Genomic DNA, 57,671 nt, shown 5'->3' on the forward strand with positions numbered 1-57,671 from the left:
TTGTCTTGTGCACCTGCTCGGCGCTTGGCTGCCTGCTGATTTATAGCCTGTCCACTCGCCTGCCGCTGAGTCTGCTGGTACTCAATATCGCCGCAATGGCCTGCGTCTGGGTGCAGCATTGTCTTTCGCGCAAGTCGATAAAGTTTCAACCCCAGGAGTTGGCTGACCGGCTGTTGGAGGTTCAGGAAAACGAACGTCGCCGGCTCAGTCGGGAACTGCATGACGACATCGGCCAATTGCTGACCGCGGCCAAACTTCAAAGCGACTGGCTCAAACGCCGAATGCCCGAAGAACTTCAGGGCCAGTGTTCGGTGCTCTGCGACACGCTGGAAGAAACCCTGGCCAAAGTGCGAGACGTATCGGCCATTCTCAATCCGAGGCAGCTGACCAGTCTCGGGCTGGAAGCCAGTCTGCGTGCGCATTTACTCAAGACGCTGGCCAACACGCCGGTGCACTGGAGCCTGGAATGCCATCAGCGTTTGGCCGGTATACCGGAGGAAATGACGCTGGCCGCCTTTCGAATCACCCAGGAAGCGGTGACCAATATATTGCGCCATGCCGAAGCGAAAAATCTGTTGGTCCGCCTGCAACGTCTGCCCCAGGGCCTGACACTGTTGATCAGTGACGATGGCCTGGGATTCGCACCCGCGACCGATCCTGGTCGTGAGGGGCAACGTGGAATGGCAGGGATGTCGGAACGGATGAATCAGCTGGGAGGCACACTGAGCGTGACCAGTGAGCCGGGCAAAGGCACTCAAATCGAAGCACTCTTCCCCTGGGCGCCTCGTGCGCTCGAACGGGCCAGTACGAATAAGGTTATGCGTTGACTTGTAACTTACTTCTGGTGGATGACCACTCGCTTATCAGGGCAGGCGTGCGCGCTCTGGTGCTGGATATTCCCGGCTACGCGGTAATCGGTGAGGCCAATGACGGCTCGCAGTTGCTCGAGATGGTCGAGCAGTTGTCCCCCGACATCATCCTGCTGGATATTTCCATGAAGGAAACCAGTGGCCTTGACGCATTGCAGCGACTCAAGCGAGTACGCCCGCAGAGCAAGGTGCTGATCCTGTCGATGCACACCGATCCCGCAATCATCATGCAGGCACTGGAATCCGGTGCACATGGCTACCTGCTCAAGGACACCACGGCTACCGAGCTCGAACATGCCCTGGATGCCTTGCGTAACAACGAACGCTACCTGAGCCCGGCCATCGCCCACACCGTCATCAACCAGGCGCTGACCCGAACGCAGAAAAACCAGCCGGAACCTGCCGACTCGCACAACCTGACAGCGCGCCAGCTGGAAATCCTTAGGCTGATCGTTCGCGGAAAATCCACCCGGGAAATCGCCAATGGCCTGGGCCTCAGCATCAAGACCGTTGAAACCCACCGCTCGCAGATCATGAAGCGCTTGCAGATCTACGATGTAGCGGGCCTGGTGCTGTTCGCCGTGCGCGAGCAGATCATCAGCCTGGATGATTGATCAATTGCGATGACCCCAGCAGCGGCGAGTTTTCAGGTAAATGCACGCGCAGTGCCGCTGGACGTGTCGAGAAACGCAAGTTGTCACCTTCCAGAGGTTCGCCATCGAGGTTGATGTAGAGGCCTTCCGAGACCTTGATTTCGACCCATGGCAACCGGACTCGCACAAACATGTTGTCGATGCCGAAGCCATCGGCGAGCAGGGTTTTCAAGGTGCCGACGACTTCTTGCGGCGCAGGCAGAATACTGATGTCCAGCAGACCGTCGTCAGCCAGCGCTTCCGGGCACAACACATGCCCACCGCCGGCCTGTCGGCCATTGCCGATGCCCAATGCCAACAGCTCGCCACTCCACTGGAAATCAGGCCCCTGCAACTCGCCATAGGCTGCGTGCAACTCACTGAAGCGCGATAAACCGGTGAACAGGTAAGCCGCGCCCCCGAGGATTTTTTTCAAGTCCTCCGAAGTGTTTGCCGTGACCTGGCTGCCAAAACCGCCCGTGGCCATATTCAGGAACACTTGCCCGCCGACCTCCCCCAGATCAATGGCGCTCGGTGCAATGTCGAGAAGTTCCAGCGCCTGCGCGGGCTCCAGAGGTACGCCGGCGGCACGCGCAAAATCATTGGCGGTCCCCAAGGGCATCAGTACCAGACTGGCCTGTGTCGAATGCGCGGCCATGGCTTCGGCAATATCGCGCAAGGTACCGTCACCGCCACCGGCGATGATCTGCGTGTAGCCTGCCGCCAGTGCTTCATCTACCAGGCGCTGTGCGTCGCCCGCTTCCCAGGTCACTCGAACGGCCAGCTCCCACCCCTGTTGGCGCTTGTCCGCAACGGCAGAACGAACCGCCTCGTTGAGCGCTTGCTTGCCATGCAGAATCAACAGCGCCTTGCGTTCGCTCATCAGTTGTCGCTCCCATGATTGAATTCCGTATGGGAGATGTTGACCTCATCTCGCTACATAAAAGTCGCAAGAATTTGAATTATTTGAAGTCGAACCGTATGGCGTCCTACAAGGCGGTACTTTTTCTTACAAGACGTGAGGAATCGGCTCAATTGACCGCCCCATGCGATTGGTACACCTTGGCACCTGCCGTTATCACACATCAGCAGGAACTACACAGGGACGTGCCATGCAAAGCCAAGAGATCAGGTCACCGGTCATTCCGGTCGTACCGTTCGCAGAAAAACGCGCCAATCCTCAAGCTGAAGTCAAAAACAGCGCAAAGCCCATTGGAGAAGAAGCTGCTATGGAATCTCGCGTCGTTGAATTGGAGACACACCTCAAATACATCCGACGAGACATGGATGAAGTCCGTAGTGACGTCAAATCCATAAAACACAGGCTTGCCTATTCGGCTATCGGAACAGCCGTCGTCATCGGGGTGCTGGCCTGGATCGCCAACAGCCGTTTCGACCAGCTCGTGACACTCCTGGCTCACCAAGGGTAAGCCATGAACGCAAAACCCGGTTCGATCAACCGGGTTTGCGCAGTCAGCCAGCGGCAGGAGTCAGCTCAGGACTTCGCTCAGCGGGATGAAGCTCACATAGTCACCTTCGATCAGCGTGCGATCCTCCAGCACCTCGACCAGACCATCAGCCCAGGCAGCGCTACGCAGTACACCGGAACTCTGATTCCTGTAGATAATCGCCCGGCCATTCTCCAGACGTCCGCGCAAGTACTCGCGTCGATTGCCTGCTTTTGGCCATGCAAACCCTGCAGGCACCTGAAACTTCAGGGGCTCAACCTCTTTTACACCCTGTCGGCGCAAGAGATAGGGCCTTGCCAACAAAGCAAAGGTCACCAGCGTTGAAGCCGGATTGCCAGGCAAACCAATCACAGGTACGCCGCGAAAATGCCCGAATGTCAGCGGTTTGCCGGGTTTGATGGCGAGTTTCCACAACGTCAACTCGCCCTCTTCACGCAAGGCAATGCCCAGAAAGTCAGCCTCTCCCACCGAGACACCGCCGGTGGAAAGGATCAGATCGACATCCTTCAATTCACCCAGTCGAGTGCGGGTGGTCGCCAAATCATCCGGAAGAATTCCGGCATCGATCACCTCACAGCCGAGGCGCTGCAACCAACTGCACAGCAACACTCGATTACTGTTGTAGATCTGTCCCGGCCCTAGAGCCTGGCCCGGTTCAATCAGTTCATCCCCGGTGGACAGAACGGCAACACGAACCTTGCGAATCACATCCAGCTCTGCGCATCCCAGCGATGCAGCCAACCCCTGCTCGATCGGCCCGAGGCGCGTGCCGGCTGGCAGAATCAATTCACCAACAGTAGCTTCCTGGCCTTGAGGACGAATGTTTTGTCCTGGGGCCATGGTTTCGGTGAAACGTACTCGCTCATCCGCCTGAACCTCGGCGTTTTCCTGCATCTCGACGCAATCTGCACCAGCGGGTACTGGCGCACCGGTGAAGATTCGTGCACAGGTGCCAGGCTTCAAGGGCTCCGGAGCCTGACCGGCAAAAATCTTCTGGCTGACCACCAGTGGCTCTCCAGTCCAGTCGGCCACGCGCAAGGCATAGCCGTCCATGGCACTGTTGGGCCACGGTGGCAGATCCAGCGTCGACACCAAGCCATCGGCCAGCACCCGGCCCTGAACCTGCGCCAATGGCAAGCGTTCACGCTCACGAATCGGTGAGGCTTCGGCCATTGCCAGCAAGCGTGCCAGTGCCACCTCGACAGCCATCAGACTGCCAGTCTTGCCTGGCTTACCCGCGGGATTCACAGGGTGCCGCCTGTTTGAGATGAGCGACGAAGTTGCACGGGCGGTGCCGCGAATCCAGCTGCTCGGCAAGAATGCCATCCCAACCGGTGCGCACGGCATTGGTCGAACCCGGTAAACAGCAGACCAGCGTGCTATTGGCTAAGCCGGCCAGGGCACGGGACTGAACAGTAGAGGTGCCAATATCCGCCACCGATATCTGCCTGAACAGCTCACCAAAACCGTCGACCTGTTTATCCAGCAGGCAACTCACTGCTTCCGGAGTGCTGTCGCGTCCCGTGAAACCGGTACCGCCAGTGATCAGCACCACCTGCACGACATCGTCGGCAATCCAGTTGGCAACTTGCGCGCGAATTTTGTAGAGATCATCTTTGAGTAGAACCCGGGCCGCCAGGTTATGGCCGGCAGCGCTCAAACGGTCGACGAAGAGCTGGCCTGAGGTATCGGTTTCCAGGGTACGGGTATCGCTGACCGTCAGCACCGCGATGTTGAGCGGTGCGAAAGGTACATCAGCCTTGGCTTTCATAGGCTCATCCAGTTGTAGGAGAAACAGCCCGGTGTTATATCACAGCGCCTCATTTTTTCGCCGCCCCCATGGAGACCTGCCATGACCTCGAATACACATTTGCCGCCCTGCTCCATTCTGCTCCTGGCAGGTGGTCGTGGCCAACGCATGGGCGGTCAGGACAAAGGGCTGCTGGAATGGCACGGCGAGCCATTGATTGCCCACTTGCACCGCAAGACCCGTTCACTGAGCGATGACCTGATCATCTCCTGCAACAGAAACCTGGAAAAGTACGCGCCGTACGCCGACCAACTGGTTCATGACGATGAAGGCGACTTTCCTGGCCCCCTGGCCGGTATTCGCGCAGGCCTGAAGGCCGCCCGCCATGCGCATTTGCTGGTGCTGCCTTGTGACGTACCACGCATAGACGCCGCGCTGCTCAATAGCATGCGCGACTCCGCCAGTCAGCACCCGGACCAACCGCTGATGCTGCGCCATGGCGAACATTGGGAACCTCTTCTGTGCATCATCCCCGTGGCGCTCTCGGCCGATTTCGACAGTGCCTGGAACGACGGCGAACGCAGCCCGGGTCGCCTCATGCGCAAACTGGGCGCTACCGCCCTGCAATGCCCCGACAATGATCCACGCCTGGCCAACCTCAACACACCAGAACTGTTAAGTGCCCACAACTCTGTGTCAGACTGACAGGAGAAGGAACTTGCACGCGCTATACACGTCTCAAGCCCAGTAACCAAAAGAATTCATATTCGGAGACACACTCATGACTCAACGGACCCTCGCCACTTTCATGCTCGCACTGGGCCTCGCTACCCTCGCCGGTTGCGCATCGCCTACAGTGATCACCTTGAATGACGGTCGAGAAATCCAGGCTGTCGACGCGCCAAAGTACGATAAGGATTCGGGTTTCTACGAATTCGAACAACTGGATGGCAAGCAGACCCGCATCAACAAGGATCAGGTTCGTACCGTTAAAGAGCTGTAATTTTTGCGGTGACAACCGGATATGGAAAAGCCCGCTATATGCGGGCTTTTTCGTGGCTGAAAATCAGCAGACTCGCTGAACTTCGTGATCACCACTGCAGGGTGATGGTGCTTTCGAATGCTCTTTCCTGGCCGGTGACCGGGTCCACAAACCGTAATCCCTGAGCGAGCAGTTTCAAAGGATTGGCATAGTCATCCTCAACATCCTTGAGTACCTGCGGATAAAACGGGTCGTTGCAGATGCTGGCGCCCAAGGCTGTCATGTGCACCCGCAACTGATGCTTCTTGCCCGTCACCGGGTAAAGCGCATAACGCCAGAGGTCACCGTTCTTCTCCCTGACGTCGACAGCCGTTTCGGTATTGCTGACGCCCGGACCTTCCTGCATGCGGAAGAAAGGCTCGCCATCGATAAGGCGACTCTTATGGATCAATGGAAAAGAGAGTTCAGGCAACGCTCGGGCGATGGCCTCGTAGCGCTTTTCGATCTGCCGCGTAGGAAACAACGACTGATAGGCAGAACGGCTCTGAGGGTTGGCGGAAAACAGCACCAGCCCCGCTGTGTGTCGGTCAATGCGATGCAAAGGCACCAGATGCGGGTTATCGAGTCGACGGATCAGCCGTCGCAACAGGGTCTGCTCCACGTATTCACCCGCCGGCGTCACTGGCAGGAAATGCGGCTTGTCCGCCACGACCAGATGCTCATCCGCGTACAGAATCGACTCAACCACCGGGATCGGCTTCTCGTCCGGCACCTCACGGAAATAATGAATCCGCAAGCCTTCCTTGTAAGGCAGATCAAGGGCGATCGGCATGCCGTGACCGTCGAGGACACGACCGCGAGCGATTCTGTCCAGCCATTGTTCACGACCGATGGCGCTGAAGTGTTCGCACAGACAATCGAGTACGGTCTGCCACGGACCAGGCGGCAGGTAGAGCGTGCTGGCCTGGTTGTGTGCAGCAGAAAAAGATGAAGTGGACATACGAAAGTTCTAACCCTCAATACAGGGCGGCATTATCCAACAGCGGCCGGAACGAACCTAGAAGAGAATCCTCACGCCGGTATCTGCGTGCGCGCTGCCGCTTCGGTGAACTCCTTGAGCCAGCGCAGCACATCAACCGCCTCCCATCGACCGGGGTCATAAAGCGCATACAACAAGCCCTGATAACCCACGACATCCAGTTGCCGGTGATAGCCCGCACGCTGGAACAAGGCTTCGATTTCGGCGAAACAGGTATTGAAATGCAGTTTATTGAAGGGCGTTTTTCCTTCCGTCACCAGGCCATCCAGACGCAATTCGAGGACAGCCTCGCGCACCACGTCTGCCGACATCCGGTTCACGCTGTTCTTCAATTGTTCGACATTGACCACGATTCATCCCTCTAACGCCCGGACCGCCTGCCCAAACCCGAACACCAAAAACGGCAAGGCAGGCATCACGAATTACTGTATGCGCATACAGTATCCGATCAGCACCGGTAAAGCCAAGGGGATCCATCGCAAAGTTCGACAGACGGGAACTCTGCCACCGCAACAACCGCTTAACGCAGGAACGCCACCACCTGATCGGCACCGAACGGCCAGCCCAGCTCCGCGCCAGTATCGACCCGCCGTAATACCGGAATACGCAGACTGTAAGCTTCGAACCACGTTTCGTCGTCCGCGATATCCACCAGTTCCACCAGTAGACCACGCTCGACAAATTCCATCAGCATGGCTTCGGCGACTTCACAGAGATGACACCCAAGGGTGCCGAACAGCTGACATTCAGGAAGCATGAGCGCTCAACCGAAAAATTTAAGTCATCATTCTAGGCCGGCCCCGAAAAGCCGTCGAGCCATTGAATGCTCTACCCTTGAGCCATATCGGCAACGGATCGCGGCAATACGCTGACGCACATCAGTCGTCTTCAATATCCTTTGCGCGATGCTCTCGGATTATTTGCCTCTACGCTTGAATGGCCAGCGTCCCCTCACCGGAGTTTTTTGTGTTCGCCACCCTGTTGATCATCCTCGCCTCTTCCCTGGTGATGATTGCACTGTTCCAGCGCCTGCGATTACCACCGGTGCTGGGTTACCTGTGCGTGGGACTGATGATCGGGCCGAGAGCATTCAACTGGGTGAATGAAAGCGAAGAGCTGCCGGACCTCGCCGAGTTGGGCGTGGTGTTTCTGCTGTTCTCCCTTGGGCTGGAGTTTTCCCTGTCGAAAATGCTCGCGTTGCGCCGAGTGGTATTCGGGCTTGGCAGTCTGCAGGTGCTGTGCTCCGGGATGCTGCTAGGAGGTTTGCTGATGCTGCTCGGCATGCCGATCACGCCTGCGCTGTTACTCGGCGCCGGCCTGTCGCTGTCTTCCACGGCCATTGTCAGTAAAGAGCTGAGCAGTCTCGGCGAGATTTTCAGCAGCCACGGCCAGAATGCCATCGCCGTGTTGTTGTTCCAGGACGTCGTGGCGGTATTGCTGCTGACCCTGGTGCCGGTGTTCGCTGGCAGCAGTGACCAGGCCTGGTATTGGGCGCTGCCACTGACGCTGGGTAAAACCGTCATATTGTTCGTCGGCCTGCTGCTGGTCAGTCGCTGGTTGTTGCCGCGGCTGTTCCATGAAGTGGCAGCTGCCCGTTCCCCGGAACTGTTCGTATTACTGGCGCTAGTCATTGTTCTGCTGACGGCGTGGCTGACCCACCTGCTTGGTCTCTCCCCTGCCCTGGGTGCGTTTCTCGCCGGCATGCTGCTGGGGGAAAGCCATTACCGGCACCAGATCGAGGCCGACATCCGCCCGTTCCGCGACATCCTGCTCGGGCTGTTCTTCGTCAGTATCGGCATGCTGATCGACTTGCAGTTGTTCGCCAGCCACGGCCTGCTGATTCTCGGCCTGACCTTGGGGTTGTTGTTGCTCAAGGGCAGCGTCGTTGCGCTGCTGGTCAAATGGCGTGGCAGCGATGGCGAAACCGCCTGGCGCAGCGGCCTGGCATTGGCCCAGGGCGGCGAGTTCTGTTTTGCGCTGATGGCACAGATGCAGCAGAACAAACTGATGCCCGCGGATTTTGGCGGCCTGCTGCTGGCGGCGACCTTTTGTTCGATGCTCGTCACACCGTTGTTGCTGCGCGCCGCACCCCACATCGCCACACGCCTGCACCGCAAACCCAACGAAGAAGCAAAACTGGAAGAAATCAACGCGCTCAATGCCGGGTTACACAACCATGTCGTTATATGTGGCTACGGTCGTGTAGGTCAGTCAATCGGACGCGCACTACGCAACGCGCAACAACCCTACATCGCACTGGATACTGATCCGGTGCGTGTCCACGAAGCCGCCGTTAGTGAAACCTGCGTGCATTATGGCGACTCACGTCGCGGTGAACTGCTGGTCGCGATAGGACTGGAGCGCGCCAGGCTGTTGGTGATCGCCGTGGATCAGGCCGACATCGCGTTGCTGATCCTCAAGGAAGCGCGGCGACTCAACGCGACCGTGCCGATTCTGGTGCGCACGCGCGACGACAGCCAGCTGGCCGAGTTGAAGGCAGCAGGCGCCAGCGAAGTCGTGCCTGAACTGCTGGAGTCGAGCCTGATGCTCGCCTCCCACGCGCTGATCATGCTGGGATTACCCGCGTATCAGGTACAGGAGCGGGCCGACCAGATACGGCACGACCGCTATCGCCTGCTGCACGGTTTCTATCCTGGCGCTGACGACGAAGAGACCTAGTCCTGGCTCACAGCGCCAATCTTGTGCACCGACAAGTCAGCGCCGTAATACTCTTCTTCCTGACTCAGACGCAGACCATGGAACGCCTTGATCGTGCCATACACGGCAAAGCCACCCGCCAGCGCCACAACCACCCCCAACGCAGTGCCGATCAACTGGCTGATCAGACTCACGCCGCCCAGCCCACCCAACGCGCTCTGGCCAAAAATGCCGCAGGCGATTCCGCCCCAGACGCCACACAAACCATGCAATGGCCAAACCCCCAACACATCGTCGATGCGCCATTTGACTTGAGCCGCAGTGAAGCACCAGACAAACAGTGCGCCGGCGATAACGCCAGTGATCAGCGCGCCCACCGGGTGCATCAGATCGGAACCGGCACAGATCGCCACCAGCCCGGCCAACGGGCCGTTATGCAGAAAGCCCGGGTCATTGCGCCCGACGACCAGCGCCGCCACGGTACCGCCGACCATGGCCATCAGCGAGTTCACCGCCACCAGTCCGCTGACACCTTGCAGGGTTTGCGCGCTCATCACGTTGAAACCGAACCAGCCAACGATCAGGATCCACGACCCCAGCGCCAAAAAGGGAATGCTCGAGGGCGCGAACGCCACCAGTCGCCCTTCGCGATAACGACCATTGCGCGGCCCGAGCAACAACACCGCGGCCAGCGCCAGCCAACCGCCCATGGCGTGGACCACTACCGAGCCGGCGAAATCATGGAAGCTGGCACCAAAGTGCTGCAGCAACCAGGCTTGCAGGCCAAAGTTGCCGTTCCAGATCATGCCCTCGAAGAACGGATAGATGAACGCCACGATCAGTGCCGTCGCGCACAATTGCGGGACAAACCGGGCACGCTCGGCGATGCCGCCGGAAATGATCGCGGGTATCGCCGCAGCAAAGGTCAGCAGGAAGAAAAACTTCACCAGCCCATAGCCATGATCAGCATTGATCACCGCCGCCGGTTGCATGAAGGTCACCCCATAGGAAATCCAATAGCCTATAAAGAAGTAGGCCAGGGTCGAAATGGCGAAGTCGCTGAGAATCTTCGACAAGGCATTGACCTGGTTCTTTTGTCGAACCGTGCCGACTTCAAGAAAGGCGAAACCGGCGTGCATCGCCAGCACCATGACCGCGCCGATCAGAATGAACAACGTATTGGAGCTATGGACCAGACTGTCCACAGCGCTTTGCAGATTTTCCATGGGGTTGGCAGACCTGAAGGCTAAAAAAGCACCAAAGCAGTTCGCGCAGACAATTCATGCACCAAGTTGCGACTTGCCGGGATCAGCAGATTGATCCCGATGAGCCAGTTTGGCGCACAAGGTTGGAACCTTTGCGCGAGTTTTGATTATTTGAGATAAGGTTTTACTCGAATCCTGCCCGGCAACAGCGCAACGGCGCAGGCAGACGCACCACGACGTAGCAAAAGTTGTACCAGTCATTTGTACTGAACCTTCGCGCAAGGCTCATACTCGAACGTTTCAGAAGCCACTTACGGAGATCCACCCATGGCCAGCATCAAGGCAAAGACTGCTCAAGAAATCCTGATGAATGATTTTCAGACTCTGGTCAGCGACACCGAACGGTTGCTGGAACACACTGCAACGCTGGCCGGCGATCAGGCTGATGAGCTGCGCGAGCAAATCCACGACAGTCTGATGCGTGCCCGCGAAACCTTGAAATTGACCGAAGACTCCCTGCGCGAACGCAGCAAGGCCGCCGTTACCGCCACCGAAGACTATGTCCAGGCCAACCCATGGCAATCGGTCGGGATCGCTGCCGGCGTGGGTTTCCTGCTTGGCTTGCTGGCCACTCGGCGCTGATATGGCGATCGGCGAATCCGGCTCGTCCGCGACGGGCCCAAGCTCCTCACCGCGGCGCCTGGGTGCTGCGTTTCTTGGACTTTTGCACAGCCATGTCGAACTGTTCGGCATCGAATTGCAGGAACAAAAAGCCCGCACGGTAAGCCTGTTGCTGTTCGCAGGCCTGGCGCTGGTTTTTGCCTTGTTGTTGCTGGTGGGGTTGTCGACGCTGGTGTTGATCCTGTTTTGGGACACCTATCGCCTGGCGGCCATCATCGGGCTCTGTGTTTTCTACACACTTGCGGCCATTTTCTGTGCGATGCGCTTGAGAGCGGCGATTTTCGATGAATCCTCGCCCTTCCACGGCACCCTGGAAGAGTTGGCCAACGATCGGGAGCGTCTGCTGCCATGAGCCTGCCTGAACTGCCTCACAACAGCTCGCGCACCGAAATGCGCAAAGCGCTGATTCGCCTGCGCATGGAAATGCATCGTCAGGAAATCCGCCACGAATCCGCGCAACTGCTGCAACCCTTGCAGCGCGTGCGCGGGATGACGCAAAACCTGCAGGATGGCTTCGGCATCAAGCATGCTCCACTCTGGGGCGTGGCAGCTGTCACCTTGCTGGGCTTTCTGACGGGCAAAGGCGCCAAGAGCGGTGGCGTCACCAGCCTCACTCGACTGGTTCGTCTGGGCGCCACGCTGGGGCCATTAATCAAGCTGGTCATGCAAGGCTCTTCGCGTCACCACTAAGGCCGCTATCTGGCTGCATTCTTGCCACATCGGGATTGAACCTCTCTATCGAGGGGTTCAATCCTGCGCGCCTATCCGGTGAACAGGTTTTATCGACAACAAGACCTGACCAAGGAGGCCTCGTGATTGACGCCGCCGGGCTGTAGGAGCCGAGCTTGCTCGCGATGACGGCAGTTCACTCGATGTTGTAGCGCCTGATACACCGTCATCGCCGGCAAGCCGCGCTCCTACAGGTGTGTGCGTGTTTTTCGCTTGCAGGTCCGGACGTGAACCCGGAAGCTTAAGCAATCAGTCACCTGACGGAGAGATCCAGCCTTGGATTGGCAAACCCTGCTTACTCGTGAACGCCTCGGAAAGCCTCTGCACAGCCCGGAAGAACTCGGCCGCAGTCCTTTCCACAAAGACCACGACCGGATCATTTTCTCGGGCGCGTTTCGCCGCCTCGGGCGCAAGACCCAGGTCCATCCGGTCACCAGCAACGATCATATCCACACGCGCCTGACCCATTCGCTGGAAGTCAGCTGCGTCGGCCGTTCGCTGGGCATGCGCGTCGGCGAAACCATCCGCAGCGCCCTGCCGGACTGGTGCGAGCCCAGCGACCTGGGGATGGTGGTGCAATCGGCTTGCCTGGCCCATGACATCGGCAATCCGCCCTTCGGCCACTCCGGCGAAGACGCGATTCGCCACTGGTTCCAGCAAGCCGCCGGTCGTGGCTGGCTGGATGCGATGAGCGAAGTCGAACGCAATGACTTCCTCAATTTCGAAGGCAACGCCCAAGGCTTCCGGGTACTCACCCAGCTGGAATATCACCAGTTCGACGGCGGCACCCGGCTGACCTACGCCACGCTGGGCACTTATCTGAAGTACCCATGGACGGCAAAACACGCGGACTCACTGGGCTACAAGAAACACAAGTTCGGCTGCTATCAGAGCGAACTACCGCTTCTGGAACAAATCGCCCATAAACTCGGCCTGCCGCAACTCGAGGAGCAGCGTTGGGCGCGCCATCCGCTGGTGTATCTGATGGAAGCCGCCGATGACATCTGTTACGCGCTGATCGATCTGGAAGACGGTCTGGAAATGGAGTTGCTGGAGTACGCCGAAGTCGAGTCCCTGTTGCTGGACCTTGTGGGTGATGACCTGCCGGAAACCTATCGCCAGCTTGGTCCACAGGATTCGCGCCGGCGCAAACTGGCGATCCTGCGAGGCAAAGCCATTGAACACCTGACCAACGCCGCAGCACGGGCCTTTGTCGAGCAACAGGACGCTTTGCTGACCGGCACGCTGCCCGGTGATCTGGTGGAGCACATGCACGGCCCTGCCAAGCGTTGCGTCTTGAATGCGAAGGACATGGCGCGGAAAAAAATCTTCCAGGACAAGCGCAAGACCCTGCATGAAATCGGCGCGTACACCACGCTGGAAATCCTGCTCAACGCCTTCTGCGGCGCGGCACTGGAACAACATAACGGTCGAACGCCGTCCTTCAAGAGTCGCCGAGTCCTCGACCTGTTGGGTAACAATGCGCCCGATCCTCACAGCCCATTGCACGCCTCGTTTCTACGGATGATTGACTTCATCGCCGGCATGACCGACAGCTATGCCAGCGAAATGGCGTTGGAGATGACCGGTCGTTCGAGCCACTGATGAGACCCGGGTGATCAGCCATTACGTCGCCTGCAATGGTTGGTTTGCCTCTCAAACCCCAAGTGCACTCAACGTTCGCCGAATCCCCCTACAACATGCGCTGAGCTAACTGATCGATTATTCGGTAACTTCGCGAAATAATCTCGCTTCCTTCAGTTCGACAGAAGAAGCGTGAATACTCCTATGTTCAAAGACGATCTGCGCATCTTGCTGGTGGAAGATCACCCCTTCCAACTCCGGGCGACTCAATACCTGCTTGAGAGTTACGGTTTCACCCAACTGACCACCACCGACAGTGCCGATGGCGCCTTGCAACAAATGCTCAAGGCTGTGCAACCGTTTGATATTCTTTTGTGCGATCAATGTCTGCCAGACCTCTGCGGGCTTGATCTGGTCGAATTTGCCAGCCGCCGAGGGATGATCAGACAGGCAATACTGTTAAGTAGTCTGACATCCGCCGAACTGGATGAACTTGAAAAAAAGGCCAATGAACACGGACTGCCATTATTGGGGTACTTGATCAAACCGCTGAAACAATCCGAATTTAGAAACCTGTTGACCTTGGCCTCATTGTAAAAAATCGCATAACAAACACACTAAAAACTCAGTCAAAATACAACTCAAAACTTACAATTAAAGACTTTCAACCTCTCGACTAACCCTCAACAACCTTTACCCGTCTTCATAAAAACCTAGTTGATACGTAGTCCCATTCCTCTTCAGTTGTAGGATTGCTCCTATATTGCCGCTGCAGGTCCGTCAGCTCATGCGTCGCCTCAACTATCTGAGCTAAGGTGCGCGCTTTATTAGAGCTCGTATGGGATTTGATTATGAACTCCGTTTTTATTGTCGACGATCACCCTGTCATCCGCCTTGCCGTCAGAATGTTGCTTGAACATGAAGGTTACAAAGTCGTCGGCGAAACTGATAATGGGGTCGACGCCATGCAGATGGTTCGCGAATGCATGCCTGACCTGGTCATTCTCGACATCAGCATTCCGAAACTGGATGGGCTGGAAGTTCTCGCCCGTTTCAACGCAATGAGTACCCGCCTTAAAACATTGGTATTAACAGCACAATCCCCGACACTTTTTGGTATTCGTTGCATGCAGTCCGGCGCATCGGGATATGTGTGCAAACAGGAAGACCTGAGCGAACTGGTCAGCGCTATAAAAGCGGTATTGTCAGGTTACAACTACTTCCCAAGCCAGGCCTTGAATCCTGTTCGCAGTGATGACGCGCGTTTCGACGACCTGGAACTGTTCAAGTCAGTCAATGACCGGGAACTGATGGTATTGCAACTCTTCGCCCAAGGCCGCACCAACAAGGAAATTGCCAAAGGCATGTTTCTGAGCAACAAGACTGTCAGCACTTACAAAAAACGCCTCATGCAAAAACTCAAAGCCAAATCCCTGGTTGAACTCATCGATATGGCAAAACGTAACGCGTTAGTGTGAGAGACAGGATGCCCAGTCGTATAAAGGATTATCTGACACTCATGGCCGCAGGTTTATGCCTGAACACCTCAGTGGCCACTGCGCAGACCGTCAGCGAGAACTACACCCTGATAAGTCGCTCGATGGCCGGACACCAGGAAGTCCAACTGGATAAATCACAACGACAATGGATCGAGCATAAACGGGAACTGATCCTGGGCACGTCAGCCCCGGACTACCCCCCTTTCGACCTGACCATCAGTGGTCACGACTATGAAGGCTTTACCGCCGATTACGCAGGTATCCTTGGCAAAACAACCGGTTTACCCATCAAGGTTCTGCGCTTTGCGTCGCGGGAGGCCGCGATCGAGGCACTCGAAAACGGTGAGATCGATTTGCTGGGCACTGCCAATGGATTCGAAGCTCACAACGCTGACATCGTACTTTCCACCCCCTACGCCGTAGACCAGCCGGTTCTGGTGACACGCGAAGGTGAAACCAGATCCTTGACCGATGGCCTGGCCGGTCTGCGGCTGAGCATGGTGTATCACTATTTGCCGCTGGAGGAGGTCAAGGCAATGTATCCGGGGGCGATCATCACGTCCTTTCCGTCCTACCAGAATGCGATCAATGCCGTGGCCTTCGACCAGGCTGACGTTTTTCTGGGTGACACCATTTCCACCCATTACATGATCAACAAGGGCTATCTGAACAACATCCGCATGGCGAACTTCGGTAAACACGAAGCCCATGGTTTCAGCTTTGCCGTGCATAAAGACAACCCGCAGCTGCTCGCCATCATCAATGCAATGCTCATCGCCATCCCCACCAGCGAACGAGACAACATTGCCAAACGCTGGAGTGCCGGCAGTGACATGCTGCTTACCGATCAAAAACTGCAACTCACCCACAACGAGGAACGCTGGCTGGCGCAACACCCGGTAGTGCGTGTGGTGGTCAATGAGGCTTTTGCGCCGCTGACGTTTTTCGACAGTGATGGCAACTTCCGTGGAGTTACCGCTGATTTGCTAGAGCTGATCAGATTGCGCACCGGTTTGCGCTTCGACATCCATCGCAGCCGCAGTGATGAGGAGATGATCGAGCAGATCAGGGACAACAAGGTCGACTTGATCGCCGCGCTGCTCCCCAGCGCCCAACGTGAAGCGACGTTGAACTTTACCCGCCCCTACCTGCAAAACTCCTTTGTCCTGCTGACTCGCAAAGCCGCCGACAGCCCGACTAGCCTTGCGCAGTTACAGGACAAACGCCTGGCAATTGCCCAAGGCAATCCCCTGGTAGATTACCTGCGCAGCGAGTTCCCGCGGATCAGGCTGATTGAAACCCCGGACACGTTCAGCGCCGTGGAGTTGCTGGCCGAGGGCAAGGCAGAAGGTGCGGTGAATTCACTGGTGATTGCCAACTACTTCATCTCATCGCAGCTCTTCGAGCACACCCTTCAAATCACTACCACCATCGGCACCCGGCAGGCTGCGTTTTCCCTGGCCACAGGCCGGGAAGCCAAAGAACTGAACACTATCCTCAACAAGGCGCTGCTGAGCATTGCGCCGGAAGAACTGGGCATCATCAACAGCCGTTGGCGCGGCTATTCGGCGTCCTCGCAAAGTACCTGGCGCAACTATCACCGGCTGTTCTACCAAATCGTTATCGGTGCCGGGGTGCTGCTGCTGATTTCCGTTACCTGGAACGCTTACATGCGTCGCCAGATAAAGCAGCGTCAAGCAGCCGAGCGCGCGTTGAACGATCAGTTCGAATTCATGCGATCACTGGTCAACGGGACGCCTCATCCCATCTACGTCCGCGATCGCCAGGGACTGCTGCAAAGCTGCAACGACAGTTACCTGGAAGCCTTCAGCACGAGACGTGAAGAGGTCATCGGCAAAGGCGTCATGCAAGGCAACATGAGCAATGCATTCGAAGCCCGGGAATATCAGGCCGATTACCAGCGCGTCGTGGCCGAGGGCATACCGCTGATTCTCGATCGCGCGCTGCACATCGGCGACCGCAGGCTGACGATTTACCACTGGATTCTTCCCTACCGTGATTCGAGTGGCGAGGTACAAGGCATCATTGGCGGCTGGATCGACATCAGCGAACGGCGGCAACTGTTCGATGATCTGCGCTATGCCAAAGAGCGCGCCGATGAAGCCAACCGCGCCAAAACCACTTTTCTGGCGACCATGAGCCATGAAATCCGCACCCCGATGAATGCAGTCATCGGCATGCTCGAACTCACGCTCAAGCGCATCGATCATAAGCATCCGGATCGCCCGGCCATCGACGTGGCGTACAACTCGGCGAAGGACCTGCTGGAGCTGATCGGAGACATTCTCGACATTGCACGGATTGAATCCGGACAGCTGAGCCTGAGCCCGGAACGGGTCAATCCCAGTGAAATCGTGGCCTCGGTGGTGCGGGTCTTCGATGGACTGGCGCGCCAGAAAAGTCTCCGGCTGCTGCTGGAATTTCGCCCTGCCAATCCGGGGTTTGATGTCCTGTTGGACCCGATGCGCTTCAAACAGGTGCTGTCCAACCTGGTGAGCAACGCCATCAAGTTTACCGAGCACGGCCAAATCAGGATCATCGTCGACCTGCAGCCGACCGCCGAGCCTGAGCGGGTCCGGATGCTGTTGCAGGTTCACGACAGCGGCATAGGGATCAGTGAACAGGATCAGCAGCGGTTGTTCGAACCTTTTGCTCAGGCCGATCACTCCGGGCAGTCAGCCAGAGGTGGTGCGGGGCTTGGGCTGGTGATCAGCCGCAGCCTGTGCGAAATGATGGGCGGCAGCCTGCAATTGAGCAGCCAGCCGGGTGTCGGCACTCACGTCGAGGTGTCATTGCACCTGGCAACACTGCCATTCGTACAGAGGCCGGAGACGGCTGAAGCGCAAATCCGCACCACGACGATTCCCTTGAATGTTCTCGTGGTCGACGATCACCCCGCCAATCGCTTGCTCATGTGCCAGCAACTGGAGTTTCTGGGCCACCGATTCAGCGTCGCGCCGGATGGCCAGGCGGGATTTCAGGCATGGGAAGCCGAGCCGTTCGATCTGGTGATTGCCGATTGCAACATGCCGGTCATGAACGGCTACGAACTGGCCCGCGCCATTCGCCGACATGAACAAAAAATGCACCGCCCGCCCTGTACCGTGCTGGGTTTTACCGCCAACGCACAACCGGAAGAAATACAACGCTGCAAACAAGCCGGGATGGACGACTGCCTGTTCAAGCCCCTGACCCTGACAGCCTTGAGTCAGTGGATTGAAGGTATCAGGCCAACCGTCCGCGATCCCGCGTTCAGCCTGCAAGGATTGCGTCTTTTGACCGGCGGAGATCCGGTATTGGACCAGCGATTGTTGACCGAACTGTTGAACAGCAACCGTCTGGATCGACAAGAACTGCTGGCGCTGTCCCCCTCCAAAGAACCCCAGCCATTTCTCGACGTCGCCCACAAAATCAAGGGCGCCGCCCGAATCGTCCAGGCGTCCCGGGTGATCGACAGCTGCGAGGCGATGGAAAAGGCCTGCCATGAAGTGTTCCATCACCACGAAGTGGCCAATTGCAGCAAGGCTATAGAGCGCGCCCTGCTCGAACTGGAGCAAGCATTGCAGCAACAGATCGGACAAAACGACAAAAGCAGAATGACAGAGCCTTAACTATGCTTGGACGCTGAGCAGTGCGTTAACCATCATGGAGAGACCTGCAATGCCCAGCCCACTGCGCCCGGATCAACGTCGGTTTCCGCTGCACGTCCATATCAGCGTGATGTTCACTTTCCTGCTGTTGCTGACGGGCGTGGTGCTGGGCCTTTTCAACTACCAGCAAACCACGCAGATCATTCTTTCCAGCAGTGAAAAGCTCTTCAACCGCATCGAGCAGGACGTCCGTCTCGACCTGCACGCCACTTATGAACCGATTCGCCATCTGCTGACCCTGCTGGCGGAATACCCGGCGACCCAGGCACCTGACCTGGCGCAACGCCTGGCATTGCTCAAACCCTTCAGCCAGTCGCTCAAGGACAACCCCGACCTGGCTTCGTTGTATCTGGGCTATGGCAACGGTGATTTCTTCATGGTTCGGCCCTTGCGAACCCCCGACCTGAAAACGCTCCTCAAGGCACCGGATACTGCGGCTTTTCAGGTGTGGAGCATTGAGCGAACAGGCAACAGCGGTCAGGTCCTCTCCCAATCATTGTTTTTCGATCAGGATCTGGCCCTCATCAGCCGCCAGGACAACCTCGACGAAACCTACGATCCGCGAACCCGCGCCTGGTATGCCAACGCCCATAGCGACAGCGATCAGATCACTACCGAACCCTACATCTTTTTCTCCACCCACAATGTCGGCACGACCCTGGCCCGGCGCAGTGGCGAACAGGCTGTCATGGGCGCCGATCTGACCCTGGCGGAACTCTCCGCTACCCTGGCCAAACATGTCGTGACCCCCAATACCGAAATAGTGCTGTTCGATGCCGAAGGGAATGCCATCGCGTATCCCGACAGCAGCAAACTGATCATCGACGATCAGACTGCCCGCCTGATCAAAGCCGCCGACCTGAGCCCCAGCCTTGGCGCATTGCTCAACAATCCCCTCGCAGGCAATCGCCTGAATGTCGCCGGTCGTCAATGGATCGTTGCCCGCAGCAGCATGCAGGAAGGCGGCCCCCAGGGACTGCAACTGGCGCTGCTGGTGCCGGAAGATGAGTTACTCGTCGATGCCTACCGCATGCGCTGGCAAGGCGCGCTGATTACCCTGGCCACGCTGTTGCTGTGCCTGCCGCTGGGCTGGCTGACCTCGCGGGTTCTGGTCACCCCCCTGCGCGCGCTGGTGCGGGAGGCCGATGCGGTGCGCAGTTTCGACTTCAATTTTCCGGCCTCACGTCGCTCTCCCGTGCTCGAAGTCGACCAACTGAGCGTGTCGATGACGCGCATGAAAGACACCCTGGCGAGTTTTTTCCAGATCACCGACAGCCTGAGCGCCGAGACTCGCTTCGCCCCCCTGCTGGAACGGGTGTTGTTTGAAACCGTGAAAATCGGCCAGGCCGAGGCCGGTCTGATCTACTTGCGCGAAAGTGATGGCGATCGCATGGAGCCCCATGGTCTGGTCGTCAACGGTACCTCACGGGCATTGTCGTCATTTGATCTTCAAGGACACGAACTCCAGGCTCCGCAAAGCCCTGCATGGCTACAACAGCTGTCGAATGCCGACAACGTCGTCACCACGCTGGGTTTCGAACAAGCCGGAGATTTGCAAAAGGTGCTGCTGGCGCTGGAGTGTCCCCGCGTTCACCTGATCGGTATTCGGTTGCACAATCGCCATAACGAAACCGTGGGCCTGCTGATCCTGCTGTTGGCCGATACCGGCCACCAGTGCGATCTGGAGAAACTTCGTCCGGACCGCATCGCGTTCCTCCAGGCCGTGTCCGGCGCGGCCGCCGTGAGTATTGAAAGTCAGCGTCTGCAAGCCAAACAAAAACAACTGCTGGACTCCTTCATTCAACTGCTGGCGGGTGCGATTGACGCCAAAAGCCCCTATACCGGTGGTCACTGCCAGCGAGTGCCGGCGCTGACCCTGATGCTCGCCCAAGCCGCCGCTGCCAGCCAGGACCCGGCCTTCAGTGGCTATCAACCCAACGAAGATGAATGGGAAGCGCTGCATATCGCCGCCTGGCTGCACGACTGCGGCAAGGTCACCACGCCGGAATATGTGGTCGATAAAGCCACGAAGCTGGAAACCCTTAACGACCGTATTCATGAAATCCGCACCCGCTTCGAAGTACTCAAGCGCGATGCCTGGATCAGTTATTGGCAAGCCATGGCCCTGGGCGGTAACGAGCAGCACCTGGCCGAACTGCGTAACACCACGCTGGCGGAGCTGGACGATGATTTCGCGTTCGTTGCCCGCTGCAACCTGGGTGGCGAAGCGATGGCCGAGTCCGACCAGCAACGCCTGCGCAGCATCGCCCAACGCACCTGGACCCGAACCCTGGATGACCGGCTGGGCGTTTCCTGGGAAGAGAACCGGCGTCAGGCGAGGACCCCGGCACCGACACTGCCGGTCAGCGAGCCATTGCTGGCGGACAAACCCGAGCACCTGTTCGAACGGTCCGAAGCCGAACTGATTCCGCAGGACAATCCCTGGGGGTTCAAGCTCGATGTGCCGCGCTACAAGTACAACCGGGGCGAGCTGTACAACCTGAGCATTGCCCGAGGCACCCTGACCCGCGAGGAGCGTTACATCATCAATCACCACATGGTGCAGACGATTCTGATGCTCAGCCACCTGCCCTTCCCCGGCCACCTCGCCAACGTCGCGGAGATCGCCGGCGGCCACCACGAGAAAATGGACGGCACCGGGTACCCCAAACAGTTGAAGCGCGAAGAAATGAGCCTGCCGGCGCGGATGATGGCGATTGCCGATATTTTCGAAGCCCTGACCGCCGCCGATCGCCCCTACAAGAAAGCCAAGACCTTGAGCGAAGCACTGGGCATCATGGCCACGATGTGCCGGGATGCCCACATCGATCCTGAGTTGTTCGGGCTGTTCATCAACGCGCAAATCTACATGCAGTACGCCGATCGATTCCTCGACCCCCAACAGATCGATGTGGTTGATCCGACAAGCCTGCTGGTCAAGGCAGGCCTGGCATGATCAGCAGTCGGTTAGGCGCAGGAAAATCGCCGCCAATTGCTCGATACCGGACTGATCTTCAGCGGTAAAACGCGCCAGTTTCGGGCTGTCCAGGTCCAGCACGCCAATCAGGCGACCGTCCTTGACCAGTGGCACTACCAGCTCGCTGTTCGACGCGCTGTCGCAAGCGATGTGCCCGGGAAACGCGTGCACGTCCTCGACCAACTGGGTCTGCAAGGTGGCCGCCGCCGCTCCGCACACGCCCCGACCGAACGGAATCCGCACACAGGCGATTTGTCCCTGAAACGGGCCAAGTACCAGCTCTTCGTTGCGATTGAGGTAGAACCCGGCCCAGTTCAGGTCATCGAGCTGGTTGAACAGGAACGCAGAAAACTGCGCGGCGTTGGCAATGAAATCCCGCTCGTCCGCCAGCAATGACTCCAATTGCGCCCACAGCATGCCGTAGCCTTCGAGGCCCTGGCCGCTCTTTTGTAAATCGATCATGCCTTGTGCTCCAACAGCTTCAGCCCGACCCAATAGCGGGCAAATTGATACGCGCAACGTCCGTTGCGATTACCGCGGCCCGTGGCCCAACGTACCGCGAGGATGTCCAGTTCTTCGTCTCGCTGCCACTTGAGGCCCGCCTTGTCGGCCAGTTGACCGATCCAGTGTTCGACGACGTTAAGGAAGTGTTCCTGGGTAAACGGATAGAACGACAGCCACAATCCAAAACGATCCGACAGCGCAATCTTGTCTTCCACCGCCTCGCTGGGATGGAGTTCGCCGTCAACGCGTTTCCAGTTTTCGTTATCGCTTTCCTTTTCCGGCACCAGGTGGCGACGGTTCGACGTGGCGTACAGCAAAACGTTATCCGGCGCCTGTTCGAGAGAGCCGTCGAGCACGCTTTTGAGCACGCGATAATCGCCCTCTCCCGACTCGAACGACAGGTCATCGCAGAACAGCACGAAACGCTGGGGCAGCTTGGCGATCTGTTCGACCACTCGCGGCAAGTCCGCCAGGTGATCGCGTTCGATCTCGATCAGCCGCAGGCCGGCCTTCCCGTGTTCGGCCAGCAAGGCGCGAATCAGCGATGATTTACCGGTGCCGCGCGAACCCCAGAGCAACGCGTGGTTGGCCGGCATGCCATCGAGGAACTGCTGAGTATTTCGCCCCAGTTGCTCCAGTTGCCGGTCGACACCGATCAGGTCGGACAAACGCATGTCGAGGCTGACTTCCAGCGGCAACAGAAATCCGCTGCGACCCTCGCGCTGCCAGCGCGCGGCAAGGCAATGATTCCAGTCGATCGCTTGCCGAGGGGCGGGCAGCAGCGGTTCGATACGGGCCAAAACGGCATCGGCGCGTTCAAGAAAAGCATTTAATCGGGAATCCACGTCTTCTCCTCGGGCTCGTTCACAGTAATGATGGCGATACAGCGACGAAACACAACGTTCGGTGTCAGGTTCAGCCCTTTGCACAAGGGCTCGCGAGAACATCGGTATCCATGCATCATCGACTATGCTTGAGCAGCGAAGGGAAACGGAAGTGGTTCAACACCCCATGGATATCAAGTTCACCAACCGGCTGTCCTACAAGCAAGCCAGGCTTACTGTGCTGGTCGGTTTCATTCTGGGCACGCTGCTCAGCCTGCTGCAAATAGGCATCGATTATGCCAGTGAAGACGCCTCCATCAACCGCGAAATCCTGTCTTTGCTGGAAATCAGCCATAACCCCGCGTCCCGCATCGCCTACAACATCGACGCCGAACTCGCTCAGGAACTGACCCTGGGCCTGTTGCGCTCGCCGGCGATCATCGGCGCGCAATTGATCGACAACAACAATAACGTGCTGGCCAACGTCAAACGCCCTGGCGTGCAAAGCAGCTATCGGGTGATCAGCGACTTTCTGTTCGGCGCCAACCGACAGTTCGAAGACCGTCTCTTCCTGGATCACTTGCCGACCGAATCCCTCGGCACCCTGCATCTGGACGTCGACACTTATTCATTCGGTAACCGGTTCCTGCGTCGGGCCGAGGTGACCCTGCTCAATGGCTTCGCTCGCAGCCTGCTGCTGACCGGCATCCTGCTGGCGCTGTTCTACGTGATGCTGACCAAGCCGTTGGTGCGGGTCATCCGTGAACTCAGCAGTCGCGACCCGCGCAGTACGGAGTCGACGTCGCTTGAGTGTCCGACGGACCATGAAAACGATGAAATCGGTGTACTGGTCAAGGTTGCCAACCAACAATTCGAAAACATCGCCACCGAAATCCAGCAGCGACGCAACGCCGAAAACCGCCTGACCGACTACCTCGGGCAACTGGAGAACATCGTCTCGGCCCGCACCGCGGAACTCAAGGCGATCAACTCGCGGCTCAGCCAATCCAATCAGGAGCTGGAAGTCGCCCGCAGGACCGCCCTGGACATGGCCGAAGCGCGCTCGGTGTTCCTGGCCAACATGAGCCACGAGATCCGCACGCCGCTCAATGGCCTGCTGGGGATGATCGCGCTTTCCCTGGACGGCCCGCTCAATGCCGAACAACAGCAACAGCTGTCCATCGCCCATGACTCGGGCAAAGTATTGGTGGAACTGCTCAACGATATTCTCGATTTGTCGAAATTCGATGCCGGCCAACTGGAGCTCGAACATATTCCGTTCGACCTCGGTTCACTGATCGAAGACACCGCCAACCTGCTCTCGCAAAACGCTGCGCCGAGTGTCGAACTGAGCTGCCTGATCGACCCGCACTTTCCGGCCCTGGTGCTTGGGGATCCGACGCGGGTCCGACAGATCGTCAGCAACCTGTTGTCCAACGCCCTCAAGTTCACCCGTTTCGGTCGCGTCGATGTGCGCCTGTCGACGTTCGGGGACGGCGTCAGAATCGAAGTCTGCGACACCGGCATCGGTATCGCCCAGGATGCCCAGGTCAAGATCTTCCAGCCCTTCACGCAGGCGGGTGCCGGCATTACCCGGCAATTCGGCGGAACCGGGTTGGGCCTGGCACTGACCTACAACCTCTGCGAAGCCATGCAAGGGCGCCTCACCATCAGCTCGGAAGCGGGCTTCGGCAGCCAGTTCTGTGCAGACTTGCCGCTGCCCAGCCACACCCGCGCCCTTCCCCCGGCCTCTTTACAGGGCAAGGTCATCGCCATCACCACCGCCAGCAGCGGTCTGGCCGAACTGTTGAACAGTGTGTTGCCCGGCTGGGGGCTCGACTATGAGCAGCGTTCCATCGATGACTCGTTGCTGGGCCTGAACCCGGATGTACTGATTACCGATTGCCCCGAATGCCTGTTTGGCCTGCGCCCCTCGTGTACAGCGCCCATTCTGCTGGTCACCGCTTACGGCAGTTTCATGCCCAGCGAACAAGCCCTCGCCCTCGCCCCCTTACAGCAACAGGCGCGGCCTCTGGCACGCAACGCGCTGTACCAGACGCTGCGGCGAACCCTGCAGCCGGAACTCAACACGATCAACGGTGCCCGGCTCGACGTCCTCTCCCCACAACGACGCGGACGCGTGCTGCTGGTGGAGGACAATCCGGTCAACCAACTGGTGGCCAAGGGGATGCTCGGAAAACTCGGTTGCGAGGTGATTGTCGCCGGTCACGGTGGTGAGGCGCTGGATCAGCTGGAGCAGAGTGAATTCGATCTGGTGCTGATGGACTGCAACATGCCGGTGATGGACGGCTACGAGGCCAGCCGGCAAATCCGTCGCAGCGGACGCTGGCCACAGCTGCCCATCGTCGCCCTGACCGCCAACGCCATGTCCGAAGAGCGCGAACGGTGTCGTGCGGCAGGCATGAGCGACTACTTGGCAAAACCGTTCCGCCGGGAAGAGTTGGCAGCCCTGCTGGACTTGTGGGTCCCTACTACGACAGCGCTTTGATTTGCCCCAAAAGGTGATCAAGGCCATCGCGCAGATCATTCAGGCGATCCAGATCCACACCGCTGTCGCATAACAGACGGGCCTTGAGCGGCCCGACCTGATCGCGCAAAGCCTTGCCGGTTGGCGACAGGCTCAAGTGCACTTCACGCTCGTCCCGCGCCGAGCGCTGACGCTGAACCAGTTGCAGTTGCTCAAGACGCTTGAGCAACGGCGTCAGCGTGCCGGAATCCAGCGCCAGGCGTTCGCCCAACGCCTTGACCGTCGGTTGCTCAGGGGCCGCCTCCTGCCATTCCCACAACACCAGCATCGCCAGGTATTGCGGGTAGGTCAGGCCGAGTTGATCGAGCATCGGCTTGTAGGCGCGGATCACCGCCCGGGAAGCGGCGTACAGCTTGAAGCACAGTTGACTGTCAAGCTTCAGGGAATCGACTGACAAGGTGTTCATTTGAGCAGGGCTTCGATCTCGCGGGTCAGGTCCTGCGGCTTGGTCGCGGGGGCGAAGCGCTTGACCAACTGGCCATCCTTGCCAATCAGAAACTTGGTGAAGTTCCACTTGATGCCTTGGGAACCCAGCACACCCGGCGCGCGCTTTTTCAGTTGAACGAACAGCGGATGGGCACCGGCGCCATTGACTTCAATCTTTTTGAACAGCGGAAAACTGACGCCGAAGTTCAATTCGCAGAACTCGGAAATCGCCCCTTCGTTGCCTGGCTCTTGCTTACCGAACTGGTTACACGGAAAACCCAGCACCACCAGACCTTGATCCTTGTAGGTCTGCCACAACTCTTCAAGGCCTTTGTACTGCGGGGTGAAGCCGCATTTGCTCGCGGTGTTGACCACCAACACGGCCTTGCCGGCGAAATCGGCCAGGGTCTTTTGCTCACCCTTGATGGTGGTGCAAGGGATGCTCAGCAGGTTGTCGCTCATGGTTCGGACTCTGAATGAGGGAAGATGAGACAAACATAGCGAGCAATTGAATTGCGTGCAATTTAATAAATCAATTGCCGATTGACTGTAGGAGCACGGCTTGCCTGCGATGGCGTTCTTAAGATCGCCATCGCGAGCAAGCTCAGCTCCTACAGGGCATCGTCGATTAATTGTAGGAGCACGGCTTGCTGGCGATGGCGTTCTTGAGGGCGCTATCGCGAGCAAGCTTTGCTCCTACAGGGCATCGTCGATTAATTGTAGGAGCACGGCTTGCCGGCGATGGCGTTCTTGAGGGCGCCATCGCCGGCAAGCCGTGCACCTACAGGGCTCGCATTACGAGCGCGGTACCAGGTCCAGGCACACCGAGTTGATGCAATAACGCAGGCCGGTCGGCGGCGGGCCGTCGGGGAACACGTGCCCCAGGTGCGCATCGCATTTGGCGCAGACCACTTCGGTGCGGATCATGCCGTGGCTTACGTCACGGATCTCGACCATGGCGCTGTCACCGATCGGTGCATAAAAGCTCGGCCAGCCGCAGCCGGAGTCGAATTTGGTTTTGGAGTCAAACAGCGGCTCGTTGCAGCAGATGCAGTGGTAGACACCGTCAGTTTTGGTGTCGTTGTACTTGCCGGAGAACGGTCGCTCGGTGCCCTTGAGGCGGCAAACGTTGTACTGCTCCGGGTCGAGCATCGCCTTCCATTCTTCCAGGGTTTTTTCCAACTTTTCCATCGTCACACCTCAGCAGCTGAAAAAGCCCGATCTGTATCTTTTCCACGGATCGGGCGGCACGTATGATTGCGCCTCGTCAAACGCCAGTCTGGCAGCCAGACCACGCGCATTCAAACGGATTTATGGGTGCTGCTTCTCAAGGCGTCAGGCCTGTGTGAATACGCAGGATTCCCAGTACGGTCGTTCATACGCCGCCTGGATCGTTCATTTTCGGGAACACATCGCCATGCAGGTCAGCAAATCGAACAAGCTCGCCAACGTCTGCTACGACATTCGCGGCCCAGTGCTCAAGCACGCCAAACGCCTGGAAGAGGAAGGCCATCGCATCCTCAAGCTGAACATCGGCAACCCGGCGCCTTTTGGTTTCGAAGCGCCGGATGAAATCCTCCAGGACGTCATCCGCAACCTGCCGACGGCTCAGGGCTACAGCGATTCCAAAGGCCTGTTCAGCGCCCGCAAGGCCGTGATGCAGTACTACCAGCAAAAGCAGGTAGAAGGCGTCGGCATTGAAGACATCTATTTGGGCAACGGCGTTTCCGAGCTGATCGTGATGTCGCTGCAGGCCCTGCTCAACAACGGCGACGAAGTGCTGGTGCCGGCCCCGGACTATCCGCTGTGGACCGCCGCGGTGAGCCTGTCGGGCGGCAACCCGGTGCATTACCTGTGCGACGAGCAGGCCAACTGGTGGCCGGATCTGGCCGACATCAAGGCCAAGATCACCCCGAACACCAAAGCACTGGTGATCATCAACCCGAACAACCCGACCGGCGCGGTGTATTCGAAAGAAGTCCTGCTGGGCATGCTGGAACTGGCCCGTCAGCACAACCTGGTGGTTTTTTCCGACGAAATCTACGACAAGATTCTGTACGACGATGCCGTGCACATCTGCACGGCGTCCCTGGCGCCAGACCTGCTGTGCCTGACGTTCAACGGTCTGTCCAAGTCCTATCGCGTGGCGGGTTTCCGTTCCGGCTGGATCGCCATTTCCGGCCCGAAACACCACGCCCAGAGCTACATCGAAGGCATCGACATGCTGGCCAACATGCGTTTGTGTGCCAACGTACCGAGCCAGCATGCGATCCAGACCGCCCTCGGCGGTTATCAGAGCATCAATGATCTGGTATTGCCCAACGGACGACTGTTGGAACAGCGCAATCGCACCTGGGAGCTGCTTAACGACATTCCCGGCGTGAGCTGCGTCAAGCCAATGGGCGCGCTGTACGCGTTCCCACGGATAGACCCGAAAGTCTGCCCGATCCATAACGACGAGAAATTCGTGCTCGACCTGCTGCTGTCGGAGAAGCTGCTGGTGGTACAAGGCACGGCCTTCAACTGGCCATGGCCGGACCACTTCCGTGTGGTGACCCTGCCGCGCGTGGACGAGCTGGACATGGCCATCGGACGTATCGGCAACTTCCTCAAGTCCTATCGCCAATAACCTGCCTGTCACCGTGCGACGCTTGCGCAAGTCGCACGGTGATTGATTCAGCAACATTTCTTTGCGCCCTGCCGAACATCGCTCTTCAATCGCTGACTGATGACTCGTTGAGAGCTCGCGTCTAACAACGGCGGGGCTTACGACGTTAATTGCCTGACAAACACTTCCTGCATCGACGTCGGAAATGCCCTTCAAACAGCTAGACTGTTGCCGTAGGACACAGTTTGAAATAGTCACCCGGTTGAATAGCCCGGGTCAGCACCTTATATACCCCGCAGTACGCTACATCTTTAGCATGAGGAGATTTCTACAACCATGATGCGCATCCTGCTGTTTTTGGCCACTAACCTGGCGGTCGTGCTGATTGCCAGCATCACCCTGAGCCTTTTCGGCTTCAACGGGTTCATGGCGGCCAACGGGGTTGATCTCAACCTCAATCAGCTGCTGATTTTCTGTGCGGTCTTTGGTTTCGCCGGCTCGCTGTTCTCGCTGTTCATCTCCAAGTGGATGGCGAAGATGAGCACCAGCACCCAAATCATCAGCCAGCCGCGCACACGTCACGAGCAATGGCTGCTGCAAACCGTCGAGCAATTGTCCCGGGAAGCCGGGATCAAGATGCCCGAAGTCGGTATTTTCCCGGCCTACGAGGCGAACGCCTTTGCCACCGGCTGGAACAAGAACGACGCGTTGGTCGCGGTCAGCCAAGGGCTGCTCGAGCGTTTCTCGCCTGATGAAGTGAAGGCCGTTCTGGCCCACGAAATCGGCCACGTCGCCAATGGCGACATGGTCACCCTGGCATTGGTCCAGGGCGTGGTGAACACCTTCGTGATGTTCTTCGCACGGATCATCGGCAACTTTGTCGACAAGGTGATCTTCAAGAACGAAGAAGGCCAGGGCATCGCCTACTACGTGGCGACCATCTTCGCCGAACTGGTCCTGGGCATTCTGGCCAGCGCCATCGTCATGTGGTTCTCGCGTAAACGCGAATTCCGTGCAGACGAAGCCGGTGCACGTCTGGCCGGCACCGCCGCAATGATCGGCGCCCTGCAACGCCTGCGTGCCGAACAGGGGCTGCCGGTGCACATGCCGGACACCCTGACGGCTTTCGGCATCAACGGTGGCATCAAACAGGGGTTCGCCCGCATGTTCATGAGCCACCCGCCGCTGGAAGAGCGTATCGACGCGTTGCGTCGTCGGGGCTGAGAGGCTTCGCACTAAAAGAAAAGGCCCGCAGTGAATGCGGGCCTTTTTTTGTCTGCTTGAATGTTGTGGGCTCATTCTGGCCCCATCGCGAGCAGGCTCGCTCCCACAGTAGACAGCGTCTGCCTGAGCGACTCGGTCCAATGTGGGAGCGAGCCTGCTCGCGATGGGGCCGGTACAAACAACACAAATCTATCGGCTGGAAACCCGATAAACCCGCTCTTCAAGCCGCGTAACGCCACTTTCCAGGAACTTCCAGCTTTCGCCCAGAACGTCCTGGTCCTCCAGAATCTTCAACTCCCATGAAGCACCGAACAACCGTTGTACTTCGTCGTCCAGCACGGCAAAGGGCGGCCCTTCCATTTGCGCCTGGTCGTAATCCAGGGTAATCAGCAGCCCCAGCGAATCCTTCGGCACAATCCGCTTCAGATGCTCGGCGTATTGCTCGCGCATCTTCGGTGGCAAGGCGATCAACGCAGCGCGGTCGTACAGTGCACTGCAATCGGCGACATCGCCGGCCGTCAACGCGAAGAAATCACCACACCAGATCTCGATCGAGCCCGCCCGATAGACCGTGAAGGGGCCTTGATCGCTGACGTCCGGATCAAATTGATGCTCGTGGAAAAAGTCTTCCACCGCTTTTTCCGACAACTCGACGCCCAGCACCTCATGACCGCATTTCGCCAGCCACAGCAGATCCAGGCTTTTCCCACATAACGGCACCAGTACGCGCGCGCCCTCTTCCAGGCCCAGCTGCGGCCAGTACCGTTGCAGATATGGATTCACTTCCGGCAGGTGAAAGCCGATCTGATTCGACGTCCACCGCTTGTGCCAAAACTCCGGCTGCATAATTAATCCCGAAAATTCGATCAAAAGACCCTAAAACTTATATTAGATTTAGATCAATGATCTGACTGAAGATGATGCCATCTTACCCCTCAGGAGCTCATTCATGTTCCCCAGCCTCTACATATCCCATGGCTCGCCCATGTTGGCACTGGAACCGGGCGCCAGCGGGCCCGTCCTCGCTCGCCTGGCCGCAGAATTGCCGAAACCCAAAGCCATCGTAATTGTTTCTGCGCATTGGGAAAGCAATGAGTTGCTCGTCAGCGGCAATCCCCAGCCTGAAACCTGGCATGACTTCGGCGGCTTTCCGCAGGCGTTGTTCGACGTGCAATACCCGGCGCCCGGCAATCCACAATTGGCCGCAGAGGTTGTCGAACTGCTGAAGAACGATGGCCTGCCCGCACGCATCGACGCCGAACGGCCGTTCGACCATGGTGTCTGGGTACCCTTGTTATTGATGTACCCACAAGCCGACATCCCCGTAGTCCAAGTCTCGCTGCCCACCCGCGGCGGCCCGGCCCTGCAGACCCGCGTCGGTCATGCCCTGGCCAGTCTGCGCGAACACGGCGTGCTGCTGATCGGTTCCGGGAGCATCACCCACAACCTGCGCGAACTGGACTGGCACGCCGGCACAGAAAGCGTCGAACCGTGGGCCCAGGCCTTTCGGGACTGGATGATCGAAAAACTCGCTGCCAACGACGAAACCGCGTTGCACGATTACCGCCAGCAAGCACCGAATGCGGTGCGCAACCATCCGACTGATGAACATTTGTTGCCGTTGTACTTTGCGCGCGGTGCGGGAGGGGCATTCAGCGTGAGCCACAAGGGATTCACCATGGGCGCCCTGGGCATGGACATTTACCGCTTCGGGTAATGACAGAACCGAGGCCTGTGGCGGCCAGGCTCAGACCACATCAACCCCGACGTGAATCGCATCGTGCCGCCAAAACTCCAGATCACAATCGATCAACCGCTCATGTTGATCGTAATTGACCCGAGCGATGCGCAACCCCGGACTCCCCACCGACACCCGTAAAGCCGCCGCCGCATCCACCGACAACGCCGTCGGCACAATCTCGAAACGCACCCGCCCATAGTGCAAGTCGTAATGCCGCGCATACAGCTCGGTAATCGACTGATTCAGATCGAAATCCAGAATCCCGGGAAAAAACTGCGGATTCAAATAATGCTCCACATACAACACCAGCCGCTCATCAATCCGCCGTGCCCGGCAAATCTGAATCACGCTGGACAACGCCGGCAACTGCAACCAGGCACAGACCGCCGCCGACGCCGGTTGCAACCGCGCTGAAATCACCTCAGTGGACGGCACCCGCCCCTGTGCACTGACCATCGCGTGAAAGTGACTGCGCTGCATCAGGTTATAGGCCAGGCGCGGTGGCGACACGAACCAGCCACGGCGCTCCTCTCGATAAATCTGCCCTTGGGCTTCCAGTTGCAACAACGCTTCACGCACGGTGATCCGCGTGGTCCCGAACAACTCACTGAGCTTGCGCTCGGCCGGCAGTTTGCTCCCGGGCGCCAACAGGCCATGGTCGAGCTGTTCCTGCAGAACCTGCCCGATGGCTGTCACCGCTTTGGTTGTCTCGATGCGCATCAACGTTACCTATCTGGACTAGACCAGCACTGTTTCGGGGCGGAACCGCGATTCAAATCGGCTCCCTCAACTCCCGACAAGCCTAGGCACTGCACATGACTGACAGATGACAAAGCCGCCGAACGGTTGATCCAGACACCTGCAAATTCACGGCCAAGTCCTTTTATATCAGCCTATTAGCCATGGTCTACGCTTACTCCGAAGCCTGAGCTTTGCCGCTCAAGAAATATAGGCCGACCGGTCGTCGACATCAAAATGTCATCAGAGACGCCTAAATTGGCTCAGGTATTGCTGACCTAGACCAACATAACCGCAATCGCAGCGTTGAAAACGCCCAAAGGAGCTTCGGATGAAACAGCTTTTCCTGGCCTCACTGTTAGGCTCGACCATTGCCATGTGTACCGCCGCGATGGCGGCTGATAGCGATTTGAAAACCCTGGAAGCCGCGGCGAAAGCGGAAGGTGAGGTCAACAGCGTCGGCATGCCCGACAACTGGGCCAACTGGAAAGGCACCTGGGATGACCTGGCCAAGAACTACGGCCTGAAACACATCGACACCGACATGAGCTCGGCCCAGGAAATCGCCAAGTTCGCCGCGGAAAAAGACAACGCCACTGCCGATATCGGTGATGTCGGTGCAGCGTTCGGTCCGATCTCTGTGAAGCAAGGCGTTGTACAACCTTACAAGCCAAGCACCTGGGATCAGATCCCGAGCTGGGCAAAGGATAAGGACGGCAACTGGGCGCTCGCCTACACCGGCACCATCGCGTTCATCGTCAACAAAAAGTTGCTGCACGGCTCCGATGCTCCAACCAAATGGGCTGACCTCAAGGACGGCAAATACAAAGTTTCCATCGGTGATGTGAGCACCGCTGCCCAAGCCGCCAACGGTGTTCTGGCTGCCGCGCTCGCCAACGGTGGCAATGAGAAAAACCTCCAGCCGGCGCTGGATCTGTTTTCCGAGATCGCCAAGCAAGGCCGCCTGTCGATGGCTAACCCGACAATTGCCACCATGGAAAAGGGTGAAATCGAAGTCGGCGTGGTCTGGGACTTCAACGGTTTGAGCTACAAGGCCAAAATGGTCAACCCGGATGACTACACCGTGCTGATTCCATCCGATGGCTCGGTGATCTCCGGTTACACCACCATTATCAACAAGTACGCCAAGCACCCGAATGCCGCCAAACTGGCCCGCGAATACATCTTCAGCGACGCCGGCCAGACCAATCTGGCACGCGGGAACGCCCGTCCGATCCGCGCCGAGCATCTGACGCTGCCGGCCGAGGTTCAGGCCCAGTTGCTGCCAAACGAGCAGTACAAAAAGGTCACGCCGATCAAAGACGCCGACGCATGGGAAAAGACCTCCAAAGCCCTTCCGCAGAAGTGGCAGGAAGAAGTCATCGTCAATATGAAGCAGTAATGCGGTAGATCCCCATTTGGGGATCTGATGGAGACCCAATGTGGGAGCGAGCCTGCTCGCGATGAGGGACTGTCAGCCAACATCAATGTTGAATGTCAGACCGCTATCGCGAGCAGGCTCGCTCCCACAAAGGATTGGTTGCGTATTTGAATCATCTGTTTAGCGGAGTTCCAGCCCTATGAAGCACAACGTCATCCTTGTCGTGCTCGACGGCCTCAATTACGAGGTCGCCCGTCACGCCATGGGGCACCTGCAGGCTTACGTCGGCGCAGGACGCGCGGCGCTCTACAAACTGGAGTGCGAATTGCCGGCGCTGTCCCGACCGCTTTACGAGTGCATCCTGACCGGCGTCACGCCGATCGACAGTGGCATCGTTCACAACAACGTCTCACGCTTGTCCAACCAGCGCAGCATCTATCACTACGCCAGCGATGCCGGCCTTGTCACCGCCGCCGCGGCCTATCACTGGGTCAGTGAGCTGTATAACCGTTCGCCGTTTATTGCGCCGCGGGATCGTCATACCGACGACCCGGACCTGCCGATCCAGCACGGTCATTTCTACTGGAACGATCACTACCCGGACTCGCACCTGTTCGCCGACGCCGAAAACCTGCGCCTGCGTTATGCGCCGAACTTTTTACTGGTCCACCCCATGAACATCGACGACGCCGGGCACAAGCACGGCCTCGACACCCCGCAGTACCGCAACAGTGCCCGCTCGGCCGACATTATTCTGGCCGACTATCTGCAAACCTGGCTTGACGCCGGGTATCAGGTGCTGGTGACCGCCGACCATGGCATGAACAACGACCGCTCCCACAACGGCCTGCTGCCGGAAGAACGCGAAGTACCGCTGTTCGTCCTCGGCGACGCTTTCAGCTTCAATGCCAACGCCGCACCGAAACAGACTGAAATCTGCGGCACCGTCTGTGAACTGCTGGGTGTGCCCCACGACAAACCTGTGTGCCGGGAGCTGCTCAAGTGAACACCATGAAGCGCGGAAAATGGCTGGCAGCCTTGTGCCTGGTGCCTTTTGCACTGTTCTTTATCGTGTTCCAGATCGCGCCGTTGTCCTGGGTGATGATCAACAGCCTGCAATCGGAAGAGTTCGGCTGGGGCATCGCCAACTTCACCAGGATCTTCAATTCGAAGTTCTATCTGCAGGCGATCCAGTTCAGCCTCGAGATCAGTTTCTGGTCCAGCGTGTTCGGGATCATCATCGCGGTGCTCGGCGCCTATTCCCTGCGCCGGGTCGACTCAAAACTGCGCAACTTCGTCAACGCCTTCGCCAACATGACCAGCAACTTTGCCGGCGTGCCTTTGGCCTTCGCGTTCATCATTCTGCTGGGCTTCAACGGCAGCTTCACCATCATGCTCAAGCAGGCGGGGATCATTCAGGACTTCAACCTGTACTCGAAAACCGGGCTGATCATTCTCTACACCTACTTCCAGATTCCGCTGGGCGTGCTGCTGCTCTACCCGGCCTTTGATGCCCTGCGCGAAGACTGGCGTGAATCCGCCGCGCTGCTCGGCGCCAATGGCTGGCAGTTCTGGCGGCACATCGGTTTGCCCGTGCTGACCCCGGCGCTGCTCGGTACGTTTGTGATCCTGCTGGCCAACGCCTTGGGCGCCTACGCCACGGTGTACGCCCTGACCACCGGCAACTTCAACGTCCTGCCGATCCGCATCGCGGCGATGGTTTCCGGCGACATTTCCCTGGACCCGAACCTGGCCAGTGCCCTGGCCGTGGTGCTGGTGGCGTTGATGACCCTGGTGACCATCGTGCATCAGTTGCTGTTGAAGAGGAGCTACCATGTCTCGCGCTGAACTGGGCCCCGTCGGGGTCTATCACCGGGTGGTGGTGTATTTGCTGTTTGCCATCCTGTTGCTGCCATTGCTCGGAACGCTGATCTACTCGATCGCCAGCAGTTGGTCGGCGACCATTCTGCCCAGCGGCTTCACCGTTAAATGGTACGTGGAGCTGTGGAGCGATCCGCGGTTTCTCCATTCGTTCGGCCAATCGCTGCTGGTCTGCGTCGGCTCGCTGATTCTGTCCGTGGTGCTGATTCTGCCGTTGCTGTTTGTGGTGCATTACCACTTCCCGAAACTTGATGCGCTGATGAACATCCTGATCCTGCTACCCTTCGCGGTGCCGCCGGTGGTGTCGTCGGTGGGTCTGTTGCAACTCTACGGTTCGGGGCCGTTCGCGATGGTCGGCACGCCGTGGATTCTGATCGGCTGCTACTTCACCGTGGCGCTGCCGTTCATGTACCGGGCGATCACCAACAACTTGCAGGCGATCAACCTGCGAGACCTGATGGACTCCGCCCAACTGCTCGGCGCCAGCACCTGGCAAGCGGCGTTCCTGGTGGTGCTGCCAAACTTGCGCAAAGGTTTGATGGTGGCGTTGCTGCTGTCGTTCTCGTTCCTGTTCGGTGAGTTCGTGTTCGCCAACATCCTCGTCGGGACCCGCTACGAAACCCTGCAGGTTTACCTCAATAACATGCGCAACAGCAGCGGCCACTTCACCAGTGCGCTGGTGATTTCCTATTTCTTCTTTGTGCTGGTTCTGACCTGGGCTGCCAATATTTTGAACAAGGACAAAAGCCAATGAGCTTCGTCAGCGTCCAACACCTACTGAAAAGCTACGCGGGTACCACGGTGTTCAGCGACATCAACTGTGAAATCCAGAAGGGTGAGTTCGTCACCCTCCTCGGCCCATCCGGTTGCGGCAAGTCCACACTGCTGCGCTGCATCGCCGGGCTGACCTCGGTGGATGGCGGCAAAATCCTGCTCGATGGCCAGGACCTCGTTCCGTTGAGCCCGCAGAAACGCGGGATCGGCATGGTGTTCCAGAGCTACGCGCTGTTTCCGAACATGACCGTCGAGCAGAACGTCGCCTTTGGTTTACGCATGCAGAAGGTCAACGCCGATGACAGCCACAAGCGTGTTGCCGAAGTACTGAAACTGGTGGAACTCAACGACTTCGCCGCGCGTTATCCGCATCAACTGTCTGGCGGCCAATGCCAGCGAGTCGCGCTCGCCCGCTCGTTGGTGACCCGGCCTCGCCTGTTGTTGCTGGATGAACCGCTGTCGGCCCTGGATGCACGGATTCGCAAGCACTTGCGCGAACAGATCCGTCAGATCCAGCGCGAACTCGGCTTGACCACGATCTTCGTCACTCACGATCAGGAAGAAGCCCTGACCATGTCCGACCGGATTTTCTTGATGAATCAGGGAAAGATCGTACAAAGCGGCGACGCCCAGACCCTTTACACTGCACCCATCGATATCTTTGCCGCTGGTTTCATCGGCAACTACAACCTGCTGGACGCCGACAGCGCCACAAAACTGCTGCAGCGACCGATTACCCACCGCATCGCGATTCGCCCGGAAGCCATCGAGCTGAGCCTCAACGGCGAACTCGACGCACAAATCCGCAGCCACAGCCTGTTGGGCAACGTGATTCGCTACCGGGTCGAAGCCCGGGGCGTGGAATTGGTGGTGGATGTGCTGAACCGCTCGGCGGCCGATTTGCATCCCGATGGTCAGCGTCTGGCGCTTTCCATCGATCCGACGGCCCTGTGTGAGGTAGCCTGATGACTTTGCTGATGTTGAAGAGAGAACCGCACTGATGGCCCTGGCAATTTTTGATTTGGACGAAACCCTGATCCACGGCGACTGCGCCACCCTCTGGAGCGAACAAATGGGTCGCCTGGGTTGGGTCGATCCCGAGTCGTTCATGCGTCAGAACAACGAACTGATGGACGCCTACAGCCACGGCAAACTGCGGATGGAGGAGTACATGACCTTCAGTCTGGAGCCGATGATCGGCCGTACACCGGAAGAGGTCGACCATTTGGTAGGGCCTTGGGTGGAAGACTTCATCGAGCCGATCATTTTCAGTGACGCCACCAAAGCCATTGCGGCCCATCGCAAGGCCGGCGACCGGATTTTGGTGATTTCGGCGTCGGGCACGCACCTGGTCAGGCCGATTGCCGATCGTTTGGGCATTGACGAGATTCTCGGCATCGAGCTGGAAGTGGCACATGGGGTGTATAGCGGCAACACCGTTGGCACGCTGACCTACCGCGAAGGCAAGATCACACGTTTGCTGGAGTGGCTGGATGCGGAAGAGGAAAACCTCGAGGGCGCCAGTTTCTACTCCGACTCACGCAATGATTTGCCATTGCTGCTGAAAGTAGATTTCCCACACGTGGTAAACCCGGATCCGGTGCTGCTTGAACACGCCGAAAAGGCCGGTTGGCCGATCCATCTCTGGAAGTAAAAGCAAAAGATCGCAGCCTCGCTTCGCTCGACAGCTCCTACAAATGGATTGTTCACACCTGTAGGAGCTGTCGAGCGAAGCGAGGCTGCGATCTTTTGGCTGCCAGCCCGATTTCAGGTCAGGCTTTCGTCAATCACCAACACCAACTTTCCCGACACCTTATTAGTCGCCAACTCCGCAAACGCCGCTTCGGCGTCCTTGATCGGGAAGGTTTTGGCCAATTGCGGGCTCAAACGCCCTTCGGCAAACAACGGCCAGACATGCTGGCTGAGATCGCTGAACAGATCCGCCTTGAACTGTTCGTCGCGACTGCGCAAGGTCGAACCCAGCAGTTGCACGCGCTTGGCCAGTACCTGCGCCAGATCCAGCTGCGCCTCACGACCGCCCATCAGGCCGATCAGCACCCAACGACCATCGAGCGCCATCAGTTTCAGATTCAGCGCGGCGTAGTTGCCGCCCACCGGGTCGAGAATCACATCGAACGGCCCCAGGTCACTCAAGCTGTCCAGATCCCCGTTGCGCACGACCCCACCTTGGGCGCCCAGCGCTTCGCAGTAAGCCAAACGCTCGGCGGAACCGACGCTGACCCAGCACGGGTTACCAAACGCCTTGCACAGCTGAATGGCAGCTGAACCGATTCCACTTGCTCCGGCGTGCAGCAGAACTTTCTCACCCGGCTTGAGCGCAGCCAGTTGAAACAAATTCAGCCAAACGGTCGCATACACTTCTGGCAGCGCTGCCGCCTCCGCCAGGGACAAACCTTCGGGAACCGGCAACACATGCCGTCCGTCGACAACTACCTCCTCGGCCATCCCGCCCCCGGCCAGCAAGGCGCAAACCCGATCCCCGACCTGCCAGGACGAGCCCGGTCCCACCTCGCTGATCACCCCCGAACACTCAAGACCCAGTACCTGACTGGCTCCCGGCGGTGGCGGATAAAGACCCGCTTTCTGTAACAAATCGGCGCGATTGAGACCCGCAGCCGCCACTCGAATCCGAACTTGTCCTACATCGCATGTAGGACTGGGCTCTTCAACCCACTCCACTCGACCTTCAACGCCTTGCAATGCTTTCACAGTGCCTCCATAGTGAGTCTGGACTGAGCCCGTAGCTGTAGCGCCGGGCTTTCTTGCATTATGCGACCGGCCCTGGGTCTGTACGAAAGCTAACAGGCAGTTTCCATACAGAGACTAGTGGTACCGGCGACTTCAAAGACGGCCTAATATGCGTGATCAATTGTCCCCGCGTCGAATCAGCATGAAGCATTTTTTCCCCAGCACCGCCCTAGCCCTTTTCATTGGTATCGGTCTGTTGCCGATGTCGACCAATTCGTTTGCAGCCAATAGCTGGGACAAGCTTCAGCCTGATCGTGACGAAGTGATCGCCAGCCTGAACGTCGTCGAGTTGCTAAAGCGCCATCACTACAGCAAGCCGCCGCTCGATGACGCGCGCTCCGTGATCATCTATGACAGCTACCTCAAGCTGCTGGACCCGTCGCGCAGCTACTTCATGGCCAGCGACATAGCCGAATTCGACAAGTGGAAAACCCAGTTTGACGACTTCCTCAAAAGCGGCGACCTGAACGCCGGGTTCACCATCTACAAGCGCTACCTGGACCGCGTCAAAGCGCGTCTGGACTTCGCCCTTGCCGAGTTGAACAAAGGCGTCGACAAGATCGACTTCACCACCAAGGAAACCTTGCTGATCGATCGCAAGGACGCCCCTTGGCTCAAGAACACCGCAGAACTCGACGACCTGTGGCGCAAACGCGTCAAGGACGAAGTCTTGCGGCAGAAGATCGCGGGCAAGGACTCCAAGCAGATTCAGGAAACCCTGACCAAGCGTTACAAGAATCAGTTGGCGCGCCTGGACCAGACCCGTCCGGAAGACATCTTCCAGGCGTACATCAATACCTTCGCCATGTCCTACGACCCGCACACCAACTATCTGTCGCCGGATAACGCGGAGAACTTCGACATCAACATGAGCCTGTCCCTCGAGGGCATTGGCGCCGTGTTGCAGAGCGACAACGACCAGGTGAAAGTCGTGCGTCTGGTACCTGCCGGCCCGGCCGACAAGACCAAAATGGTTGCACCGGCCGACAAGATCATCGGCGTTGCCCAGGGCAACAAGGAAATGGTCGACGTGGTCGGCTGGCGCCTGGACGAAGTGGTCAAGCTGATCCGTGGGCCAAAAGGCACCGTGGTGCGCCTGGAAGTGATCCCGGCCAGCAATGCACCGAACGACCAGACCAGCAAGATCGTCCCGATCACCCGCGAAGCAGTGAAGCTTGAAGACCAGGCGGTGAAGAAGTCGGTCCTCAACCTGAAACAGGACGGCAAGGACTACAAGCTCGGCGTCATCGAGATCCCGGCCTTCTACCTGGACTTCAAGGCTTTCCGTGCTGGCGATCCGGACTACAAGAGCACCACTCGCGACGTCAAGAAACTGCTGACCGAGTTGCAGAAAGACAAAGTCGACGGCGTGGTCATCGATCTGCGCAACAATGGCGGCGGTTCCCTGCAGGAAGCCACCGAGCTGACCAGTCTGTTCATCGACAAAGGTCCGACCGTTCTCGTGCGTAATGCCGATGGCCGGGTCGATGTGCTGGAAGATGAGAACCCGGGGGCCTTCTACAAAGGGCCGATGGCGTTGCTGGTCAACCGCTTGTCTGCCTCGGCTTCGGAAATTTTTGCCGGCGCCATGCAGGACTATCACCGCGCATTGATCATCGGCGGCCAGACCTTCGGTAAAGGCACCGTGCAGACCATTCAGCCGCTGAACCATGGCGAACTGAAACTGACGCTGGCCAAGTTCTACCGGGTTTCCGGCCAGAGCACCCAGCATCAGGGCGTATTGCCGGACATCGATTACCCGTCGATCATCGACACCAAGGAAATCGGCGAAAGCGCACTGCCTGAAGCCATGCCGTGGGACACCATCCGCGCGGCCATCAAGCCTGCGGTCGACCCGTTCAAACCGTACATTTCGCAACTCAAATCCGAGCATGACGTACGCTCGGCCAAAGACGCGGAGTTCGTGTTCATCCGCGACAAACTGGCCCTGGCGCAGAAACTGATGGCGGAAAAAACCGTCAGCCTCAATGAAGCTGATCGTCGTGCACAACACGCCGATATCGAAGCCAAGCAACTTGCCATGGAAAACATCCGTCGCAAGGCCAAGGGCGAAGAGCCGCTCAAAGAGCTGAAGAAAGAAGACGAAGACGCGATCGCGGCCGAGCCAGACAAGACCAAACCAGAAGACGATGCCTACCTGAGCGAAACCGGGCGGATTCTGTTGGACTACCTGAAACTCAATACCGCGGTAGCCAAGCACTAAGTTGTTACAAGCAAGATGATGGCAATTTAATGCTGACGCTCTCCGGAGCGTCATCATACAGTCATCATTCTGTCGTGAAATAAAGGACTGGGAGCCCCTCTTTATCCAAGAGAGTGCTCCCAGTCCTTTTTTTATCGCCAGAGAAAGCCATGACCACCACAGAACAGCTGAGTGCCTTGAGTTCCATACTGGCTCAAAGCGGTTTGCACAGCCTGTTCCAGCCGATCATTTCCCTCTCTGAGCGACGTATTGTCGGTTACGAAGCCCTCAGTCGCGGGCCCTCCAACAGTGCGCTGCACTCTCCCCTCGCACTGTTCGCCGTTGCCCGTCAGGCCGGCCGCCTGAGCGAACTGGAAATCGCATGTCGTCAAAGCGCCTGCCGACGCTTCAATGATCAGAAACTGCCCGGCAAACTGTTCCTCAACGTTTCCCCTGAATCCCTGCTCGAAGCCGCCCACCAACCCGGGCGCACCCTGCAACTGCTGCAGGATTTCGGCATACCGCCGAGTCAGGTGGTGATCGAACTGACTGAACAAACACCCACCGACGATTTCGAGCTGCTGCAAACCGCTCTGCATCACTATCGAGCGATGGGGTTTTCCATTGCCCTGGATGATCTGGGCGCAGGCTATTCGAGTTTGCGGCTGTGGTCTGAATTGCGTCCGGACTACGTGAAGATTGATCGACACTTCATCGACGGCATTCACCAGGACGCCCTCAAGCGCGAATTCGTCGGCTCGATCCTGCAAATTGCCAAGGCCTCACGGGCACAAGTGATCGCCGAAGGTATCGAGCTGCCGGAGGAGCTCGCAGTGTTGACCGAGATGGGCGTGGATCTGGTTCAGGGTTATCTGCTCTGCCGCCCCCAGGAACATCCACCTCGTGATGCCCGAGCCCTGATGCCCAAACGGGAAAGCACAGCGGTGGCGTTGAATGATGAAGTCAGCGACCTTAGCGCTTTGCTCAACGACCAACCGGCAATGGGTCGCGATACACCGACCGCGACGGTGCTGGAAGCCTTTCGCCGCCAGGCCAACCTGAACTCCCTGGCGGTGCTCGACGAGCAAGGCCAGCCCTGCGGCATCGTTCACCGGCATTCGCTCTCCGATGCACTGCTCAAGCCTTTTGCCACCGACCTGTTCGCCCGCAAGCCGATCAGCCGTTTAATGAGTGATGACTTCCTCGCCGTTGAGATGAGCCAGTCGTTGCAACAAGTGAGTCGCCTGATCACCAGCCGCGCGCGGCAGCGCATCGAAGAAGACTTCATCATTACCCTCAACGGCGGTTACCTGGGACTGGGCCGAGTGATCGACGTACTTAAACTGATCACCGAACTGAAGATCCAGCAAGCCCGTTACGCCAACCCGCTGACCCTGCTGCCGGGCAACGTACCGATCCAGCAATGCCTGTCGCGACTGCTGCAACAGCAACGGGAGTCGGTGATCTGCTACGTCGACATCGACAGTTTCAAACCCTTCAACGACATCTACGGCTACGGCCGTGGGGACGAAGTCCTGCTGTGTCTGGCGCAATGCCTGAATGATCGCGTCGACCCTTCCCGCGACTTCGTCGGCCATATCGGCGGCGATGACTTCCTGCTGGTACTCGGCCCGGAAGACTGGCGCAAACGCTTGAATCAGTTGCTGGACGACTTCCAGAGCCAATGCCGACGCTTTTATCGCAGCGAACACCTGGAAGCCGGCTGCTTCATCGCCCCAAACCGTCAGGGTGTGCGTCAGGAGTTTGCGTTGCTGTCACTGTCGATCGGCGTGGTGCATTTACATCCACAGGCCTGTGGACAACTCGATGCAAGCCAGTTAGCGGAGATGGCATCGCAGGCCAAGCATCACGCGAAGAATGTGCCGGGGTATAGCGTGCATGTGATCGATAGTCTGGCGGTGCCAGCAGCCGAGGAAGAATTGCTCGTCGGGCAGCGGTGATTGATCTGACGCCTTCGCGAGCAAGCTCGCTCCCACAGGGTTAAGTTGAGTCACGCAGATTGTGTGCCTCCAGCAGATCCAATGTGGGAGCGAGCCTGCTCGCGAAGGCGTCGGTTATGCCAACTCAGATCGAGGGTGGAACCTCGGAACCGCGAGACGCCAGCTCTTTGAGCTTGATCTCGGCCAACGGATGTCCTGCTTTGGCGGCCATCTCCCAAAACCGCGCGGCTTCAACCGCATCTGGCGCCTTGCTAGGCGTCCCCGCCAGACTGATCACGCCCACCTGATACGCCGCTTTGCCATCCCCCGCCAAAGCGGCCAGGCGCAGCAATCGCACGCCCTCTTCGCGAGCGCCAAGGCCGACGCCGCGAAAGGTCAGGATGTGGCCATAGAAGCTCTGGGCGCCAACATCCCCCAGGTTCGCCATGCGTGCGAACTGGCCTTCGAGCCAGCTCCAGCCACGCGGCTGACGCACAAACCATGACCAGTGAAACAAGCGGCGAGCCAGCCAGTAGCTGGCTCGCGCCTTGAGTTTTAAAAACACTCAGGCCTCCGCCGATTCCGGGTACTCATATTCGAACACCCGCACCACTTCCGAGGCATGCCAGGACGCTGCGGCCACTCCATCGGACGGCCCGGAGAAACGCCCCAGACGCTCGACACACTCAAAGAACCCGGTGCGCGGCAGGCGGCTGGCGCCCTGGCTGATCACCAGCGAACTGCGCAATGGCTGCTCGGCCTTGGCGTCCAGCGCGGCCAGATGTTCAAGGGCGGCGGTCAAGGTTTGCATGGCCGGCGTGGGCAGTTGCAAACGTTCAAGCAACGCCCGGTATGTCAGAAGATGACGCTGGCGGCGCGCCTGATCCAGTTCGCCCAGCAACCCGTCCCAATGTTGACGACTGATGCGTACGCTCACGATTCATCCCTCCACCCTGGCACCGTCAACTCCCAGGCCAGGCTGCGGCGAATCGCAGCGTCGGGTAGACGCTCGCCACTTTCGATCAAGGCCAGATAAGACGGGCTGATGCCTACCGTGCGGGCCAACGCCTCGATGGCGATGCCCTTCCCTTCGCGCAAACTGCGTAGTTGATCCAGACCTGGAAGAATCTGGTCTGGTGTTGCCGCCTGACGCTCTGGGGCGACCCGCGGCGGTTGTTCATTGATGCCTGCTGCTTTTAGTAGAGCCTGATATTGAGCCCATGGCAGAACTGCATACTCGGGCTCTCCTTCGCGTGTAATTATCTGAATATCCATGACTACCCCGTAGGACAACAACACTTAGCGAGTCGGCACTTTTCCCTAGAAGTGTAATCCTAACAGCGGCCAAGGTCGCGGGGGTATCAATCTATGGATGAGATTGAATCAGTTCAGTTTTTTTTCGGTCCCTGAAGTTGAAGTTGCTCCGGGGTATCGGGCAGGCGTTCAACCACTGCAAGCTTTTCCGGCAACTGACGCTTGCGCCAGGCGCGGAAGGCGTTGAGCTCATCGTCGAGAACTTTCATCAGCCAGGCCAGCACCGCGATGTCATCGAGCATGCCGAACACTGGAATGAAGTCCGGAATGGCATCAATGGGACTGAGGAAGTACATCAGGCCTGCCACCACCGATATCAACGCTTTGGGGCTGATGGCCCGATACTCGCCGCGCCAGTAAGCCAGGCAGAGTGCCTGCAACAGGCGTAGATCATCCTTGAGCTTGCCCAGCCGATTACCCTGGCTGGCACCTTTGCTGGCCACTGCGAAGAGCAAGGTCGGCAAACGTCCACGCGCGAGCAGGCGTCCGGCCAGAGGCAGGAAACGAGCGAAATTCCAGGGTGTTTTCATCATTTCCTCCCACTGAAATGTTATCCACACAAATTGTGGATAACCTTGTGAACAGAGCTGCTTTTCATCGCTGAAAGCCCCGTTTCATAAGGGCCCAACTCAGATCGGGCGTTTTTTACTCACATAAAAAAACCCAAGATTTCATTGACTTGGCGCTCTGGCGCGGCTAGCGCGGCGTCCTCAATGGCTATGACTCCAGCCTACAGCATCCGTTCGCTTTGTTTACCTTCGCTGAACGCCAGATGCAACAACGCCCCGCATAAGCGAGGCGTTGTTTTTAAAGCAGACGCTGATTACTTGGCAGTAGCGTCTTGTTTTGCTGGATCTTTGATTGCCAGCAGTTCCAGGTCGAATACCAGCACCGAGTTGGCTGGAATCGCCGGGCTTGGGCTTTGGGCGCCGTAAGCCAGTTCGCTAGGGATGTACAGTTTGTACTTCTCGCCAACGTGCATCAGTTGCAGGCCTTCGACCCAACCCGGAATCACACCGCTGACCGGCAGATCGATCGGGCTGCCACGCTCGACGGAACTGTCGAAAACGGTGCCATTGGTCAGGGTGCCGGTGTAGTGAACGGTCACTACGTCGGTCGGCTTAGGCTGTGCGCCATCGGCTTTCTTGACCACTTCATACTGCAGGCCCGAAGCGGTGGTGGTTACACCGGCTTTCTTGGCGTTGTCTTCGAGGAATTTCTTGCCGGCAGCTGCCGACTCTTCGCTCATTTTGGCCATACGCTCTTCAGCACGCTTTTGCAGTGCTGCGAAGGCTTCGACCAGTTCGTCATCCTTCAGCTTCTGTTCTTTCTTGCCGACGGCATCTTCGATGCCTTGGGCTACGGCTTTGGAGTCCAGATCATCCATGCCTTCCTGAGCCAGGCTCTTGCCCATGTTCAGGCCAATCCCGTAGGAAGCTTTTTGCGCCGGGGTTTTCAGCTCTACGCTGGTCTGCGAATCACAACCCGCAAGTACCAGGCTAACCAGGGCCACCGCCGCCGCCAACCGATGCTGTTTCATGCTATTTCCTTGTTCATGCGCCTAAAGGGCAATCGAGTAAAGCCGCGAGCTTATCAGGCGGCCACGACCAATGGCTACCGGCATGAGAGCAGGAAACTTCTGATAAGTTCAGGTGTTTTAACGCATTTCGGGAATGGGCTGATGAAGCTTCTGTCATCTTTCGCCCACAGAGACCGATAGCAGAACCCCAGCATCTGGCGTAATGGCCACTTGCCGCACCTCAGGTGCTGAGGCATAAGGGAGCTTCAAATCGACAAGGATGTTTATCTTGCGCCTCTTCTTTCGCTTGCTGGCTCTGTTCGCAATCCTGCTGGGGCTGGGCCTTGCTGTGGCTCTGTATTACGTCGCCAACCCGAAATTGCCGGCCTGGTCACCCGCGCAGCAGGTGCATTACCTGGAGCAATGGAGCGCCAGCGACCGCGAGACTTACTACTTCACACCTCAGGGTACCCAGGTCAAAGGTTTGCACTATGACTGGTTCAAAGCCCTCGAATTACCGTTCTCGCAACAGCGATTCGCCGCTCCCGAATACCTCGCCCGCTTCGGTTTTCTGATCGACCCCAACCAGCGCGCCACCCCGAACAACCCCGGCAATCTGCCCGTGGGTTTTGCCCGTCATCAGAACCCTGGAAGCCAGGACGAGTTTCTGGACATCACCTGCGCCGCCTGCCACACCGGCGAACTGCGCTTTAACGGCCAGGCCGTGCGCATCGATGGCGGTTCGGCGCAGCACGTTCTGCCCTCCAGCGTTCCTACGTTGCGCGGCGGCAGTTTCGGACAAGCGCTGGTAGCGAGTCTGACGTCGACTTACTACAACCCGTGGAAATTCGAACGTTTCGCACGCAACGTATTGGGCCAGGACTACGATGCCCGGCATCAACAACTGCGCAAAGACTTCAAAGTATCTCTCGACACCTTTTTGAAGGTGGCCTGGAACGACACCCACCGCGGGCTCTACCCCACCGAAGAAGGCCCCGGCCGCACTGACGCTTTCGGGCGCATTGCCAACGCCAGTTTCGGCGATGCGATTTCCCCGGCCAACTACCGTGTGGCCAACGCCCCGGTCGACTATCCGCAACTGTGGGACATGTGGACCTTCGATTGGGTGCAGTGGAACGGTTCGGCGCAGCAACCGATGGCCCGCAACATCGGCGAAGCCTTGGGCGTGGGTGCCACGCTGAATTTTTTCGACGCCAACGGCCAACCGCTTAAAGGAGACGCCCGTTATCCGTCCAGTGTCCGCTTGCGCGATCTGCACCTGATCGAACAAACCCTGCAACGGCTCAAACCGCCAGCCTGGCCGGAAGAACTGCTGGGCGCCATCGACAAAACCCAGGCCGCAAAAGGTCGCGAATTATTCACCGAGAACTGCGCCGGCTGCCATGTACCTCGATCGGTCCAAAGCGAAGGGCGCTGGGTGCAACATCTGAAAATGCTGCCCGTGGAGTTCATCGGCACAGACCCTGGCGCGGCCAATAACATCGCCGACCATCGCTTCGACCTCACCGCCCTGCAATGGGACCCGGCAGAGCTGGCGCAGCTGGATGTTCAGTTGCAGCCGACGCCTACCGAATCGCTGGATTTGAGCAAGCTCTCATCGGCTAAAGGGTTGGCCTACGTCACCGCTTTTGTCGGAAACCGGGCCTACCGTGAAGCAAACATTCCTACGGCCGAACGACCGGACATGGATGGCTTCGGCCTGCCGATTGGCGTGCGCGAATTGCGCGCCTACAAGGCGCGACCATTGGCGGGAGTCTGGGCCACCGCACCGTTTCTGCATAACGGTTCGGTGCCGAGCATTTATCAGTTGCTCTCGCCCCAGGATGAACGCGTAACCACCTTCTACAAAGGCACTTTCGAGTACGACCCAAGGCACCTCGGCTATCGCACCGAGGCCTTCGCCAATGGCTTCATGTTCGACACACGCATCACCGGCAATCACAACAGCGGCCACGAATTCCGGGCAGGCACGCGTGGCAACGGCGTCATCGGTCGCCTGTTGCAACCAGAAGAGCGCTGGGCGCTGCTGGAGTATCTGAAAGTGTTGGGCGGTCCGTTAGAGACTCAATTGCCATGAGCAGACTCTGGATGCGTTTTGGCGCCTTTCTCGGCAAAACCCTGCTGTGGTCGCTAGGCCTTGGATTGCTCGCCTGGGCGCTGGCCACGGCGTGGTTCGCCTGGCAGCACGGCGGCCCGGTTTCGGCTGAAGAGCTGATTCCGGATGGCGAATCAGCGATGACCCAAGACATCATCCAGACGGCCGTGCGCATCGTCGATCAGCACCGTGAAAGCACCCGCTACCTGCGCGACGCCCATGCCAAGGCCCATGGCTGCGTGAAGGCCGAGGTTCAGGTGCTGCCGGATCTAGCGGGCGAACTGCGTCAGGGTGTGTTCAACGAACCCGGCAAAACCTGGCAAGCGACGATGCGGCTGTCCAACGGCAATGCCTACCCACAGTTCGACAGCATCCGCGATGCACGGGGCATGGCAATCAAGTTGCTCGATGTGCCCGGCAAACAACTGCTGCATGACCAACAGAGTCGTGGTGAGCAGGACTTCGTGATGTTCAGCCATCCGAATTTCTTCGTCAGCGATGTCGCCGAGTACCGTCAGAATGTAGCCGCACAGGCTGACGGCAAGAAGCTGATGGCGTTCTTTCCGGGTTGGGACCCGCGGACCTGGCAGGTTCGCCATCTGTTTATCGCGCTGGCGACACTGTCACCCGCCCCGGAAAGCCCGACCCAGACGACTTATTTTTCGGTTTCGCCCTACAAATTCGGCGACGCCAATGCCAAGTTCCGCGTCATGCCCGATCCGGCAAGCTGCCCGACTTACACCCTGCCTGCGCAAAACCAGAAGTTGCCGAACTTCCTGCGCAATGCGCTGAACCAGCAACTGTCGACCGACCGGATGCCGGCCTGCTTCGTCCTGCAGATTCAGCGTCAGGACCCGGTCAAGTACATGCCGATCGAAGACACGAGCATTGAATGGCAGCAAAACGATGCTCCGTTCGAGACCGTGGCGCGGATTAAAGTACCCGCCCAGGACTTCGATACGCCTGCGCTGAACGTGCAATGCGATAACCAGTCGTTCAACCCGTGGTTTGGCCTTGAGGCTCATCGCCCCATTGGCGGCATCAACCGGTTGCGCAAAGCCGTGTATGAAGCGGTGAGCGACTACCGACACAGCCGCAACGCCGAACGATAAGAACGCAGAAAGAAAGAAAGCGACCCGAAGGTCGCTTTCTTGGTAGAGCCTCGGCAGAAGCCAAACCCCAGACAGCAAAAAGCCCGCATTAAGCGGGCTTTCTGTGGTGACCTGGCGTTCAGCGTTCCAGGTGACCGAATATGGCGCAGCGGACGGGACTCGAACCCGCGACCCCCGGCGTGACAGGCCGGTATTCTAACCGACTGAACTACCGCTGCGCGTAGCGTTGAAAGTAAATGGTGGGTGATGACGGGATCGAACCGCCGACATTCTGCTTGTAAGGCAGACGCTCTCCCAGCTGAGCTAATCACCCTTTACCTTCGTTGCGGGGCGCATTGTGCCACAGATTTTCATAAAGTGTTGATTTAATTGAATAATTTTTCAAAAAAATCTGAAAACCTATAAAACGACGCGACCTGCAGGAACAACTTGTAAACTTTGGACAGAAAAAAACCCGCGTTAAGCGGGCTTTTCCGTGGTGACCTGGCGTTCAGCGTTCCAGATAACCGAATATGGCGCAGCGGACGGGACTCGAACCCGCGACCCCCGGCGTGACAGGCCGGTATTCTAACCGACTGAACTACCGCTGCGCGTAACACTGGAAGCGAATGGTGGGTGATGACGGGATCGAACCGCCGACATTCTGCTTGTAAGGCAGACGCTCTCCCAGCTGAGCTAATCACCCTTCACTTTCGGTGTGGCGCGCATTCTACGTAGCGACCACACCTCTGGCAAGCACTTTTTTAATTAATTTTTTCAGGCCTTCCAAAGGCTTAGAGAAGGGTTGGCCTATGGCGCTGTGAAGAGAATAATGCCCCCCTTTGTATAAAGGAGAGACTCGCCCCATGTGGTTCAAAAACCTGCTTATCTATCGCCTGACCCAAGATCTGCCTTTTGATGCCGAGGCGTTGGAAACTGCACTGGCCACCAAACTGGCGCGTCCATGTGCAAGCCAGGAGTTGACCACCTACGGTTTCGTCGCGCCATTCGGCAAGGGCGAAGATGCTCCGCTGGCGCACGTCAGTGGCGACTTCCTGCTGATCGCCGCCCGTAAAGAAGAACGCATTCTGCCGGGCAGCGTCGTGCGCGACGCGGTAAAGGAAAAGGTCGAAGAGATCGAAGCCGAACAAATGCGCAAGGTCTACAAAAAGGAACGCGATCAGATCAAGGATGAAATCATCCAGGCCTTCTTGCCGCGCGCCTTTATTCGTCGTTCGTCGACTTTCGCTGCCATCGCGCCGAAACAGGGCCTGATCCTGGTCAACTCGGCCAGCCCGAAACGTGCCGAAGACCTGTTGTCCACCCTGCGTGAAGTCATCGGCACACTGCCGGTACGTCCGCTGACCGTGAAGATGTCCCCTACCGCGACCATGACTGAATGGGTCACCACCCAGAAAGCCGCAGACGATTTCTTCGTGCTGGACGAGTGCGAGCTGCGTGATACCCACGAAGACGGCGGCATCGTGCGTTGCAAGCGCCAGGACCTGACCAGCGAAGAAATCCAGCTGCACCTGAGCACCGGCAAAGTGGTCACTCAGCTGTCGTTGGCCTGGCAGGACAAGCTGTCTTTCGTTCTTGACGACAAGATGGTGGTCAAGCGCCTGAAGTTCGAAGACCTGCTGCAAGACCAGGCGGAACAGGACGGTGGCGAAGAAGCCCTCGGCCAACTGGACGCCAGCTTCACCCTGATGATGCTGACCTTCGGCGACTTCCTGCCGGCGCTGGTTGAAGCGTTGGGCGGTGAAGAGACTCCGCAGGGGATCTAAAAGGTAAAAGGTTATCCCTGTGGGAGCGAGCCTGCTCGCGATAGCGGTTTAACGGTCGACAAAAATGTTGACCGTGATGACGCCATCGCGAGCAGGCTCGCTCCCACAGTTGGTTTTGTGGTGCTACTTAATAATAAGGATCAGGCCATGCGCGCACTGGCTGCATTGAGTCGTTTTGTCGGCAACACCTTCGCTTACTGGGTACTGATTTTCGCCGTAGTGGCGTTCCTGCAACCGACCTGGTTCATCGGCCTGAAGGGCGCGATCGTGCCGCTGTTGGGCCTGGTGATGTTCGGCATGGGCCTGACCCTCAAACTCGAAGACTTCGCCGAAGTCGCTCGCCATCCATGGCGCGTGGCCCTGGGCGTGGTTGCGCATTTCGTGATCATGCCCGGTGTGGCGTGGTTGCTTTGCCAGGCGTTCCACTTGCCGCCGGAGATCGCTGTCGGCGTCATCCTGGTCGGCTGCTGCCCTAGCGGCACCTCGTCGAACGTAATGACCTGGCTGGCCCGCGGCGATCTGGCGCTGTCGGTGGCCATCGCCGCCGTCACCACCCTCCTCGCCCCGCTGCTGACCCCGGCGCTGATCTGGCTGCTGGCCTCAGCCTGGTTGCCGGTGTCGTTCATGGAGCTGTTCTGGTCGATCCTGCAAGTGGTGCTGCTGCCAATCGTGCTCGGCGTGGTTGCCCAGCGCGTACTCGGTGATCGGGTTCGTCACGCGGTAGACGTGTTGCCACTGGTGTCGGTCGTGAGCATCGTGATCATTGTCGCTGCCGTGGTGGCCGCCAGCCAGGCGAAGATTGCCGAATCCGGACTGCTGATCATGGCCGTGGTGATGCTGCACAACAGCTTTGGCTATCTGCTGGGTTACTTCACCGGGAGGCTGTTCAAGTTGCCACTGGCCCAGCGTAAATCCCTGGCGCTGGAAGTCGGCATGCAGAACTCCGGGTTGGGCGCTGCCCTGGCCAGTGCGCACTTCTCACCGCTGGCGGCGGTGCCGAGTGCGTTGTTCAGCGTCTGGCACAACATCTCCGGGGCGCTGCTCTCGACGTATTTCCGCCGGATGAGCGAGAAAGAAGATCGGGAAGCTGCGGCACAGCAGGCTATCGACTGATCCGAAAACTTGATCCTCGGGTTAATGATGGGCACTCTATTGCAAAACGCGAGGACGACCTCGCGGCTCGATCGAGTCATTAATCTGGGGACGACCCCGTCAATCGATGGAGGTCTCTCATGTCCTGGATCATTCTGTTTTTCGCCGGCCTGTTCGAAGTTGGCTGGGCCGTCGGCCTGAAATACACCGATGGCTTCAGCCGCCCTCTCCCCACCGCATTGACCGTTGCCGCCATGGCCATCAGCCTTGGCTTGCTGGGCCTTGCCATGAAGGAATTGCCGCTGGGCACGGCCTACGCGATCTGGACCGGGGTCGGTGCGGTCGGGACGGTCATTGCCGGGATCATTCTGTTCGGTGAATCCATGGCGTTGTTCAGGCTCGCCAGTGTGGCGTTGATCATTTCCGGGCTGGTCGGGCTGAAAATCAGCGCCTGACTTTACTGCCGTTACTAAAAAGCCCGCCCCCCCTATTGATACAGACAGGGGAGCGGGCTTTTTTAATGGCGTGTATTAACCGATCAGCTCTCGGCCAGCTCCATGCGTTCACGCGCCACAGGAGCCTTTTGCGCATGCTCAAGCTGCATGCAACGCTCCAGGAACAGGAACATGTAGTCATAGCTCTTGCAGACGGCCTGACGCAATTCCACTTGCAGGGAATTACTTGGGTTCATACCCGCCAGCGTGCAGATGATTTCCAGGGCTTCCCACGGATGGGCATCGTCGTACTGGGCATGCATCTTCAACCACTTCATGGCCCGCTTGCGATCTTCCTCCGGGAATGAGGCCGCGTAGACACCACTGGAACAGACCAGCGCCGACCACTCCCCGGTCGCACCTTCAATGGCGTAGTTGGTGGCGGCAATGGCAACGATCAGTGAATCCGATGAACTGGTGTGCCAGCACCAGTGGCTCAACGCGTGAAGTTCAGGGACGACCTTTTGCGCTTGCAGATCTTCCAGGCTGATACCGTGAGCACGGCTCCAGTGCACCCAGTAATCGGCATGGTTCAATTCGACACGTATGTTACGCATCAACCAGCGACGCGCCATGTCTTCACCTGGATGGCGGGCAAAGCGAGTCTTGGTCAGGTTCTGTGCCATATATAACGCGAACTGTTCGACTACCGGCCAGCCACCAATCAGGTACTGGCGCATAGTCTTTGCACTGAGTTTGTTATCACGCAGACGCTGATACAGTTCGTGTTCGACAACCCGGCGCTTGCTCTCGCTGCACTCCTGAATCAGGCGTTGAGCCCAGGCGGGATAACTTGCAGCTTCCATGAGGGGTCCGGTTCGGTTGAATGTGTCGATCACTGTCGAGCTCCTTTTGATTGTGATTATAAGGATCAGCAAGAGATTTCAACGGAACGTGCCAGGCGCCTTGAATAACAAAGGCTGAGGCCTGGCTGGACGACTTAGTAAACTGTCGCTGGTAAACAAATGCGGGCGTTCAATAACATACCCTTGAGCGTAATCCACCCCGATCTCCAGCAATGCCTGCTCGATCTGGGGTGTTTCAACAAACTCGGCAATCGTACGTTTACCCATAACATGACCGATGTGATTGATCACTTCGACCATGGCGCGGTTAATCGGGTCGTCCAGCATATCCTTTACGAAACTCCCGTCGATCTTCAAGAAGTCTACAGGTAAATGTTTCAAGTAGGCGAATGAGGACATTCCGGCGCAAAAGTCGTCCAGTGAAAAGTGGCAGCCTAAACCTTTGAGTTCATTAATAAATTTGATTGCACTTCCGAGATTGGAAATAGCACTGGTTTCAGTGATTTCAAAACAAATCATTTCAGGCGGTATGCAGTAAGTAACGAACTGTTCACGCAGGAAGTGCAGAAACGCCTCATCTCCGATAGTTGTGCCTGACAGATTAATCGCACACATGGCCAATGGTCCTTTGTGCTGTTCGGCTATGCATTGGGCAATAATTTTGAAAACGTTCTGTACAACCCAGCGGTCAAGGGAAGTCATCAGACCATAACGCTCAGCAGCCGGAATAAAACTGTCGGGCAAAATCATGCGTCCGGCTTCGTCATGCAGGCGCAACAGAATTTCAATATGACCACCGCCCTTCTCGATATGACCAAGGGGCGCGATTTCCTGGGCGTACAGACAGAAGCGGTCTTCTTCCAGCGCCATGTGCAAGCGCTGCACCCAAGCCATCTCGCCGAAGCGCAGGGACAGTTCCGAATCATCGGCGTGATAGACCTGAACCCGATTGCGGCCCTTTTCCTTGGCCATGTAGCAGGCCATGTCGGCAGCGCGCAACGAGGCTTCGAGCGTGGTCGGATTCTGAGTGACGTGAACCAGCCCGATGCTCACAGTGGTCACGAAGGGTCGACCTTTCCAGACGAAGTGCAGGTTCTGCACGGTCTGACGCAGGCCCTCGGCGATTTTCTCGGCGGCTTCCGGGGCGCAGTTCTCAAGCAGGATGCCAAACTCGTCGCCCCCCAGGCGGGCCAGGGTATCGCCTTCGCGCAAACCGGATTGCAACAGAGCGCAGATATGCCGCAGCAACTCGTCACCCGCCGCATGGCCGCAGGTATCGTTGACCAGTTTGAACTGATCCAGATCGAGGAACATCAGGGCATGGCGCCCTGACTGGCGCGCCAGGTTGTGCAGCGCCTGTTCCAGGCGATATTCGAACTCGCGGCGGTTGGCGAGCCCGGTCAAGGCGTCATGGGTCGCCTGCCAGGACAGATTGGCAATGTACTGTCGTTCCTGGGTCATGTCGTGCAGCACCAACACGGTGCCGCTGACCTTGCCGGCGTTGCGGATCGGCGCACCGACCAGGGTCACCGAAACCGTGCTGCCATCCAGGCGCTGGATCAGTTTGGAGTGTTCGCTGCCACCGCTCAGCTGTCCGCTCAAAATGTGCTCGATCAACGTGAAGCCATCGGCCTGAGCGTTCTCGTCCAGCAGATTGAACAGCGCCGCCAGCGGCAAACCGGTCGCCTGCTCGGCCTTCCAGTGAGTCAACGCCTCGGCGGCCGGGTTCATGTAGGCGATCGCGCCTTCGACATTCGTGGTGATCACGCCATCGCCAATCGATTGCAAAGTGATTTGTGCCCGGTCTTTCTCCAACTGCAGAGCGTCGGCGAAGGCATGGCGCTGCTTGAGCAGTTTGTGCGTACGCATCAAGGCCAGGAGGATCAAACCCAGGGCCGTGGCGAGGTTGGTCGCCAGCAACACCCGCAGGATCATCCGCGAGCCTTCGCCCAAGGCATCGCTGAAGGCCTTCGCCGCCGGTGTCACACTTTCGTTGATGACGAATATCTGATCCTTCCAGCGCTTGATGTCGGCATCGGTGGCCTGACCGGTGGTGATGCGCTGATGCATCTCCCGCGCAATGGCATCGAGTTGCACCATATACGCATCACCCACCATCCAGAGGTTGATGGCTTTCACGTGGTAACTGAAGTGCCGGAAGTTCAGGTACAGCCAGATCACACTATTGATGTCATCCGGGTGGTTGCCGCCTTTGAGGATTGCCACGCGCGCGGCTTCGATATTCGGCGGCTGATGATCCAGCGCCACACGCAATTCGTGGCCCCCCTGAGGCACCGCGATCGCGTTCTGGTATTTGTTGAATATCGTCTCGTCGTGACTGTCGGCGTAGAGATTGAGGTAATAGATGGCGTCTTTCTGGCCTTTGGACCACAGGCTTTCACCGGCAACGTAGCCGCGAACCGCCGACAGAACGTACAGGCTCACGCCACCGAGCATCGCCTGAAACAGCACGACGGCAATAAATGGCCAGACGATGCCCAACAACCGTGGCGTTCCGAGAGTCCGCGCTTGATTCATGAGGTCCCTTGTTTTAGCACTGCCAGATCATCATCCAACGTGATCGCTACAGCTAGACTAGGGTGCGTTCCCGGTTCCGGCAAGCGGAGGATCAGCCTCGGCACACTCTGAACACAGCCATATATATGTACCGCCACAGCATATTTCGAGATCGATTTACTGGGCACTCCAGGAATTCCCCTACTTGTTGTTGCGGGAATTACTTTGATGAGGAGTGCAACATGACATCGATACCTTTAGCTGCACCCGACACACCGGCTGCCGAAGAAATTCGCGCCAGACAAGCACTGGGACTTGAAGACGGCCCGGATATCGAAGCTTTTATTACCCAACCCACCGCTCAGGATCGACAGCGGTTCAAGGCTTTGCAACGAGCAACACCCACCGTCGCGCCCCCCCTGACCATCAATATGTACAAGGCAAAACGCATCAATGTTCAAATCGTCGACACCGTAAAAAGCTTGATGATCGGCAAGCCCCCGTTGATCCGTCATCTGGGCGGCGACGTACTGCGTCTCGCGTCCGAAGAGGAATTGCGTGCGACGCCTTCGGTATTTCTCCAGCGGATATTGAACGCGCCCCAGGCACAGGATCTGGCAGACCGGCTGCTCAAGAAACTCAAATGGTATGGCGCACACCCTGGCGAACAGACGCCGACGTCCGTACGCAATCAACTGATTTGCAAAGCCATATGCCTCTACTTTCAGGAGTCGTCGGCTGACGATTCGCAAGAACTCGCCGGCTTCCGCTGGGAAGACCCGGCACACTGGGGCAAAAGCTACCAAAGCCTGCGTAGCGATTTCGAACAGCACTTGCTGCGCACCCGGCGGCTCGCCAACCCCAAGGATGCGATATTACTGGCGCGGGTGTTCGAGACCCGCCTCTCAAAGGACTTCGCTGTGCGCGATATCCCGCCCGACCTTCCTTACAAAAGCTCGGTGGTGTGGGTGAACTTCATGCACGGCGTGCTGCTGGCCGATGAACTCGGCCTTGATCGATTGCAACCGCTGTCCTTTCAACAACTCGTCGACCTGCCCCTGACCCGGAGCGCCGAGGCCTCGCCCGAACAACTTGAGCAGATTACCCGACTGAGGATGGGGCCAGCGCTGGAGTGGGCGGTCTGCTGCGGTATCGTTCAGTCGCGAACACAATCCGATTACGATGAAGGCGATATGACGCGGGCGATGGCCGCTCTGGAAAGCCACAGCGAGAGCCTGAACAACGCCGTCATGACACTCGATTTGCCGCCCCCTGAAAGACTGAAGATGGCCAAACGGGTAAAGGATGATCTGTTTGGCGATGCCATGTTCGAATCGGACGGGCTCAAGTTGCTGCGTGATGAACCACCGAGCGCCTTGGGTTCCAAAGATATGCCCTCATTGAAGCTGCCAGGCCATGCATTCCTGGATATCTATGCCGATGGCCAATTCGATGACGCAAGCAAATGGTTTGTAACCCAATCCGATGGGAAAACACGAACCAGTCGCTGGATCAAAATCGACGACAAGCGAACCCTGCGTGATGAGGAGTTTCGCAAGGATCATCGGGGGATCGAAAGGCGTGTGTTTAGAAGATACGAGGGCAAGACGCTGCCTGATATCAACACGC

Annotated in this window: 54 protein-coding genes and 4 tRNA genes (2 of these 58 cut by a window edge); 32 read left to right on the forward strand and 26 right to left on the reverse strand. The window is 58.1% G+C overall.

The features are described 5' to 3' along the window. A protein-coding gene (locus PMI27_RS15685) for a sensor histidine kinase (protein WP_008145897.1) crosses the window boundary here: on the forward strand, nt 1–827 show its 3' portion. The gene continues 67 nt to the left of window position 1, outside the view; the window shows 827 of its 894 coding nt (coding positions 68–894); its start codon lies beyond the left edge, outside the window; it ends in the stop codon at nt 825–827. Further along, nucleotides 824–1,483, forward strand: coding sequence for a response regulator (locus tag PMI27_RS15680; protein WP_033053214.1), 660 nt, complete (start codon nt 824–826; stop codon nt 1,481–1,483). Before PMI27_RS15685 ends, PMI27_RS15680 begins: the two co-directional genes overlap by 4 nt. Here PMI27_RS15680 and yegS read toward each other — a convergent pair. Beyond that, nucleotides 1,467–2,384: a lipid kinase YegS gene (gene yegS / locus PMI27_RS15675; protein WP_008145892.1), complete on the reverse strand. Its 918-nt coding sequence runs from the start codon at nt 2,382–2,384 to the stop codon at nt 1,467–1,469. The genes PMI27_RS15680 and yegS overlap by 17 nt on opposite strands. Nucleotides 2,385–2,613: 229 nt before the next feature. Here yegS and PMI27_RS15670 point away from each other — a divergent pair, with 229 nt between their 5' ends. After that, nucleotides 2,614–2,931, forward strand: coding sequence for a hypothetical protein (locus tag PMI27_RS15670; protein WP_008145889.1), 318 nt, complete (start codon nt 2,614–2,616; stop codon nt 2,929–2,931). A gap of 60 nt (nt 2,932–2,991) precedes the next feature. On the opposite strand, the gene PMI27_RS15665 is transcribed toward PMI27_RS15670, so the two are convergent. Then, nucleotides 2,992–4,218 carry a molybdopterin molybdotransferase MoeA gene (locus tag PMI27_RS15665; protein WP_008145888.1) on the reverse strand — a complete coding sequence of 409 codons (1,227 nt, stop codon included), beginning with the start codon at nt 4,216–4,218 and terminating at the stop codon, nt 2,992–2,994. Further along, a complete protein-coding gene (moaB, locus tag PMI27_RS15660) occupies nt 4,202–4,741 on the reverse strand; it encodes a molybdenum cofactor biosynthesis protein B (protein ID WP_008145887.1) in 540 nt (179 codons plus the stop codon). Before moaB ends, PMI27_RS15665 begins: the two co-directional genes overlap by 17 nt. Before the next feature lie 81 nt (nt 4,742–4,822). Here moaB and mobA point away from each other — a divergent pair, with 81 nt between their 5' ends. Together mobA and PMI27_RS15650 are read left to right on the forward strand one after the other, a co-directional pair. Continuing rightward, nucleotides 4,823–5,425, forward strand: coding sequence for a molybdenum cofactor guanylyltransferase MobA (mobA, locus tag PMI27_RS15655; RefSeq protein ID WP_008145886.1), 603 nt, complete (start codon nt 4,823–4,825; stop codon nt 5,423–5,425). A gap of 76 nt (nt 5,426–5,501) precedes the next feature. Continuing rightward, on the forward strand, nt 5,502–5,723 hold the full coding sequence (locus PMI27_RS15650) for a YgdI/YgdR family lipoprotein (protein WP_008145885.1): 222 nt from the start codon (nt 5,502–5,504) through the stop codon (nt 5,721–5,723). An 88-nt stretch (nt 5,724–5,811) separates the two neighbouring features. Here PMI27_RS15650 and PMI27_RS15645 read toward each other — a convergent pair whose 3' ends face one another. The 3 genes from PMI27_RS15645 to PMI27_RS15635 all read right to left on the reverse strand — a co-directional run bounded on the left by PMI27_RS15645 (nt 5,812) and on the right by PMI27_RS15635 (nt 7,498). Next, entirely contained in the window at nt 5,812–6,702 is an 891-nt protein-coding gene (locus tag PMI27_RS15645) for a pseudouridine synthase (RefSeq protein ID WP_008145884.1), read from the reverse strand. Nucleotides 6,703–6,773: 71 nt separating this feature from the next. Next, entirely contained in the window at nt 6,774–7,091 is a 318-nt protein-coding gene (locus PMI27_RS15640; protein WP_008145883.1) for a hypothetical protein, read from the reverse strand. A 170-nt stretch (nt 7,092–7,261) separates the two neighbouring features. After that, nucleotides 7,262–7,498 carry a glutaredoxin family protein gene (locus PMI27_RS15635; RefSeq protein WP_008145882.1) on the reverse strand — a complete coding sequence of 79 codons (237 nt, stop codon included), beginning with the start codon at nt 7,496–7,498 and terminating at the stop codon, nt 7,262–7,264. Nucleotides 7,499–7,707: 209 nt separating this feature from the next. On the opposite strand from PMI27_RS15635, the gene PMI27_RS15630 reads away from it, so the two are divergent. Further along, nucleotides 7,708–9,420 carry a cation:proton antiporter gene (locus PMI27_RS15630; RefSeq protein WP_008145881.1) on the forward strand — a complete coding sequence of 571 codons (1,713 nt, stop codon included), beginning with the start codon at nt 7,708–7,710 and terminating at the stop codon, nt 9,418–9,420. Here the strand turns inward: PMI27_RS15630 and PMI27_RS15625 are convergent. After that, nucleotides 9,417–10,625 carry an ammonium transporter gene (locus tag PMI27_RS15625; RefSeq protein WP_008145880.1) on the reverse strand — a complete coding sequence of 403 codons (1,209 nt, stop codon included), beginning with the start codon at nt 10,623–10,625 and terminating at the stop codon, nt 9,417–9,419. The genes PMI27_RS15630 and PMI27_RS15625 overlap by 4 nt on opposite strands. A gap of 306 nt (nt 10,626–10,931) precedes the next feature. Between PMI27_RS15625 and PMI27_RS15620 the strand changes: the two genes are divergently transcribed. From PMI27_RS15620 to PMI27_RS15585, 8 genes are all read left to right on the forward strand, one after another. Then, nucleotides 10,932–11,246, forward strand: a complete 315-nt coding sequence (locus PMI27_RS15620; protein ID WP_008145879.1) for a DUF883 family protein — start codon at nt 10,932–10,934, stop codon at nt 11,244–11,246. 1 nt (nt 11,247) lies between these two features. Beyond that, nucleotides 11,248–11,637 carry a phage holin family protein gene (locus PMI27_RS15615; protein WP_008145878.1) on the forward strand — a complete coding sequence of 130 codons (390 nt, stop codon included), beginning with the start codon at nt 11,248–11,250 and terminating at the stop codon, nt 11,635–11,637. Further along, on the forward strand, nt 11,634–11,975 hold the full coding sequence (locus PMI27_RS15610; RefSeq protein ID WP_008145877.1) for a hypothetical protein: 342 nt from the start codon (nt 11,634–11,636) through the stop codon (nt 11,973–11,975). The genes PMI27_RS15615 and PMI27_RS15610 overlap by 4 nt, the downstream gene beginning before the upstream one ends. Nucleotides 11,976–12,290: 315 nt before the next feature. Further along, nucleotides 12,291–13,619 (forward strand): deoxyguanosinetriphosphate triphosphohydrolase, encoded by a 1,329-nt coding sequence (locus PMI27_RS15605; RefSeq protein WP_008145876.1) that lies wholly within the window; start codon nt 12,291–12,293, stop codon nt 13,617–13,619. Between the two features lie 183 nt (nt 13,620–13,802). Beyond that, nucleotides 13,803–14,195, forward strand: a complete 393-nt coding sequence (locus PMI27_RS15600) for a response regulator (RefSeq protein WP_008145875.1) — start codon at nt 13,803–13,805, stop codon at nt 14,193–14,195. A gap of 254 nt (nt 14,196–14,449) precedes the next feature. Next, on the forward strand, nt 14,450–15,076 hold the full coding sequence (locus PMI27_RS15595; RefSeq protein WP_008145874.1) for a response regulator transcription factor: 627 nt from the start codon (nt 14,450–14,452) through the stop codon (nt 15,074–15,076). An 8-nt stretch (nt 15,077–15,084) separates the two neighbouring features. Further along, on the forward strand, nt 15,085–18,729 hold the full coding sequence (locus PMI27_RS15590; protein WP_008145873.1) for a transporter substrate-binding domain-containing protein: 3,645 nt from the start codon (nt 15,085–15,087) through the stop codon (nt 18,727–18,729). A 49-nt stretch (nt 18,730–18,778) separates the two neighbouring features. Further along, a complete protein-coding gene (locus PMI27_RS15585; RefSeq protein ID WP_008145872.1) occupies nt 18,779–21,724 on the forward strand; it encodes an HD domain-containing phosphohydrolase in 2,946 nt (981 codons plus the stop codon). On the opposite strand, the gene PMI27_RS15580 is transcribed toward PMI27_RS15585, so the two are convergent. Together PMI27_RS15580 and PMI27_RS15575 are read right to left on the reverse strand one after the other, a co-directional pair. Then, nucleotides 21,725–22,207: a GAF domain-containing protein gene (locus tag PMI27_RS15580; protein WP_008145871.1), complete on the reverse strand. Its 483-nt coding sequence runs from the start codon at nt 22,205–22,207 to the stop codon at nt 21,725–21,727. Further along, nucleotides 22,204–23,094, reverse strand: coding sequence for an ATP-binding protein (locus tag PMI27_RS15575; RefSeq protein WP_008145870.1), 891 nt, complete (start codon nt 23,092–23,094; stop codon nt 22,204–22,206). Before PMI27_RS15575 ends, PMI27_RS15580 begins: the two co-directional genes overlap by 4 nt. 166 nt (nt 23,095–23,260) lie before the next feature. Here PMI27_RS15575 and PMI27_RS15570 point away from each other — a divergent pair, with 166 nt between their 5' ends. Next, the gene (locus PMI27_RS15570; protein ID WP_008145869.1) at nt 23,261–25,582 is read left to right on the forward strand and encodes a hybrid sensor histidine kinase/response regulator; all 2,322 of its coding nucleotides are present in this window, start codon (nt 23,261–23,263) and stop codon (nt 25,580–25,582) included. Here PMI27_RS15570 and PMI27_RS15565 read toward each other — a convergent pair. From PMI27_RS15565 to msrB, 3 genes are all read right to left on the reverse strand, one after another. Next, the gene (locus tag PMI27_RS15565; RefSeq protein ID WP_008145868.1) at nt 25,566–26,027 is read right to left on the reverse strand and encodes a MarR family winged helix-turn-helix transcriptional regulator; all 462 of its coding nucleotides are present in this window, start codon (nt 26,025–26,027) and stop codon (nt 25,566–25,568) included. The two genes, PMI27_RS15570 and PMI27_RS15565, sit on opposite strands and share 17 nt — an antisense overlap. Continuing rightward, on the reverse strand, nt 26,024–26,509 hold the full coding sequence (locus PMI27_RS15560; protein WP_008002671.1) for a glutathione peroxidase: 486 nt from the start codon (nt 26,507–26,509) through the stop codon (nt 26,024–26,026). Before PMI27_RS15560 ends, PMI27_RS15565 begins: the two co-directional genes overlap by 4 nt. A 333-nt stretch (nt 26,510–26,842) precedes the next feature. Continuing rightward, complete coding sequence (msrB, locus tag PMI27_RS15555) at nt 26,843–27,238, reverse strand: peptide-methionine (R)-S-oxide reductase MsrB (RefSeq protein WP_008145867.1); 396 nt, start codon at nt 27,236–27,238, stop codon at nt 26,843–26,845. Between the two features lie 226 nt (nt 27,239–27,464). Between msrB and PMI27_RS15550 the strand changes: the two genes are divergently transcribed. Then, nucleotides 27,465–28,676, forward strand: a complete 1,212-nt coding sequence (locus PMI27_RS15550; protein WP_008145866.1) for a pyridoxal phosphate-dependent aminotransferase — start codon at nt 27,465–27,467, stop codon at nt 28,674–28,676. A 315-nt stretch (nt 28,677–28,991) separates the two neighbouring features. Then, complete coding sequence (htpX, locus tag PMI27_RS15545) at nt 28,992–29,879, forward strand: protease HtpX (RefSeq protein WP_008145865.1); 888 nt, start codon at nt 28,992–28,994, stop codon at nt 29,877–29,879. A 189-nt stretch (nt 29,880–30,068) separates the two neighbouring features. On the opposite strand, the gene PMI27_RS15540 is transcribed toward htpX, so the two are convergent. Then, entirely contained in the window at nt 30,069–30,725 is a 657-nt protein-coding gene (locus PMI27_RS15540; protein WP_008145864.1) for a thiopurine S-methyltransferase, read from the reverse strand. A gap of 103 nt (nt 30,726–30,828) precedes the next feature. Here PMI27_RS15540 and PMI27_RS15535 point away from each other — a divergent pair, with 103 nt between their 5' ends. Beyond that, a complete protein-coding gene (locus PMI27_RS15535) occupies nt 30,829–31,596 on the forward strand; it encodes a DODA-type extradiol aromatic ring-opening family dioxygenase (RefSeq protein ID WP_008145863.1) in 768 nt (255 codons plus the stop codon). Between the two features lie 30 nt (nt 31,597–31,626). Here PMI27_RS15535 and PMI27_RS15530 read toward each other — a convergent pair whose 3' ends face one another. Continuing rightward, entirely contained in the window at nt 31,627–32,340 is a 714-nt protein-coding gene (locus PMI27_RS15530; protein ID WP_008145862.1) for a UTRA domain-containing protein, read from the reverse strand. 349 nt (nt 32,341–32,689) lie between these two features. On the opposite strand from PMI27_RS15530, the gene PMI27_RS15525 reads away from it, so the two are divergent. The 6 genes from PMI27_RS15525 (at nt 32,690) to PMI27_RS15500 (ending at nt 38,048) form a co-directional block, all read left to right on the forward strand. Beyond that, on the forward strand, nt 32,690–33,760 hold the full coding sequence (locus PMI27_RS15525) for an ABC transporter substrate-binding protein (RefSeq protein WP_008145860.1): 1,071 nt from the start codon (nt 32,690–32,692) through the stop codon (nt 33,758–33,760). A 178-nt stretch (nt 33,761–33,938) separates the two neighbouring features. Next, nucleotides 33,939–34,745 (forward strand): alkaline phosphatase family protein, encoded by an 807-nt coding sequence (locus PMI27_RS15520; protein WP_008145858.1) that lies wholly within the window; start codon nt 33,939–33,941, stop codon nt 34,743–34,745. Nucleotides 34,746–34,750: 5 nt separating this feature from the next. After that, the gene (locus tag PMI27_RS15515) at nt 34,751–35,587 is read left to right on the forward strand and encodes an ABC transporter permease (RefSeq protein ID WP_165934027.1); all 837 of its coding nucleotides are present in this window, start codon (nt 34,751–34,753) and stop codon (nt 35,585–35,587) included. After that, entirely contained in the window at nt 35,574–36,374 is an 801-nt protein-coding gene (locus tag PMI27_RS15510) for an ABC transporter permease (RefSeq protein ID WP_008145853.1), read from the forward strand. Before PMI27_RS15515 ends, PMI27_RS15510 begins: the two co-directional genes overlap by 14 nt. Then, complete coding sequence (locus PMI27_RS15505) at nt 36,371–37,360, forward strand: ABC transporter ATP-binding protein (RefSeq protein ID WP_008145851.1); 990 nt, start codon at nt 36,371–36,373, stop codon at nt 37,358–37,360. The genes PMI27_RS15510 and PMI27_RS15505 overlap by 4 nt, the downstream gene beginning before the upstream one ends. Nucleotides 37,361–37,394: 34 nt before the next feature. Continuing rightward, complete coding sequence (locus PMI27_RS15500) at nt 37,395–38,048, forward strand: HAD family hydrolase (protein WP_008145849.1); 654 nt, start codon at nt 37,395–37,397, stop codon at nt 38,046–38,048. A gap of 113 nt (nt 38,049–38,161) precedes the next feature. Here the strand turns inward: PMI27_RS15500 and PMI27_RS15495 are convergent, their stop codons facing one another. Continuing rightward, nucleotides 38,162–39,124, reverse strand: coding sequence for a zinc-binding dehydrogenase (locus tag PMI27_RS15495; protein WP_008145848.1), 963 nt, complete (start codon nt 39,122–39,124; stop codon nt 38,162–38,164). A 181-nt stretch (nt 39,125–39,305) separates the two neighbouring features. Between PMI27_RS15495 and PMI27_RS15490 the strand changes: the two genes are divergently transcribed. Together PMI27_RS15490 and PMI27_RS15485 are read left to right on the forward strand one after the other, a co-directional pair. Then, complete coding sequence (locus PMI27_RS15490; RefSeq protein WP_008145846.1) at nt 39,306–41,387, forward strand: carboxy terminal-processing peptidase; 2,082 nt, start codon at nt 39,306–39,308, stop codon at nt 41,385–41,387. Nucleotides 41,388–41,536: 149 nt separating this feature from the next. Next, nucleotides 41,537–43,327 (forward strand): bifunctional diguanylate cyclase/phosphodiesterase, encoded by a 1,791-nt coding sequence (locus tag PMI27_RS15485; protein WP_024164566.1) that lies wholly within the window; start codon nt 41,537–41,539, stop codon nt 43,325–43,327. A 124-nt stretch (nt 43,328–43,451) separates the two neighbouring features. Here PMI27_RS15485 and PMI27_RS15480 read toward each other — a convergent pair whose 3' ends face one another. From PMI27_RS15480 to PMI27_RS15460, 5 genes are all read right to left on the reverse strand, one after another. Beyond that, nucleotides 43,452–43,871, reverse strand: coding sequence for a sel1 repeat family protein (locus tag PMI27_RS15480; protein ID WP_008151186.1), 420 nt, complete (start codon nt 43,869–43,871; stop codon nt 43,452–43,454). Then, the gene (locus PMI27_RS15475) at nt 43,872–44,243 is read right to left on the reverse strand and encodes a hypothetical protein (RefSeq protein WP_003223109.1); all 372 of its coding nucleotides are present in this window, start codon (nt 44,241–44,243) and stop codon (nt 43,872–43,874) included. After that, nucleotides 44,240–44,581: a helix-turn-helix domain-containing protein gene (locus tag PMI27_RS15470; protein WP_024164567.1), complete on the reverse strand. Its 342-nt coding sequence runs from the start codon at nt 44,579–44,581 to the stop codon at nt 44,240–44,242. Before PMI27_RS15470 ends, PMI27_RS15475 begins: the two co-directional genes overlap by 4 nt. Nucleotides 44,582–44,694: 113 nt before the next feature. Continuing rightward, nucleotides 44,695–45,150 (reverse strand): YkvA family protein, encoded by a 456-nt coding sequence (locus PMI27_RS15465; RefSeq protein WP_008151188.1) that lies wholly within the window; start codon nt 45,148–45,150, stop codon nt 44,695–44,697. A 293-nt stretch (nt 45,151–45,443) separates the two neighbouring features. Next, nucleotides 45,444–46,160: an FKBP-type peptidyl-prolyl cis-trans isomerase gene (locus tag PMI27_RS15460; protein ID WP_008151189.1), complete on the reverse strand. Its 717-nt coding sequence runs from the start codon at nt 46,158–46,160 to the stop codon at nt 45,444–45,446. A 268-nt stretch (nt 46,161–46,428) separates the two neighbouring features. On the opposite strand from PMI27_RS15460, the gene PMI27_RS15455 reads away from it, so the two are divergent. Then, complete coding sequence (locus PMI27_RS15455) at nt 46,429–48,237, forward strand: di-heme-cytochrome C peroxidase (RefSeq protein WP_008151191.1); 1,809 nt, start codon at nt 46,429–46,431, stop codon at nt 48,235–48,237. Then, on the forward strand, nt 48,234–49,367 hold the full coding sequence (locus PMI27_RS15450) for a catalase family protein (protein ID WP_033053218.1): 1,134 nt from the start codon (nt 48,234–48,236) through the stop codon (nt 49,365–49,367). Before PMI27_RS15455 ends, PMI27_RS15450 begins: the two co-directional genes overlap by 4 nt. Nucleotides 49,368–49,508: 141 nt before the next feature. Here the strand turns inward: PMI27_RS15450 and PMI27_RS0229425 are convergent. The 4 genes from PMI27_RS0229425 to PMI27_RS0229440 form a co-directional block, all read right to left on the reverse strand. Then, nucleotides 49,509–49,585 (reverse strand) — tRNA-Asp (locus PMI27_RS0229425). 19 nt (nt 49,586–49,604) lie between these two features. Next, nucleotides 49,605–49,680, reverse strand: a tRNA-Val gene (locus PMI27_RS0229430). 200 nt (nt 49,681–49,880) lie between these two features. Beyond that, nucleotides 49,881–49,957: transfer RNA gene (locus PMI27_RS0229435), tRNA-Asp, on the reverse strand. 19 nt (nt 49,958–49,976) lie between these two features. Then, nucleotides 49,977–50,052, reverse strand: a tRNA-Val gene (locus PMI27_RS0229440). Between the two features lie 160 nt (nt 50,053–50,212). Between PMI27_RS0229440 and rdgC the strand changes: the two genes are divergently transcribed. From rdgC to sugE, 3 genes are all read left to right on the forward strand, one after another. Continuing rightward, nucleotides 50,213–51,133: a recombination-associated protein RdgC gene (gene rdgC / locus PMI27_RS15445; RefSeq protein WP_008151195.1), complete on the forward strand. Its 921-nt coding sequence runs from the start codon at nt 50,213–50,215 to the stop codon at nt 51,131–51,133. 147 nt (nt 51,134–51,280) lie between these two features. Beyond that, nucleotides 51,281–52,246: a bile acid:sodium symporter family protein gene (locus tag PMI27_RS15440; RefSeq protein ID WP_008151198.1), complete on the forward strand. Its 966-nt coding sequence runs from the start codon at nt 51,281–51,283 to the stop codon at nt 52,244–52,246. 119 nt (nt 52,247–52,365) lie between these two features. Beyond that, nucleotides 52,366–52,680 carry a quaternary ammonium compound efflux SMR transporter SugE gene (sugE, locus tag PMI27_RS15435; RefSeq protein WP_008151200.1) on the forward strand — a complete coding sequence of 105 codons (315 nt, stop codon included), beginning with the start codon at nt 52,366–52,368 and terminating at the stop codon, nt 52,678–52,680. 83 nt (nt 52,681–52,763) lie between these two features. Here sugE and PMI27_RS15430 read toward each other — a convergent pair whose 3' ends face one another. After that, the gene (locus PMI27_RS15430; protein WP_443200777.1) at nt 52,764–53,525 is read right to left on the reverse strand and encodes a TenA family transcriptional regulator; all 762 of its coding nucleotides are present in this window, start codon (nt 53,523–53,525) and stop codon (nt 52,764–52,766) included. Nucleotides 53,526–53,603: 78 nt separating this feature from the next. Beyond that, the gene (locus PMI27_RS15425; RefSeq protein ID WP_008151205.1) at nt 53,604–56,063 is read right to left on the reverse strand and encodes an EAL domain-containing protein; all 2,460 of its coding nucleotides are present in this window, start codon (nt 56,061–56,063) and stop codon (nt 53,604–53,606) included. Nucleotides 56,064–56,284: 221 nt separating this feature from the next. On the opposite strand from PMI27_RS15425, the gene PMI27_RS15420 reads away from it, so the two are divergent. After that, nucleotides 56,285–57,671, forward strand: partial view of a hypothetical protein gene (locus PMI27_RS15420; protein WP_008151208.1) — the 5' portion only. The gene runs 2,756 nt beyond the window's last position; only the first 1,387 of its 4,143 coding nucleotides appear in the window; it begins with the start codon at nt 56,285–56,287; its stop codon lies off the right edge, out of view.

The sequence above is a fragment of the Pseudomonas sp. GM41(2012) genome, from assembly GCF_000282315.2.
Classification (GTDB): domain Bacteria; phylum Pseudomonadota; class Gammaproteobacteria; order Pseudomonadales; family Pseudomonadaceae; genus Aquipseudomonas.

Coding starts and splice junctions, on each gene's coding strand:
- PMI27_RS15635 (WP_008145882.1), bottom strand. CDS start 7,498: ATGCTTCCTGAATGTCAGCTGTTCGGCACCCTTGGGTGTCATCTCTGT.
- PMI27_RS15615 (WP_008145878.1), top strand. CDS start 11,248: ATGGCGATCGGCGAATCCGGCTCGTCCGCGACGGGCCCAAGCTCCTCA.
- PMI27_RS15485 (WP_024164566.1), top strand. CDS start 41,537: ATGACCACCACAGAACAGCTGAGTGCCTTGAGTTCCATACTGGCTCAA.
- PMI27_RS15535 (WP_008145863.1), top strand. CDS start 30,829: ATGTTCCCCAGCCTCTACATATCCCATGGCTCGCCCATGTTGGCACTG.
- PMI27_RS15540 (WP_008145864.1), bottom strand. CDS start 30,725: ATGCAGCCGGAGTTTTGGCACAAGCGGTGGACGTCGAATCAGATCGGC.
- PMI27_RS15650 (WP_008145885.1), top strand. CDS start 5,502: ATGACTCAACGGACCCTCGCCACTTTCATGCTCGCACTGGGCCTCGCT.
- PMI27_RS15620 (WP_008145879.1), top strand. CDS start 10,932: ATGGCCAGCATCAAGGCAAAGACTGCTCAAGAAATCCTGATGAATGAT.
- PMI27_RS15595 (WP_008145874.1), top strand. CDS start 14,450: ATGAACTCCGTTTTTATTGTCGACGATCACCCTGTCATCCGCCTTGCC.
- PMI27_RS15450 (WP_033053218.1), top strand. CDS start 48,234: ATGAGCAGACTCTGGATGCGTTTTGGCGCCTTTCTCGGCAAAACCCTG.
- PMI27_RS15520 (WP_008145858.1), top strand. CDS start 33,939: ATGAAGCACAACGTCATCCTTGTCGTGCTCGACGGCCTCAATTACGAG.
- PMI27_RS15600 (WP_008145875.1), top strand. CDS start 13,803: ATGTTCAAAGACGATCTGCGCATCTTGCTGGTGGAAGATCACCCCTTC.
- PMI27_RS15670 (WP_008145889.1), top strand. CDS start 2,614: ATGCAAAGCCAAGAGATCAGGTCACCGGTCATTCCGGTCGTACCGTTC.
- PMI27_RS15570 (WP_008145869.1), top strand. CDS start 23,261: ATGGATATCAAGTTCACCAACCGGCTGTCCTACAAGCAAGCCAGGCTT.
- PMI27_RS15470 (WP_024164567.1), bottom strand. CDS start 44,581: ATGGATATTCAGATAATTACACGCGAAGGAGAGCCCGAGTATGCAGTT.
- PMI27_RS15425 (WP_008151205.1), bottom strand. CDS start 56,063: ATGAATCAAGCGCGGACTCTCGGAACGCCACGGTTGTTGGGCATCGTC.
- PMI27_RS15460 (WP_008151189.1), bottom strand. CDS start 46,160: ATGAAACAGCATCGGTTGGCGGCGGCGGTGGCCCTGGTTAGCCTGGTA.
- PMI27_RS15490 (WP_008145846.1), top strand. CDS start 39,306: ATGAAGCATTTTTTCCCCAGCACCGCCCTAGCCCTTTTCATTGGTATC.
- rdgC (WP_008151195.1), top strand. CDS start 50,213: ATGTGGTTCAAAAACCTGCTTATCTATCGCCTGACCCAAGATCTGCCT.
- PMI27_RS15525 (WP_008145860.1), top strand. CDS start 32,690: ATGAAACAGCTTTTCCTGGCCTCACTGTTAGGCTCGACCATTGCCATG.
- yegS (WP_008145892.1), bottom strand. CDS start 2,384: ATGAGCGAACGCAAGGCGCTGTTGATTCTGCATGGCAAGCAAGCGCTC.
- mobA (WP_008145886.1), top strand. CDS start 4,823: ATGACCTCGAATACACATTTGCCGCCCTGCTCCATTCTGCTCCTGGCA.
- PMI27_RS15530 (WP_008145862.1), bottom strand. CDS start 32,340: ATGCGCATCGAGACAACCAAAGCGGTGACAGCCATCGGGCAGGTTCTG.
- PMI27_RS15500 (WP_008145849.1), top strand. CDS start 37,395: ATGGCCCTGGCAATTTTTGATTTGGACGAAACCCTGATCCACGGCGAC.
- PMI27_RS15510 (WP_008145853.1), top strand. CDS start 35,574: ATGTCTCGCGCTGAACTGGGCCCCGTCGGGGTCTATCACCGGGTGGTG.
- PMI27_RS15515 (WP_165934027.1), top strand. CDS start 34,751: ATGAAGCGCGGAAAATGGCTGGCAGCCTTGTGCCTGGTGCCTTTTGCA.
- PMI27_RS15590 (WP_008145873.1), top strand. CDS start 15,085: ATGCCCAGTCGTATAAAGGATTATCTGACACTCATGGCCGCAGGTTTA.
- PMI27_RS15550 (WP_008145866.1), top strand. CDS start 27,465: ATGCAGGTCAGCAAATCGAACAAGCTCGCCAACGTCTGCTACGACATT.
- PMI27_RS15430 (WP_443200777.1), bottom strand. CDS start 53,525: ATGGAAGCTGCAAGTTATCCCGCCTGGGCTCAACGCCTGATTCAGGAG.
- PMI27_RS15440 (WP_008151198.1), top strand. CDS start 51,281: ATGCGCGCACTGGCTGCATTGAGTCGTTTTGTCGGCAACACCTTCGCT.
- msrB (WP_008145867.1), bottom strand. CDS start 27,238: ATGGAAAAGTTGGAAAAAACCCTGGAAGAATGGAAGGCGATGCTCGAC.
- PMI27_RS15565 (WP_008145868.1), bottom strand. CDS start 26,027: ATGAACACCTTGTCAGTCGATTCCCTGAAGCTTGACAGTCAACTGTGC.
- PMI27_RS15465 (WP_008151188.1), bottom strand. CDS start 45,150: ATGAAAACACCCTGGAATTTCGCTCGTTTCCTGCCTCTGGCCGGACGC.
- PMI27_RS15505 (WP_008145851.1), top strand. CDS start 36,371: ATGAGCTTCGTCAGCGTCCAACACCTACTGAAAAGCTACGCGGGTACC.
- PMI27_RS15625 (WP_008145880.1), bottom strand. CDS start 10,625: ATGGAAAATCTGCAAAGCGCTGTGGACAGTCTGGTCCATAGCTCCAAT.
- htpX (WP_008145865.1), top strand. CDS start 28,992: ATGATGCGCATCCTGCTGTTTTTGGCCACTAACCTGGCGGTCGTGCTG.
- sugE (WP_008151200.1), top strand. CDS start 52,366: ATGTCCTGGATCATTCTGTTTTTCGCCGGCCTGTTCGAAGTTGGCTGG.
- PMI27_RS15645 (WP_008145884.1), bottom strand. CDS start 6,702: ATGTCCACTTCATCTTTTTCTGCTGCACACAACCAGGCCAGCACGCTC.
- PMI27_RS15610 (WP_008145877.1), top strand. CDS start 11,634: ATGAGCCTGCCTGAACTGCCTCACAACAGCTCGCGCACCGAAATGCGC.
- PMI27_RS15585 (WP_008145872.1), top strand. CDS start 18,779: ATGCCCAGCCCACTGCGCCCGGATCAACGTCGGTTTCCGCTGCACGTC.
- moaB (WP_008145887.1), bottom strand. CDS start 4,741: ATGAAAGCCAAGGCTGATGTACCTTTCGCACCGCTCAACATCGCGGTG.
- PMI27_RS15560 (WP_008002671.1), bottom strand. CDS start 26,509: ATGAGCGACAACCTGCTGAGCATCCCTTGCACCACCATCAAGGGTGAG.
- PMI27_RS15580 (WP_008145871.1), bottom strand. CDS start 22,207: ATGATCGATTTACAAAAGAGCGGCCAGGGCCTCGAAGGCTACGGCATG.